The sequence below is a fragment of the Sulfurimonas paralvinellae genome, from assembly GCF_014905135.1.
Taxonomy (GTDB): Bacteria; Campylobacterota; Campylobacteria; order Campylobacterales; family Sulfurimonadaceae; genus Sulfurimonas; species Sulfurimonas paralvinellae.
Genome location: NZ_CP041406.1, coordinates 57,672 through 114,853 on the forward strand (window position 1 = coordinate 57,672; position 57,182 = coordinate 114,853).

The 57,182-nt window shown below is 40.5% G+C and carries 58 protein-coding genes and 1 tRNA gene (2 of these 59 cut by a window edge); 28 read left to right on the forward strand and 31 right to left on the reverse strand.

Annotated elements, in window-relative coordinates; genetic code table 11:
* Together FM071_RS00290 and FM071_RS00295 are read left to right on the forward strand one after the other, a co-directional pair.
* Positions 1-659, forward strand: partial view of a TrkH family potassium uptake protein gene (locus FM071_RS00290; protein ID WP_193110988.1) — the 3' portion only. Its footprint begins 784 nt before the window's first position; the window shows 659 of its 1,443 coding nt (coding positions 785-1,443); the start codon falls outside the window, past its left edge; it ends in the stop codon at positions 657-659.
* A 98-nt stretch (positions 660-757) separates the two neighbouring features.
* Positions 758-2,131: a chloride channel protein gene (locus FM071_RS00295; protein ID WP_193110990.1), complete on the forward strand. Its 1,374-nt coding sequence runs from the start codon at positions 758-760 to the stop codon at positions 2,129-2,131.
* 4 nt (positions 2,132-2,135) lie between these two features.
* Here the strand turns inward: FM071_RS00295 and FM071_RS00300 are convergent, their stop codons facing one another.
* Both FM071_RS00300 and FM071_RS00305 read right to left on the reverse strand, forming a co-directional pair.
* Positions 2,136-2,957, reverse strand: coding sequence for a mechanosensitive ion channel family protein (locus FM071_RS00300; RefSeq protein ID WP_193110992.1), 822 nt, complete (start codon positions 2,955-2,957; stop codon positions 2,136-2,138).
* Between the two features lie 12 nt (positions 2,958-2,969).
* Positions 2,970-4,892, reverse strand: a complete 1,923-nt coding sequence (locus tag FM071_RS00305; protein ID WP_193110994.1) for a DUF1538 family protein — start codon at positions 4,890-4,892, stop codon at positions 2,970-2,972.
* A gap of 68 nt (positions 4,893-4,960) precedes the next feature.
* Between FM071_RS00305 and FM071_RS00310 the strand changes: the two genes are divergently transcribed.
* From FM071_RS00310 to FM071_RS00340, 7 genes are all read left to right on the forward strand, one after another.
* On the forward strand, positions 4,961-5,458 hold the full coding sequence (locus FM071_RS00310) for a bifunctional adenosylcobinamide kinase/adenosylcobinamide-phosphate guanylyltransferase (protein WP_193110995.1): 498 nt from the start codon (positions 4,961-4,963) through the stop codon (positions 5,456-5,458).
* Complete coding sequence (gene cobS / locus FM071_RS00315; protein ID WP_193110997.1) at positions 5,455-6,183, forward strand: adenosylcobinamide-GDP ribazoletransferase; 729 nt, start codon at positions 5,455-5,457, stop codon at positions 6,181-6,183. The genes FM071_RS00310 and cobS overlap by 4 nt, the downstream gene beginning before the upstream one ends.
* Complete coding sequence (locus FM071_RS00320) at positions 6,180-6,743, forward strand: histidine phosphatase family protein (protein ID WP_193110999.1); 564 nt, start codon at positions 6,180-6,182, stop codon at positions 6,741-6,743. Before cobS ends, FM071_RS00320 begins: the two co-directional genes overlap by 4 nt.
* 32 nt (positions 6,744-6,775) lie before the next feature.
* Positions 6,776-6,863 (forward strand) — tRNA-Ser (locus FM071_RS00325).
* Entirely contained in the window at positions 6,836-7,318 is a 483-nt protein-coding gene (locus FM071_RS00330) for a methyltransferase family protein (RefSeq protein ID WP_193111000.1), read from the forward strand. Before FM071_RS00325 ends, FM071_RS00330 begins: the two co-directional genes overlap by 28 nt.
* 34 nt (positions 7,319-7,352) lie before the next feature.
* Positions 7,353-9,722: a fatty acid cis/trans isomerase gene (locus FM071_RS00335; RefSeq protein WP_193111002.1), complete on the forward strand. Its 2,370-nt coding sequence runs from the start codon at positions 7,353-7,355 to the stop codon at positions 9,720-9,722.
* Positions 9,722-10,168 (forward strand): hypothetical protein, encoded by a 447-nt coding sequence (locus FM071_RS00340; RefSeq protein WP_193111004.1) that lies wholly within the window; start codon positions 9,722-9,724, stop codon positions 10,166-10,168. Before FM071_RS00335 ends, FM071_RS00340 begins: the two co-directional genes overlap by 1 nt.
* 6 nt (positions 10,169-10,174) lie before the next feature.
* Here FM071_RS00340 and FM071_RS10690 read toward each other — a convergent pair whose 3' ends face one another.
* Genes FM071_RS10690 through FM071_RS00360 form a run of 4 tightly spaced genes read right to left on the reverse strand, consistent with a single transcriptional unit; the run spans position 10,175 to position 15,365 of the window.
* Positions 10,175-11,257, reverse strand: coding sequence for a methyl-accepting chemotaxis protein (locus FM071_RS10690; RefSeq protein WP_193111005.1), 1,083 nt, complete (start codon positions 11,255-11,257; stop codon positions 10,175-10,177).
* 54 nt (positions 11,258-11,311) lie between these two features.
* Complete coding sequence (locus FM071_RS00350; protein ID WP_193111007.1) at positions 11,312-13,231, reverse strand: bifunctional diguanylate cyclase/phosphodiesterase; 1,920 nt, start codon at positions 13,229-13,231, stop codon at positions 11,312-11,314.
* Positions 13,228-13,851 (reverse strand): transglutaminase-like cysteine peptidase, encoded by a 624-nt coding sequence (locus tag FM071_RS00355; protein ID WP_193111009.1) that lies wholly within the window; start codon positions 13,849-13,851, stop codon positions 13,228-13,230. Before FM071_RS00355 ends, FM071_RS00350 begins: the two co-directional genes overlap by 4 nt.
* Before the next feature lie 17 nt (positions 13,852-13,868).
* Positions 13,869-15,365: a B12-binding domain-containing radical SAM protein gene (locus tag FM071_RS00360; RefSeq protein ID WP_193111011.1), complete on the reverse strand. Its 1,497-nt coding sequence runs from the start codon at positions 15,363-15,365 to the stop codon at positions 13,869-13,871.
* 189 nt (positions 15,366-15,554) lie between these two features.
* Between FM071_RS00360 and FM071_RS00365 the strand changes: the two genes are divergently transcribed.
* Positions 15,555-16,661 (forward strand): MFS transporter, encoded by a 1,107-nt coding sequence (locus FM071_RS00365; protein WP_193111013.1) that lies wholly within the window; start codon positions 15,555-15,557, stop codon positions 16,659-16,661.
* Positions 16,662-16,682: 21 nt separating this feature from the next.
* On the opposite strand, the gene FM071_RS00370 is transcribed toward FM071_RS00365, so the two are convergent.
* The 4 genes from FM071_RS00370 to FM071_RS00385 are packed head-to-tail and all read right to left on the reverse strand — an operon-like array spanning position 16,683 to position 19,003.
* Entirely contained in the window at positions 16,683-17,483 is an 801-nt protein-coding gene (locus FM071_RS00370) for a DUF481 domain-containing protein (RefSeq protein WP_193111015.1), read from the reverse strand.
* 22 nt (positions 17,484-17,505) lie between these two features.
* On the reverse strand, positions 17,506-18,327 hold the full coding sequence (locus FM071_RS00375; protein WP_193111016.1) for a mechanosensitive ion channel family protein: 822 nt from the start codon (positions 18,325-18,327) through the stop codon (positions 17,506-17,508).
* Positions 18,328-18,378: 51 nt separating this feature from the next.
* Positions 18,379-18,693 carry a DUF309 domain-containing protein gene (locus FM071_RS00380; RefSeq protein ID WP_226960539.1) on the reverse strand — a complete coding sequence of 105 codons (315 nt, stop codon included), beginning with the start codon at positions 18,691-18,693 and terminating at the stop codon, positions 18,379-18,381.
* Positions 18,674-19,003 carry a hypothetical protein gene (locus tag FM071_RS00385; RefSeq protein ID WP_193111020.1) on the reverse strand — a complete coding sequence of 110 codons (330 nt, stop codon included), beginning with the start codon at positions 19,001-19,003 and terminating at the stop codon, positions 18,674-18,676. The genes FM071_RS00380 and FM071_RS00385 overlap by 20 nt, the downstream gene beginning before the upstream one ends.
* A 37-nt stretch (positions 19,004-19,040) precedes the next feature.
* On the opposite strand from FM071_RS00385, the gene FM071_RS00390 reads away from it, so the two are divergent.
* Positions 19,041-21,839 (forward strand): SUV3 domain-containing protein, encoded by a 2,799-nt coding sequence (locus FM071_RS00390; RefSeq protein ID WP_193111021.1) that lies wholly within the window; start codon positions 19,041-19,043, stop codon positions 21,837-21,839.
* 6 nt (positions 21,840-21,845) lie between these two features.
* On the opposite strand, the gene FM071_RS00395 is transcribed toward FM071_RS00390, so the two are convergent.
* From FM071_RS00395 to FM071_RS00430, 8 genes are all read right to left on the reverse strand, one after another.
* Complete coding sequence (locus FM071_RS00395) at positions 21,846-23,435, reverse strand: methyl-accepting chemotaxis protein (protein WP_193111023.1); 1,590 nt, start codon at positions 23,433-23,435, stop codon at positions 21,846-21,848.
* Positions 23,436-23,510: 75 nt separating this feature from the next.
* Positions 23,511-24,566 carry a nicotinate-nucleotide--dimethylbenzimidazole phosphoribosyltransferase gene (locus tag FM071_RS00400; RefSeq protein ID WP_193111025.1) on the reverse strand — a complete coding sequence of 352 codons (1,056 nt, stop codon included), beginning with the start codon at positions 24,564-24,566 and terminating at the stop codon, positions 23,511-23,513.
* Positions 24,563-25,492 (reverse strand): adenosylcobinamide-phosphate synthase CbiB, encoded by a 930-nt coding sequence (gene cbiB, locus FM071_RS00405; protein WP_193111026.1) that lies wholly within the window; start codon positions 25,490-25,492, stop codon positions 24,563-24,565. The genes FM071_RS00400 and cbiB overlap by 4 nt, the downstream gene beginning before the upstream one ends.
* Positions 25,479-26,873, reverse strand: a complete 1,395-nt coding sequence (locus tag FM071_RS00410; protein ID WP_193111028.1) for a cobyric acid synthase — start codon at positions 26,871-26,873, stop codon at positions 25,479-25,481. The genes cbiB and FM071_RS00410 overlap by 14 nt, the downstream gene beginning before the upstream one ends.
* Positions 26,860-27,861 carry an aminotransferase class I/II-fold pyridoxal phosphate-dependent enzyme gene (locus FM071_RS00415; RefSeq protein ID WP_226960540.1) on the reverse strand — a complete coding sequence of 334 codons (1,002 nt, stop codon included), beginning with the start codon at positions 27,859-27,861 and terminating at the stop codon, positions 26,860-26,862. The genes FM071_RS00410 and FM071_RS00415 overlap by 14 nt, the downstream gene beginning before the upstream one ends.
* On the reverse strand, positions 27,858-28,070 hold the full coding sequence (locus FM071_RS00420; protein ID WP_193111030.1) for a hypothetical protein: 213 nt from the start codon (positions 28,068-28,070) through the stop codon (positions 27,858-27,860). The genes FM071_RS00415 and FM071_RS00420 overlap by 4 nt, the downstream gene beginning before the upstream one ends.
* Positions 28,054-28,497 (reverse strand): hypothetical protein, encoded by a 444-nt coding sequence (locus tag FM071_RS00425; protein ID WP_193111031.1) that lies wholly within the window; start codon positions 28,495-28,497, stop codon positions 28,054-28,056. Before FM071_RS00425 ends, FM071_RS00420 begins: the two co-directional genes overlap by 17 nt.
* A gap of 3 nt (positions 28,498-28,500) precedes the next feature.
* Positions 28,501-29,346, reverse strand: coding sequence for a metallophosphoesterase (locus tag FM071_RS00430; RefSeq protein ID WP_193111033.1), 846 nt, complete (start codon positions 29,344-29,346; stop codon positions 28,501-28,503).
* A 114-nt stretch (positions 29,347-29,460) separates the two neighbouring features.
* Here FM071_RS00430 and FM071_RS00435 point away from each other — a divergent pair, with 114 nt between their 5' ends.
* The gene (locus FM071_RS00435; RefSeq protein ID WP_226960541.1) at positions 29,461-31,161 is read left to right on the forward strand and encodes an EAL domain-containing protein; all 1,701 of its coding nucleotides are present in this window, start codon (positions 29,461-29,463) and stop codon (positions 31,159-31,161) included.
* Here FM071_RS00435 and FM071_RS00440 read toward each other — a convergent pair.
* Genes FM071_RS00440 through FM071_RS00460 form a run of 5 tightly spaced genes read right to left on the reverse strand, consistent with a single transcriptional unit; the run spans position 31,147 to position 35,743 of the window.
* Positions 31,147-32,109 carry a FecCD family ABC transporter permease gene (locus FM071_RS00440; protein WP_193111037.1) on the reverse strand — a complete coding sequence of 321 codons (963 nt, stop codon included), beginning with the start codon at positions 32,107-32,109 and terminating at the stop codon, positions 31,147-31,149. The genes FM071_RS00435 and FM071_RS00440 overlap by 15 nt on opposite strands.
* The gene (locus tag FM071_RS00445) at positions 32,102-32,827 is read right to left on the reverse strand and encodes an ABC transporter ATP-binding protein (protein WP_193111039.1); all 726 of its coding nucleotides are present in this window, start codon (positions 32,825-32,827) and stop codon (positions 32,102-32,104) included. The genes FM071_RS00440 and FM071_RS00445 overlap by 8 nt, the downstream gene beginning before the upstream one ends.
* Positions 32,820-33,641 (reverse strand): helical backbone metal receptor, encoded by an 822-nt coding sequence (locus tag FM071_RS00450; RefSeq protein ID WP_193111040.1) that lies wholly within the window; start codon positions 33,639-33,641, stop codon positions 32,820-32,822. The genes FM071_RS00445 and FM071_RS00450 overlap by 8 nt, the downstream gene beginning before the upstream one ends.
* Before the next feature lie 11 nt (positions 33,642-33,652).
* On the reverse strand, positions 33,653-35,530 hold the full coding sequence (locus FM071_RS00455; protein WP_193111042.1) for a TonB-dependent receptor plug domain-containing protein: 1,878 nt from the start codon (positions 35,528-35,530) through the stop codon (positions 33,653-33,655).
* Positions 35,531-35,584: 54 nt separating this feature from the next.
* Positions 35,585-35,743 (reverse strand): hypothetical protein, encoded by a 159-nt coding sequence (locus tag FM071_RS00460; RefSeq protein WP_193111043.1) that lies wholly within the window; start codon positions 35,741-35,743, stop codon positions 35,585-35,587.
* A 27-nt stretch (positions 35,744-35,770) separates the two neighbouring features.
* Between FM071_RS00460 and FM071_RS00465 the strand changes: the two genes are divergently transcribed.
* From FM071_RS00465 to FM071_RS00495, 7 genes are all read left to right on the forward strand, one after another.
* The gene (locus FM071_RS00465; RefSeq protein WP_193111045.1) at positions 35,771-37,096 is read left to right on the forward strand and encodes an NFACT family protein; all 1,326 of its coding nucleotides are present in this window, start codon (positions 35,771-35,773) and stop codon (positions 37,094-37,096) included.
* 141 nt (positions 37,097-37,237) lie between these two features.
* The gene (locus FM071_RS00470) at positions 37,238-37,561 is read left to right on the forward strand and encodes a hypothetical protein (protein WP_193111047.1); all 324 of its coding nucleotides are present in this window, start codon (positions 37,238-37,240) and stop codon (positions 37,559-37,561) included.
* Positions 37,562-37,598: 37 nt separating this feature from the next.
* Positions 37,599-38,354 (forward strand): phosphatidate cytidylyltransferase, encoded by a 756-nt coding sequence (locus tag FM071_RS00475; protein WP_193111048.1) that lies wholly within the window; start codon positions 37,599-37,601, stop codon positions 38,352-38,354.
* Positions 38,355-38,360: 6 nt separating this feature from the next.
* On the forward strand, positions 38,361-39,440 hold the full coding sequence (gene dxr, locus FM071_RS00480; protein ID WP_193111981.1) for a 1-deoxy-D-xylulose-5-phosphate reductoisomerase: 1,080 nt from the start codon (positions 38,361-38,363) through the stop codon (positions 39,438-39,440).
* Between the two features lie 6 nt (positions 39,441-39,446).
* Positions 39,447-40,430 carry a tRNA (adenosine(37)-N6)-threonylcarbamoyltransferase complex transferase subunit TsaD gene (gene tsaD / locus FM071_RS00485; RefSeq protein ID WP_193111050.1) on the forward strand — a complete coding sequence of 328 codons (984 nt, stop codon included), beginning with the start codon at positions 39,447-39,449 and terminating at the stop codon, positions 40,428-40,430.
* 239 nt (positions 40,431-40,669) lie between these two features.
* Positions 40,670-41,176, forward strand: a complete 507-nt coding sequence (gene tpx / locus FM071_RS00490) for a thiol peroxidase (RefSeq protein WP_193111052.1) — start codon at positions 40,670-40,672, stop codon at positions 41,174-41,176.
* A gap of 251 nt (positions 41,177-41,427) precedes the next feature.
* Positions 41,428-42,195, forward strand: coding sequence for a TIGR04219 family outer membrane beta-barrel protein (locus tag FM071_RS00495; protein ID WP_193111053.1), 768 nt, complete (start codon positions 41,428-41,430; stop codon positions 42,193-42,195).
* Between the two features lie 15 nt (positions 42,196-42,210).
* Here FM071_RS00495 and FM071_RS00500 read toward each other — a convergent pair whose 3' ends face one another.
* Genes FM071_RS00500 through FM071_RS00510 form a run of 3 tightly spaced genes read right to left on the reverse strand, consistent with a single transcriptional unit; the run spans position 42,211 to position 44,153 of the window.
* Positions 42,211-43,023 (reverse strand): UDP-N-acetylmuramate dehydrogenase, encoded by an 813-nt coding sequence (locus FM071_RS00500; protein ID WP_193111055.1) that lies wholly within the window; start codon positions 43,021-43,023, stop codon positions 42,211-42,213.
* Positions 43,023-43,289, reverse strand: a complete 267-nt coding sequence (fliQ, locus tag FM071_RS00505; protein WP_193111057.1) for a flagellar biosynthesis protein FliQ — start codon at positions 43,287-43,289, stop codon at positions 43,023-43,025. Before fliQ ends, FM071_RS00500 begins: the two co-directional genes overlap by 1 nt.
* Positions 43,290-44,153, reverse strand: a complete 864-nt coding sequence (locus FM071_RS00510; protein ID WP_193111059.1) for a menaquinone biosynthesis family protein — start codon at positions 44,151-44,153, stop codon at positions 43,290-43,292.
* Positions 44,154-44,606: 453 nt separating this feature from the next.
* Between FM071_RS00510 and recA the strand changes: the two genes are divergently transcribed.
* The 7 genes from recA to FM071_RS00545 are packed head-to-tail and all read left to right on the forward strand — an operon-like array spanning position 44,607 to position 51,103.
* Entirely contained in the window at positions 44,607-45,644 is a 1,038-nt protein-coding gene (gene recA / locus FM071_RS00515; RefSeq protein ID WP_193111061.1) for a recombinase RecA, read from the forward strand.
* Between the two features lie 57 nt (positions 45,645-45,701).
* A complete protein-coding gene (eno, locus tag FM071_RS00520; protein WP_193111063.1) occupies positions 45,702-46,967 on the forward strand; it encodes a phosphopyruvate hydratase in 1,266 nt (421 codons plus the stop codon).
* A gap of 8 nt (positions 46,968-46,975) precedes the next feature.
* Positions 46,976-47,254 (forward strand): hypothetical protein, encoded by a 279-nt coding sequence (locus FM071_RS00525; RefSeq protein WP_193111064.1) that lies wholly within the window; start codon positions 46,976-46,978, stop codon positions 47,252-47,254.
* 44 nt (positions 47,255-47,298) lie between these two features.
* Complete coding sequence (locus FM071_RS00530) at positions 47,299-47,955, forward strand: AMIN domain-containing protein (RefSeq protein ID WP_193111066.1); 657 nt, start codon at positions 47,299-47,301, stop codon at positions 47,953-47,955.
* A 30-nt stretch (positions 47,956-47,985) separates the two neighbouring features.
* The gene (locus tag FM071_RS00535) at positions 47,986-48,675 is read left to right on the forward strand and encodes a glucosaminidase domain-containing protein (RefSeq protein ID WP_193111068.1); all 690 of its coding nucleotides are present in this window, start codon (positions 47,986-47,988) and stop codon (positions 48,673-48,675) included.
* A 27-nt stretch (positions 48,676-48,702) separates the two neighbouring features.
* The gene (mgtE, locus tag FM071_RS00540) at positions 48,703-50,031 is read left to right on the forward strand and encodes a magnesium transporter (RefSeq protein WP_193111070.1); all 1,329 of its coding nucleotides are present in this window, start codon (positions 48,703-48,705) and stop codon (positions 50,029-50,031) included.
* A gap of 13 nt (positions 50,032-50,044) precedes the next feature.
* Complete coding sequence (locus tag FM071_RS00545) at positions 50,045-51,103, forward strand: CNNM domain-containing protein (RefSeq protein ID WP_193111071.1); 1,059 nt, start codon at positions 50,045-50,047, stop codon at positions 51,101-51,103.
* Between the two features lie 9 nt (positions 51,104-51,112).
* Here FM071_RS00545 and FM071_RS00550 read toward each other — a convergent pair whose 3' ends face one another.
* The 4 genes from FM071_RS00550 to FM071_RS00565 all read right to left on the reverse strand — a co-directional run bounded on the left by FM071_RS00550 (position 51,113) and on the right by FM071_RS00565 (position 55,638).
* Positions 51,113-52,294: an NAD(P)/FAD-dependent oxidoreductase gene (locus FM071_RS00550; protein ID WP_193111073.1), complete on the reverse strand. Its 1,182-nt coding sequence runs from the start codon at positions 52,292-52,294 to the stop codon at positions 51,113-51,115.
* Positions 52,295-52,382: 88 nt separating this feature from the next.
* The gene (locus tag FM071_RS00555) at positions 52,383-53,243 is read right to left on the reverse strand and encodes a DMT family transporter (RefSeq protein ID WP_193111982.1); all 861 of its coding nucleotides are present in this window, start codon (positions 53,241-53,243) and stop codon (positions 52,383-52,385) included.
* A gap of 5 nt (positions 53,244-53,248) precedes the next feature.
* Positions 53,249-55,057 (reverse strand): asparagine synthase (glutamine-hydrolyzing), encoded by a 1,809-nt coding sequence (gene asnB / locus FM071_RS00560; protein WP_193111075.1) that lies wholly within the window; start codon positions 55,055-55,057, stop codon positions 53,249-53,251.
* Positions 55,057-55,638 (reverse strand): class I SAM-dependent methyltransferase, encoded by a 582-nt coding sequence (locus FM071_RS00565; protein ID WP_193111077.1) that lies wholly within the window; start codon positions 55,636-55,638, stop codon positions 55,057-55,059. The genes asnB and FM071_RS00565 overlap by 1 nt, the downstream gene beginning before the upstream one ends.
* A gap of 54 nt (positions 55,639-55,692) precedes the next feature.
* On the opposite strand from FM071_RS00565, the gene FM071_RS00570 reads away from it, so the two are divergent.
* Both FM071_RS00570 and msrA read left to right on the forward strand, forming a co-directional pair.
* Positions 55,693-56,559 (forward strand): ketopantoate reductase family protein, encoded by an 867-nt coding sequence (locus FM071_RS00570; protein ID WP_193111078.1) that lies wholly within the window; start codon positions 55,693-55,695, stop codon positions 56,557-56,559.
* A 4-nt stretch (positions 56,560-56,563) separates the two neighbouring features.
* The gene (gene msrA, locus FM071_RS00575) at positions 56,564-57,091 is read left to right on the forward strand and encodes a peptide-methionine (S)-S-oxide reductase MsrA (RefSeq protein ID WP_193111080.1); all 528 of its coding nucleotides are present in this window, start codon (positions 56,564-56,566) and stop codon (positions 57,089-57,091) included.
* Here msrA and FM071_RS00580 read toward each other — a convergent pair.
* Positions 57,088-57,182 carry the final stretch of a hypothetical protein gene (locus FM071_RS00580; protein ID WP_193111082.1) on the reverse strand. It continues 277 nt past the right edge of the window, so 95 of the gene's 372 nt are visible here — the last part of the coding sequence; its start codon lies off the right edge, out of view — the gene reads right to left on this strand; its stop codon occupies positions 57,088-57,090. The two genes, msrA and FM071_RS00580, sit on opposite strands and share 4 nt — an antisense overlap.

A 57,182-nucleotide genomic window follows, 5' to 3' on the forward strand; every position in this document is an offset into this window, starting at 1 on the left:
CAGGTTATAAAAGTGAAGAGGTGCGATGGTATCTGTTCATCTTTTTAGCTTTGAGTCTTGCTTTGAGTCTTGTACATATGGATATTAGCGGAGATGGCTTCTATGATGCGCTGAAACACTCAAGCTTTACCATCGCTTCTGTAATGACGACAACTGGTTTTGCGACTATAGATTACGGTTCATGGTCTCATCTTGCTATTGCTATCATCTTTGTAGGTCTTTTAATGGGCGGTAATGCAGGCTCGACGGCTGGGGGCATTAAGATCATTCGCCATGTTATTATCTTTAAAACGCTCGCTTCGGAACTCAGACGTATCTTGCATCCAAATACCATTATATCGGTCTTTGTCGATGGTCTGAAACAAAAAGAGAGAATCCTCTCCTCGACCTTTGGTTTTTTTACGCTCTTTATGATTACCGTAGCTGTTGTAACCATCTACATTTATGCACGTGGTTATGATGCCATGAGTGCCATTTCAGGAGCTTTTGCTCTTGTTGGTAATGTCGGTCCGGGGTTTTCTCTTGTAGGTCCTTCGGATAACTTTGGATTCTTTAGTGATTTTGACAAACTTTTCTTTTCGTTGGCTATGATTATTGGAAGATTGGAGTGCTATACGGTCTTTGTGTTGCTTAGTAGCTCTTTTTGGAAGAAATTTTAGGATTTTTTGATAAAAACACTCCATTTGATTCGATTTGTGCAATAATTATAAAAAGGTTTGAACAGATACCCGTAAATAACTAGAAAGTATAAAAAAAGATGATACGAAAACATGCAACAGAGCAGACAGCCATTTTCTTTAGTGTTGCCAAGTGGGTAGTTTTGTCTTCCATCATCGGTGTCGCAATTGGAGCGACCGTTACGCTTTTTTTAAATATTTTAGCCTATAGCGAATCTTCACGCTCGCTACTTCCTTTTGATTTTTACTATCTTCTTCCTCTTGCATTGATTTTGAGTGTCTGGTTGACAAAAACCTTTGCACCAAGTGCCGAAGGGCATGGAACGGAGAAGGTTATCTCAGCCGTGCATAAACAAGATGGGCAAATAGATGTTTCTGTCATTCCAGTAAAAACTTTGACAACGGTTTTGACGATCTTTGCCGGTGGTTCTGTGGGGAAAGAGGGACCGGGTGCACAGATAGGTGCAGGTGTGGCTTCTGTTATCTCAAAACTGCTGAAATTTAATAAACAAGACAGAAAAAAACTTGTCATCTGTGGTATCAGTGCAGGTTTCGCTACTGTTTTTGGAACACCGATCGCCGGAGCGATATTTGGTGTGGAAGTGCTTATCATCGGTGTTATTATGTATGATGTACTTTTACCTTCTTTTATCGCCGGTTTTGCGGCTTTTACAACAGCGCAGTTTTTGGGAATTGAGTATACCTACTATGACCTGCACTTTTTCCAAGATGTCTCTTTGGATCTGGTACTTATTCTAAAAGTTGTTCTTGCAGGACTCTTTTTTGGTTTTGTCTCTGATCTGACGATAACAGCAATCTCCCATACTCACAGCTATATTAAAAAAATTAAGGTCAGCTCTTATATTAAAGCATTTGTTGGTGGTCTTGTTATTGTCGGATTGACACTCGTTTTTGGAGAGCAGTACATTGGATTGGGGCTTGGTACTATCAGTGACGCACTCAATCCAAACCCGATGCTCTCAGAAAATATTCACTGGTATACATTCATTCTAAAAACAATTTTTACCTCACTCTCTTTGGGTGCCGGAGGTAGCGGCGGTGTCATTACTCCTATCTTTTATATCGGAGCGACAAGCGGGAATTTTCTTGGTTCTGTCATCTCTCCTGAACATATACCTCTTTTTGCAGCACTTGGGTTTGTGAGCGTCGTTGCGGCAACGACAAACACGCCTATTGCATCAACGATTATGGCTGTTGAGCTGTTTGGAATAGATATCGCCCATTATGCCGCTCTTGCAGCAGTTATCAGCTTTTTGATTTCTGGGCATAGAAGTATTTTTTCATCACAGATATTGGCAATGAGAAAGTCAGAGATGCTGAGTGTGAAGATAGGTGAAGAGGTAGAGCATATCAACATCTCGCTTGAAGAGCATGAGATGGATAAGATCGAGAAGCTCAGAAGAAAGCTTCATAAAAAGAACAAGAAAAAATAGAACTCTATTCTTGTAACATTCGTACCTCACGTTGCGGAAAAGGAATGCTTATATTCTCTTTTTGCAGTGCATTGAAAATTCCCAAGTTGACTTCATACTGTGTTTTAAAGAAACTTTTTGTCGGTGCCCAGTATCTGTAAGCGATATCTATAGAACTGTCATTGAATTTTTCTATACCTACTATCGCTTCATTCTCTTTGTTGATATCTTTGTGTTGATTGAGCGTTTGTGTTATTGTTGTTATAGCGTGTGTTACATCACTGTCGTAAGCGATGCCGACACTTCCCTCGACTATACGAAAGGCAAATGAGTTTACAAGAATATCACCGATCATATACTTGTTAGGGATGGTTATCTGCTCGCCGTCTTCATTAACCAAAACGGTGTAGGCAAGTTTTATATCTTCTACTTCTCCATAGACATCATGAATAGTGATCGTATCCCCTATCTTGAAGGGTTTCGTGATGATGAGAACGATGCCTGCTGCAAAGTTGGAAACACTTCCTTGGAGTGCGAGACCGGCTGTGAGTGAGATTGCACCGAGTGCGGCAATAAATGGAGCGATTGAGATGCCGAGTTTTCCAAGCGCCAACACAGCCATCATGGCGATAACTAAAAAACGTACCAGATTTGCAGTGAATTTACTAACTGTTTCATCAAGATTTTTCTTTAGTAACAGACGCAGGGTTATCTTATGGACATATTTTGCGGCTATAACACCAATGACCATAATAAGAACAGCACCTATGATTTGCAGTGAATAGTTCGCTAAGAACTCCATCATCACATCATAAAATTTATTTATTTTCTGTAATTGTTCATTCATCTTTTGTTTCCTTTAAAGATCATCCATTGTTAGTCGCAATCCCTTGATATGTGAGACGGGATAAGAAAAAGTGAGTCCATGCCCTTGCCCTGTAATATCGAGTTTTGTCATAACGGATTCTATAATTTTATCGACATTTTTTGTCTTTGTTATAAACATCAGGTTGGAATCGGTTGCATTTGTGTGCAGACGGTTATAGAAGTTGTCCATCTGCGTTAAACCCATACCATGGGCTTCCATAATAGTTACGCCGCGTGCTCCTGCCTCACGTGCGGCAAGAAGCGCCTCTTGGGTTTTTTCTTTTGGAACGATAACATGCACGGCAGAAAAGGCCATGTCATAAGAGTGTGATTTGTCTGTCCCTTCGACATTGATGGTTGAGAGTTTCATATTGTGGACATCTTCGAGTGCATGTCGCAGTTCATTCATGTGCAGCTCTTCTTTTTCATGTTCACCTTTGACACCCATCCTTTCGGTAATAAGACCATAAAGCATGACCGTTATCATGGGGAACAAAGAAGCAAAAGCAATCAGCCCGAAACCATCTATGAGCGGATCACGATTGGGTATATTTGTTGCAAGACCGAGACCGATGGCTGCAACAAGCGGAACAGTGACTGTAGAGGTTGTTACTCCGCCGCTGTCGTAAGCGATAGGAACGATGTACTTTGGTGCAAGAAAAGTAAGCACGATAACAAAGAGGTATCCTGCCATAATATAGTAGACGATCTCTCCACCCACAACGATTCTGTATGCCCCGAGTGCAATACCGATGGCAACACCAAGGGCAACGAAAATGCGTAAAACGAAGTCATTGATCCTGCCGTCACTGATCTCTTTTGCCTTGCGTGCAATGGCGGTAAGAGAGGGTTCCGCCATAGTTGTGGAAAAACCGATGAGAAAACCAAAAGCGTAGATGATTATGTTGTTGTCATACTGCGTCAGCTCAAAGGCCATAGTCTCACCAACTGAGAAAAGCCCCATCTCTAAACCGACAATAAAGGCATCGAGACCAATGATAACAAGAGTAAAACCGATGATGACCTGCTTGATATTTTCTATCTTCTTTTTCAGGATCACGTACTGGAAGAAGAGAATGACACCAAGTATGGGAATAACATCACTGACTACACCTAAAAGACCTTTTAAAAGTGTGAGTGGATCGAACTGCATCTCTACTTTTTCAATGCTTTCAATAACAGGAGGCAGGAGTGTTTGTGTTGGGTCGACGAATTCATAGACGACAATGCCGTAAAGCTGTACGAAGATCATAGGTGTCAGTGAGGCAAAGGCAATGAGTCCAAATCCGTCAAGAACCGGATTGCGTCCTTTAATGGTTGAGGAGAGGCCAATGCCAAGGGCGGCAACAAGAGGAACGGTTACTGTTGATGTTGTCACACCGCCAAGATCATAGGCTAGACCGACAATTTCCTGTGGTGCAAAGGCAGTTGCTGCAACGACCAATATATAGCCGCTGATAATGTAGTAATGGATGGGATGGCCTTTGATGATACGCCAGACACCAAGGATGATAGCAAAGCCGACAGAAAAGGCAACGACAGTTCGTAAGATTGTTGCATCAATACGTCCGTCACTGATAGAAGCGGCTTTATCGGCAATGACAATAAGTGCCGGTTCGGCGATTGTCGTACCAAAACCTATCATAAAGCCAAAGATAAGCATCCAAAAGGTTGAGCCTTTATGTGCAAATTCACTTGCAAGCCCTTCACCAACTGGAAAGATACCAACTTCAAGTCCAAGTAAAAATACTGCCAGACCGACACCGACTATGGCAAGGCCGATGGCAGTGGAGAGCCAATGTTCAGGTATGCTTTGGATAATGGCGAGCTGAAAGAACATAATAACAAGAACAATAGGCAAAAGGTCTCGAAAAGACTCTTTTAGCAGTTGTAAAAAGGTTCGGATGTTTAACAAACTTTATACCCCTGTTTTTTTAATCTAATAATAACAAAAATTACTATGATTCTTGCTATACTTATAGAATGAAAGTTTTATTTATAGGCGGAATTAAGAGTGGAAAATCTCTTAATGCGGAAAAGTACATTCAAAAGATATCAAAAGCAAAGCCGGTATACCTCGCTACTACCGAGTTTATTGATGATGAAACAAAGCAGAGAATCCAGCAGCATCAAAAACAGCGCAGTGATAACTTCATAACGGTTGAAGAAGCATTGGTACTATCAGATGAGATAGAAAAACATGAAAAAACCGCTGTTTTGGTGGAATGTTTAAGTGTCTGGGTAAACAATATGCTCTATCATGAAAAATCTTTTGAGGATATGCAAGAAGAGATAAACAAGGTGATGATGCAAGAGAGAGATGTTGTTTTTGTTATCAATGATGTTAGCTGCGGTGTTATACCTGAAAATGCACTTGCGAGAAAGTTTGTCGATGTAAATGGCAAGATAGCACAGTTGGTTGCTGCTGAGTGTGATGAGGTCTATCATGTCGTTGCAGGTATCGCAACAAAAATAAAATGAGCAAGGTTTTAAAAGGGTTTGCATTGTCGCTCTCAATGTTGACGACACTGCCGTTTTTTAGAGTGCATGACTTTTACAAAGGCATCAACGGCTATGCCGTGATGTTCTATCCTCTTGTAGGTTTCATTCTGGGATCTGTTTTGTATGGAGTTTATGCTCTATTAATGTCATATTTTCCTCATTTTCATCTTGCTGCGATTATCTTTGCTCTGTGGGTTGTTTTAACAGGGGCACTGCATCTCGATGGTTTTGCCGATACAATCGATGGGCTATTTGTGCCAAAAGAGAGAGCTTTGGAAGTGATGAAAGACCCTCATAACGGTGGTATGGGCGTGACGTTCAGCGTTGTGTTTCTTATTTTAAAAGCCTCTTCGCTTGTCGCTCTGCCAAATTATGCCTATGCGCTCTTGCCTCTTGTCCTGTTGTTACCACGCCTAATGATTGTCTTTTGCATCTATTTTTTCCCTTATGTATCCGGCGGAATGAGCACAATCGCCAAAGAAGAGCTGCAAAGCACTCAGGTATTCATGGCATCATTATATAGTTTGCTATTTATTTTTTTATATAACGGATGGTTTTTGTTGATCGGTGCAGTTGTGCTGCTGTTACTTGTCAAACGATTTTTTATAAAACGTTATGGCGGTTTTACCGGTGATATCTATGGTTTTACCATTGAAGTGACGGAGTTATTATTGCTGAACTTAATCATTTTGGGCCTTGCGTGAAGATAACACTTGTGCGTCATACAGAAGTCGATGAGAAGTATCATAAAAAATATAATGGGCATATCGACATAGGACTCTCACGCAGAGGCATTGAGCAGGCAGAGGCTTTGGCAGCACTTTTGAAAGATGAACTGTTCGATCTGGTGTACGCTTCGGACCTGTTACGCTCACGGCAGACACTCGCTCCTTTTATACAGGCAAAAAATGCAATATTTATAGAAGAACTGCGTGAGAAGTTCTGGGGCAGACATGAGGGTAAGAGTTTCGATGAGATAATTACCGAGGGGGAAATAAAGTATGAAAATTTTGAGCAATGGATAGAAGCGCTCGATGGCGAGCCTTATGAAGCCTATATGAAAAGAGTACAACACTTCTTTTTAGAGTATCTGCCAAAACAAAATGCTAACACTGTTCTAGTTATTACTCACGCAGGTGTTATCCGTGTATTGATGGCTATTGTGAAAGACCTTTCGCTTGAAGAAGCTTTCTGCATCGATGTTCCATATGCTTCGGCTACTGTTTTTGATACGGATTTACAAACTTTTAGCACTATTAAATAAAAGCTTGGCTAAAATGTCACTCTTCAAACAAAGGACAGCTGGCCGAGTGGTCGAAGGCGCTCGCCTGGAACGCGGGTGTGGAGCAATCCACCGTGGGTTCGAATCCCACGCTGTCCACCATAATCTTATGCTATAATCATCCCATGAAAAGTAAAATCTTAGTCTTCTTACAGTTTTTCATTATTTTTTTAATGCTATTACCTTTTGGGTCACATACACTCTATCTTTATCCCGGTCTTTTTATAACAGCAGTCGGTATGATTGTTGGTTTTTTGGCGATTGGTGCGCATAAAAGGGGGAACTTTAATATTCGCCCTGATATTAAGGAGAGCTGTGAACTCGTTACTCATAGCATCTATGCCTATGTTCGGCATCCTATGTATCTTTCAGTACTCTTGATGATGCTTGGTATCACTGTGATCTATTTTAGTTACTATGAACTTGTGCTCTATCTTTTATTAGTGATTACCCTGCTTGTGAAGCTCACGTATGAAGAACATTTATGGCAGTGTCACAGTGAAGTGTATGAAGCTTACAAAAAGCGGACAAAACGGCTGATTCCTTTTCTCTTTTAATTTGCTATAATAGACTAAATGAAAAGGCAGGTGTATGCGGTTTTATCTTCTTAGTGCTGTGTTTATTCTTTTATTGAGCGCCTGTAGTGCTCCTATTCCGAAACCGGTGGCTGTTGAAAGAGCAGATAAAACAGTGGATTATCTTACGGATGTCAAGCCTGTCTTGGACAAACGCTGTGTCGTTTGCCACTCTTGCTATAACTCCCCTTGCCAGGCAAAGTTCAGCTCTTTTGAGGGTATAGATCGCGGAGCGAGTAAAATGGCGGTTTATAATGCCACTCGGTTGCGTGCCGCTGATCCTACTCGTCTGTTCATTGATGCCCAAACAACACAAGAGTGGAGAAAAAAAGGCTTTTTTACGCTCACGCAGTCAAAAGAGAATAACATCACTCATAATGATTCGATTATGATGCATCTTCTTTATGACAAAAAGATGCATTCTGAAATCATTGGTGATTATTCACCTGAACATGACGAACTCAGCTGTCCGAAAAATAAAGAAGAACTTGCAGATTATCTTGATGACAAGCCAAATCACGGAATGCCATACGGTTTTCCACAGCTTACAAACAAAGAGTACATGACAGTTGCACAGTGGCTCGCTCAAGGTGCCAAAGGACCAAATGCCAAAGAACAGAAAAAGCTGACGACACCTTCTCCAGCTGCTTTGCGTGAGATAACAAAGTGGGAAAAGTTTTTCAATGCTCCTGACGCCAAACATCAGATGACAGCACGTTATCTCTATGAGCATCTCTATCTTGCACATATCTATTTTCCATCGGCAAAAGGGGAGTATTTTCAGCTGGTACGATCCTACACGCCAAGCGGAAAAAAAGCAGAAGTCATTCCTACACGAAGGCCTTTTGATGATCCGGAGGTCGATCACTTTTATTATCGTTTTGTAAAACTGCATACAACGATCGTTCATAAAACACATATGGTCTTTTTGTTTGACAATGCTGCGCTTTCGCGTTTTAACACTCTCTTTATACAACCAAAGTGGCGGGAAAACCCTCATCTCATCTCTTTTGATGCTAAGGTAAGTGCAAATCCTTTTGTCGCCTTTAAACAAATTCCGGCGCGCTCACGCTATCAATTTTTACTTGACAATGCACACTATATTATTATGACCTTTATCCGCGGTCCTGTCTGCCGTGGTCAGATGGCACTCAATGTTATTCATGATCATTTTTGGGTGATGTTTGAAGATCCAAAGTATGATATTGCCGTTATCCATCCGGAGTTTATAGATTCACAGATTGAAAATCTTTCTTTGCCTATAGAAAAAGTCGACAATGGACTCATGGAGACATTTAGTGATGCTTATAGAGAGCGTTATAAAAACTATTTGTTAGCAAAGAAAAGAGTAGCGAACAGACTTTACAAAAAAGGTCTGCCTCTGCAATCGATTTGGGCGGGTGAAAAAGCCTCAGACGCACCTCTCCTTACTGTCTACAGACATTTTGACAGTGCATCCGTAAGCAAAGGTATTTTAGGAGAGAAACCGCGGACGATGTGGGTCATTGACTATGCACAGTTCGAACGTATTTATTATGCGCTTGTCGCCGGTTACGATGTCTTTGGAAATGTGTCACATCAGACAAATATCAGGCGTTATATGGACTTTTTACGTATGGAAGGCGAGCTGAACTTTTTATCGTATATGCCAAAAGAAAAACGACTTTCAATGCTCAAATCGTGGTACATAAATGACAGCAGTGTCGATGATTATAAATACCGGGAGATAGAAAAAATCGGCAATGCAATTGATTTTAAAACACCATATCCAAAATATGAATTTATTAACAAACTTCTTGACAAACGCATTTTAAAAAGCACCGGTATAAAGTTTGATACATTGAATTTTAAAAATCCGACAAAACCGATTCCAAAAATGCCAAAAGAGTTGAAAACGACAGAGGATTATATCGAAGCAGCACGCTCTATGACACTGCCGGGAAGTGGTTTTACCAGATATATGACCTACCAAGTAGTGAACAATATATTTTTACGTATAGATATGCCTGATGGAACATATATAACAAAAAATCTTGTCATTAATCGATGGCATGATAATGTAAACTCTCTTTTTAACGAAGAGAGCCGCCTAAATCCGGCAAAAGATACGATGGATATTCTGGATGACAATGTAGGATCGTACCCAAATGCTTTTGTTATTGTAAAGTTTACAGAGCTGGCAGATTTTATAGATCTTATGAAAAATATGCAGGGCAGTGATGAAGATATAGAGAAGTTGAAAAAGTACTTCATCTCACGCTCAGATAAAGATTTTTGGAAAGTGTATGATTGGTTCCAAAAGCACTTCAATGAAACAGAGCCTATCCGTTCAGGCTTGTACGATCTTAATCGGTATGCACCTACTCCATGGAAAAAAGCTCAGTAATGGATATTGTTTTATTGATAAAGTCCATTATGGGGTTGGTTGTCATCTTGGGAATTTTAATCGTTTTTTTTCTTTATATGCCTTTTGGCAAGGAACAGAAGACGCAAAAGAAAAAGGTTTATACGCAGCCGAGTAAACCAAAGCCAAAGCATGAGTTAAAAGAACTTCTGTCGGTCATTCGTGACAAAAATGCAACGAATCAGCAGCTTTCAGAAGCACTCGATGCCATCATAAAATATCATGGACATATCCCGTCAAAACTCGGTATACGCTGTCATCCTGATTTTGACATCTACTCAGAGATACTACTGCGAATCTGCAGGCATCCAAATACAGATAAAGATATCATTGTTAATTTTGATAAAGAGCTGGAAAAACGCAACCCCGAATATGTCAGAGAGATAAATGACTCTTTGACAAAGGGGCTGAATTCGCGGGGAATTTAGCTAGGGCTAGTTGTCCTTTTTTGCAGTTGCTTCTTTGACTGCCTGAAGCAATTCAATGAATCCTTCTTCACTTGAGTGTTCAACTTTTGTGAGTGCTTCAAGAGCTGCACTCATATTGCCGTTTGCTGCGTCATGCATAGCTGATTTGATACCTTGGTGAACTGTAGCATGGTGTTTTGATATATTGCCCAGATGTGAGCTTCCTTTGAGAAGGTCATGAGAGATTGTGTTGAACCATTTACCGAATCGACAGCTGTTTTCATCGGCTATGCTCTCTTCTCTGTGTGCCATAACTGCTTTGTATCCTATGATCTTTAGGGAGATATGGTCGATTTTTCCATTGCTGACATTGAACTCATTCGTGAGTGACAATGTTTTGTTTTTGATCTCATTTGAATTGTCGACAACTTTGTTGATGTTCTCTCTAAAGGTTTCAATGATCTCCATAACCTTGGATGTTTCATCTATAAAGGTGTTGCTTATCTCCATCATGGAGTTGGAGTTTTGTTTGAGGCCGTTGATATTGATCTCTACTTCCTGCGTTGCTTTTTGTGTTCGTTCTGCAAGTTTTCTTACCTCATCGGCAACAACGGCAAAACCGCGTCCATGTTCGCCGGCACGAGCCGCTTCAATGGCAGCGTTGAGGGCCAAAAGGTTTGTTTGATCGGAGATGTCCTTGATGAGATTGATGATCTCTGCGATGGACATAACACTGTCATTGAGTGAATTTGAATCGTCACCAAGTGTATTGGCATGTTCTTGAATATTCTCGATAGTAGAAGCGATCTCAGAGGTTTGTGCTTCAACATTGATCATTCTGTCATTTGTTTTGGCATTGAGTTCGTTTATCTCTTCAAGCTGTAAAAGGTTGTCTTCGATTGTTGCCTGCAAAAACTTGGTACCGTCACTGTAGCTGTTTATAATGAGGTCTAAAAGTTTTTTTTGATCTTCATCTTCTTTTGGAGCTTCTTTAATAGAGCGCAGATGAGACAGCTCATCTCGGAGTCTTTGCGCTTCTTCTTCTAAAGTCTGAATTCTATCCTCGTATGTTTTTTCAAGTTTTTCTACTTTATCCCTGCATCCAAACATCACTATCCTTTTATTTGATTTTGTTTATTATAACTCATAAATGACTTTTTTATACTAAAAAGTGTCCGTAATCGGTCCCTGTACTTTGTCAATGTGCAGTTTTTGCAATGTTTCGAGTTCCTGTTTGTCTTTTACAAATGTGGCAATCAGATCTATACCGAGTGATTTTGTGATAACTTCAAGTGAGTTCATGGACTCCTCTGTCTGATCGAGTAAAAAGGAGACATCGGCTTTTATAAACTCCGGGTTAAGCTCTTTAAGATAGTGAAAGTCATTGCTCTCACCACTAAAGGCATTGATGCCAAAACCGTAACGGTACTCTTTGAAGAGATCCACAAAACCTTTTACTGTCGCCGTATTATGGATTGCAAAGCTGTCTGCTACCTCAAAAGAGAGTTTGAAGTCAAGCTTTTTCCCATAGTGATAAAAGAGCTTGGAGAGCTCTTCAAAGGCCTTTGAATCTTTAAGAAATTCATTTGAGAGTCGGATGGAGCAGATAGTGCCTGTAAGTTCAGAATGCCTTTTTGTCAGAAGATCCTTGAGTGTTACAAGATACATTTTGCCAACGAGACCAAGATTGATAGCCGGTGCGATAAAATCACCATAATAAAACTGTTTGTCTTTGCCGTCGTCTATAGTGAAGGTCATTACTTTGTGATTGACGGTTTTTGTTTTGACATCCATCGTAGGCCAAAATTTCAGACTGAAATAATTTTTTTCGATGGATTCTTCAAGGATATTTCTCCATTGCTCTTTTGGCAGGGCGTTTTTCTCATTTTTCTCTTCATATACATAGATATGCTGACGCTCATCCGCTTTTGCTTTTGTCAGAGCATCATCCACGCGTGTGAGCAGATCACTGATAGAGACCCCCGGTCTGTATCTGTAAATACCGATGTTTATATAGACGACTGACGTGTCAACGCCATGATCGTCTGCAAGGTCGAGAAAGCACTCAAAAATACTGCGTGCAATGGATTCTGAGAGATATGATTCGCAATCAGGCAGCATAAGTGTAAACTCTGTTCCGTTGACGCGGGCTATGACCTTTTCTTCGATGTCTTCACACTCTTCTATGAAGTTCTGTGCCAAAGCAGCGAAGAAGGCATCTGCATCTTTGCGTCCAAGCTGTTTATTGAGAATATCTGCGCCATTGAGTGCCACAAGCAGGATGCTGCCGCCCTGATTTTTTGTTTCAAGTGTAAGAAGTTCCGGCAGGCGAAGCATAAGATAACGTCTGTTATAGAGTTTTGTTACCGGGTCATTATAGAGCAGCTCTTTGTTGCGTTTGGCGGCCTCATTGGCCTTGTTGAAAATCTCTTCGACCTTTTTCACCATGGCATTCATTGCGTGAGATACTTCTTTGAACTCTGTCGTATAAGGTTCTTTTGTTTCAATGACAAACTCATTGTTAAGGATGGCTTCGGCTTGATGCTGGATTCGCTTGAGAGGTTTGAGAATATAATGCAGCAAAATGTTTAGAAGCACTAAAGAGACAGTGACAAAAATTATAAAAAGATAGAAGAGTTTGCGAGATATCTGATAAAGAGATTCATACACTATTGTAGTGTCTGCTTCGATGGTCACAGTTCCGATGATATTCCAGCCGGAAGTGACATCTGCTGTTACCGGTTTGAGATGGATGTCGGCAAAGTTTACAAACCACTCAGGAACATTTTCTATAGGGTCATTATCAACCTGTTCGTACTTAAAGCTTGCATCGTTGGAGATAAACTTGATACGTTTATAGTAACCGCTGTCAAATTCTGAATCGATAATGCTTGTTATAACGGCAGGTTCACCACCTGTCTCTGAGAGTTTGTTTGTTAGTGACGAGATGTTGTTCACAGTTGTCTGATAGAGACTTTCAAGCATATCTTCCTTGGCTGTTTCATAGTTTATGGCCATAACAGAGCCCAAGATGATTATAATTAAAAGAGAGAGAGCCAGGGCCATCTGTTTAAAGAGAGTCATAATTTTTTCCTTTTCATATTGGCTTCGAGTTTTTTCCATTTTTTCGATTTAGGTCCGGTGTCACCATTTATCATTTTAATTACCTTAATTAGATCAGGTCTTTTGGATGCCGGAAGCACGAGCCTGTTGTTATTGCCTAAAATGAGAATATCATCTTTTGATCTTGGCTTGGCTACCTTGAAGTAGGCAAGGACCATATGCGATATTTTTCTGCCTCGTCTGTCTTTGTAGATTACATAAGCAAATTTCATTCTCTTTGGATCTATGCCAAGCTCTTTGAGAATATAATATTTTGCTATAGTGTAGTCTTCACAGTCACCGGCATTTTTTCCGATGAACTCGTAGAGTGTCGCCCAGTAGTCACTTACGCCGTAGAGCTGTTTGTCACTCTTGTAATGAATGAAATTTACCCAGGTGTTGACAGTGTTGAGTTTTTTGATATCTGAGACAGATTGGAGTTTGGTTAGCAGGTCTTTGTCGATGGCGACAAATCTGTTTTTGGCAAAAGAACCGTATTTTTCGAGTGCAGCATTCTCTATTTTTGTATCTATGAGCTTATCCGCATCTAATAAGGCCGTAAGTAACAATAAAAAAAAGAGGAGTTTTTGCACAAAAGACATGTTTTATTATACTCAATTTATTGCTGTCTTTTATTAAAACCCGATGTTCCTAGTTTTGCCTCTGTTTTAAAATCTTTCGCATAAGCTTTCAAATATGGAGGAACGGCGCGTCCTTTGAGCTTGAGTATATCACCCAGCATTGGTATAGCAACGCTCTCTTGTGGAATATTTTTCTCCTGCGTGAGGTAGGTAAAGAGCAGTTCTCCAAGACGAGGCAGTGAGATTTTCCAAGTGGAATCGGTTTGCTCATATATCCAGAGTGAAAAAGCGTAAAAATTTTTAAAGACGCTCTCGTCCTGCCATAAAAGAACAAGAGAGTTTTTGAAGTTGCCGCTGTTGTAGTAGAGGTCCCAAAAACGTGCGAAACGTTTCATGATCTGTATATCTTTAAAACTCAGTTGGTTGTTCTTGAGAATGTCATAGGGAGGAATGTCACTGTAGACCATACCGTGCTCAATGTCATGGCGGTTAATGTGTGTTCCTGAGAGCTTTTTAAGTATGCCTATCTGAATCTCACAACTGCTGAGCTCCATGAGCTTATCAAGATTGTTTCCAAAGCTTTCCAAGCTCTCTCCCGGCAATCCTACAATAAGATCGAGATGAATGTGGGCTGTCGTCTCATTCTCTAAAAAGGAGATATTCTCCTGTATTTTGTCGAGTTTGAGATTGCGTGAGATATTGTTGGCAATCTCGAGATTGAGTGTCTGTATTCCGATCTCAAGCTGCAGTGCACCATGAGGAAAGCGTTTTATCTTCTCACGCAGAGTTTCAGGAAAATGGTCGGGAATAACTTCAAAGTGGGCAAAGTAGGGTGGTTCTTTTTCCAAGAAGAAGTCTAAGATTCTGTTTGCGGCTTTCATGTTGAGATTGAACGTTCTGTCAACGAACTTGAAATTCCTAGCACCTCTGCTCCAGAGCTTGTCAAACTCATTAAGCACTACATCAAGATCAAAGGCGCGTACTTTTTCATCCATGGAAGAGAGGCAGAATTCACATGCAAAAGGACAGCCGCGTGAGATTTCGACATAGATGTAGCGGTTGGCGATATCATGGTCACTGTAGTACTCATAAGGCAGGGCTATAGCTTTGAGGTCCGGGATGCTCATACGGATGATGCGCTCACTCTTTTGCCTCTTTTGTATCTTGCGGCAAAGCTCAAAAAAGGCGAGATCCCCTTCACCCTGGATGATATAATCAGCCAGTGAAAAATCAACCCGAAAAGGTTCATAAGTGACTTCAGGGCCACCAAGAACGATTATTGTCTCAGGGGATATCTTTTTGAGTATATGGATAAGTTCGTGTATCTCTGAAGCATTCCAGATATAGACACCAAGACCTATGATGCCGGGATTTTCATCGAGCAGTTTTTCAGCGACACTTTGAACGGCATCGTTGATGCTAAACTCTAGTATCTGCGTGTTTGTCTGTAGCTCCTGCATGTTTGCATAAAGATAACGCAGCCCTATGGCAGAGTGGGTGTAACGGGAATTAAGCGTACTTAGGATGATTTTCATAAAAGAAGTCTAACATAAAAAATCTGTTTTTGGAGGAAAAACAGCCAAGAGAAATAAAAGGGGAAAACTTGGCTGTTTTAAAAATTTATAGGAGTATATGTCTCGCTTATGAAAGGGGGAAAACATAATTGAGATGTTGAAATTATAATAATTATAAGTAAATCATAGGTAAATATACTATAATTCACTATGTTTTTTTTACTTGGTCTCTTTTATTATTTTTATTTTTCCATTGTCGGCATCTATATTATCTTTTTACCGAAGGTCTTGAGCGGTGTGGGTTACAGTGCGAGTGAGATAGGTATTATTTTCGCTGCCGCTCCACTCATTCGTTTTATTTTACCCTTTTTGTTCATTAAAGGACTGCAGCTAAACGCAGCTATTTTCAAGGTCTCTCTTGTTTTTACTGTAGTCAGTGCTTTGTCATTTTATCTCTCATTGGAGCATTTTTACCTCTTGCTCTTGTCCAATGTTGCTCTTGGTGTAGGTTTGGCACTTATACTGCCTTATGTCGAGTTGATTGCATTAGATACTATCGGTAAAGAGCATTATGGCAAGGTTAGACTCTTTGGCTCGCTTGGCTTTATCATTGTGGCTTTGTTGCTTGTGAGATTTTTATCTTCGGCATATGTCGCTCTTGATTTTCTCTTTGCCATGACGTTCGTTATGACGATGGCCGGCTATTTGGTACAAAGAGAGAGCACGAACGATATAAAAAATTCCGAGAAATATCACAACGATATCTCTTTACTCAAAGATTGGCAGTTATGGTTTGGGCTCTTGTTGATGCAGATGAGCTTTGGCTCTTTTTACAACTTTTTTACCATATATGAGACAGACAGAGGCATCTCTTTGGATATGACCGTTTATCTTTGGAGTTTTGGTGTTATCGTTGAGGTGGCGATGCTCTTTTTTCAGGGACGCTTGCTTCGCGGCACTCTTTTAACTGTACTGCAAGTGACCATCTTTGCAACAGTAATTCGATGGTTTTTACTCTTTGCCTATCCGACGACACTTGAAGTGCTCTTTTTTGCACAGTCGCTGCATGCGCTCTCTTTTGCGCTCTTTCACTCTGCGGCGATAAGTTATCTTTTTTCTCACTACAAACACAAAAGTCTTGCACAGCAGTTCTTCTCAGGCATCACCTACGGTCTTGGCGGTCTGGGCGGTGCTTTATTGGCGGGGTTCATTTATGAGTACTATCCCGATTATCTGTTTCTGAGTTCGTCGTTTATTGCTTTGGGGGCACTACTAATGGTAAGTCTATATAAAAGAGGGCAAGTCTCACTTGCGTGAGACTCACAAAAAAAGTGTTTGTTAGTAATCCATAATGAGATTGAGCGTAAGTGTCGTATCTGTATGCTCTTTATCAGATGCAGGCTGGTTTACATAGTCGGCTTTATAGCTGATACCTGCTGAGAATATATCAGAGATCTTAGAGCTCAGAGATGTTTTTGAATAACCAAAGTAGTTTTGTATATCATCGATCTGTCCTCTGATAGAAAGTTCCTGACCAAACTTGAGCGTTTTTGTAATTTGATAGTCATAAACACCTTTGAATCTGTAAGCAGCATAGTCATCTTTTTTACCATAATCTATTGCCGCTACAGGAAGATTGTCAGCATTTGGATAGTCAATGACAACTGTTTTTGCTGCATCGGCGTACCTGATATCAGCTCCTTGGTCTTGTGAATAGAGGATATTTCCGCTAAGAGTGAGTTTGTGCTGCTCGGTTACAATAGCTTTGTACTCTGCACCGGGACCGGTATAGAACTGATAATCATAACTTGAGAACTTGTCTACTTTATAACCGACAAGATAGTCAAATGCAAATCTGTCTGTAAATGCGTAGTTGTAGTTGAGTTCAAGGATGTACTTGTTTTTCGTCTCTGTACCGCTGTCTTCTGCATACTGACCGTCAAAATGTGCTTTGCCCTCATGTTTGCCCCATTTTTTTTCTGCTTTTGCATCGAGGTTGAAGGTTTTTGTTTTTGTATTACCATTTGTTTCTATGTAACCAAACTCTGTATGTGTTGTCAGTGGCGTTACTTTTACATCTTCGGCAAGTGCCAATGTAGCAGTTGTTATGACTGCTGCAGAGAGTAAAATTTTTTTCATTTTTTTCCTTTGTTTGTGTTTGTTAGTTTTCTTTGTCCGTGTGCACATCCATCTGTGGATACGGAATGGAGATCCCTTTTGCATCAAAAGTGAGTTTCACGGTCTCAAGCATATCGAAGTAAACATCCCAGTAATCATCTGTACTTGTCCAAGCACGTACAACGAAGTTTACACTTGAGTCTGCCAGTTCTGTCACAGCAACGAATGGTGCAGGATCTTGTAAAATCCGCTTGTCAGCATTGACTATTTCCGTCAGCGTCTCTTTTGCAAGTTTGAGATCATCATCGTAACCGATACCAAAGACATGATCGACTCTTCTTGTATCTCTGTTTGAGAAGTTCGTGATGTTTCCGCCGATGATGGAGGAGTTCGGTACGATGACCATACGTTTGTCAATAGGGGTGATAATAGTTGAGAAGAGATTGATATCGGTCACTTCTCCCGTTATACCTGCAGCCTCGATGACATCACCAACTTTAAAAGGACGGAACAAAATGATAAGTACCGCTGCCCCGATGTTTGAAAAAGAGCCTTGCAGTGCCAGACCAATAGCCAAAGTAGCAGCACCAAATACCGCTACAAATGAAGTTGTATTGACGCCAAGCTGATTTAATGCGGCGATAATAACCATAAGAAGCAGAGTAAAGTAGATGATACTTTCGCTAAACTCAACTAAAGTTTTATCAATTGCTGCTTTTGTCATCATTGTTTTTATCAATGCAGTAAGTTTTGTCGCTGCCCACTTACCAACGACAAAGATGATAAGCGCGGCGATGATCTTCAGACCATATTCACTGGCGTACATAAGCGCCAGCTCTTTATATTTTACAATATCTATGTCCATAGAATATCCTTTTGTTTAAACTGTTCAATTATAACGGAATCTCATAAACAACTAGTTGAGTTTTTGTGCTAAAAGTTCTACATCTCGTGAAAGCTGATAGTAGTCGTTGAGATACGGGGAGTCAATTTTGAAAAGAAATTGGCGGTATTTGAGATAGTTTTGCCATACTTTTTTACTCTGAGGGATTCTGCCTCGTTTTATAAGTTCAAAACTAACAGCTGCGTTGATAAGCCCCTTGATTAGCATGACCTCGGCACTCTTTTCGCTGCGGCGTGGAAACCAGAGTGCTTCTAATGCCTCATGTGCGTCGTAAAAACGCTCCTCACGGAGGCATTTGGCAAATTCATCAATCTTTATTTGTGTCATTTTCATCCAGCAGTTGCATATTTTTCCGCCAGTATCCTCTGCCACCTTTTAAGGAGATGCAGTGATGTTGCGGAAATTTTTCTTTATACTCTTTGAGTCTGTCCATTGTCGCTTTGCCTGTGTCACAGTAAAAGACAAAGATGCTTCCCTCCGGATACTGCTTGAGCTCATAAGGGTTGTAGGTAATGGTGTCTGCCTTTTCAATTGGTGAGAGAATAGTATCGACCAAAACGACGGCAACACCCTCTTTTTCAAGACGCTTTTTGTTTTCCAGGAACTCTTTTTGAGTCCATTCATCAGGGTAATTCATGTCCAAATTATATAATAACTTGTGTTATAATCAAAGTATGGCAAAAAAGAATAAAAAAAACAGTAAGATTAACCAAAGAATACGAAAATATTTTGATGACGACCCCTTTGATGTGGGTATAGAGAGAGTCGAGAGCAAGACACTGAGTGAACTCTTTGCAGCCCTTGGCATCTACGATATAGAACATAATAAAAAACTGATGATAAAGACCCTTCGAATGATATGGTCAGAGGCTGAGAGTACTATGCGGCAGGATATTTTGCACTTCTTTGAAGCTGACGGCAGAGTCTATAAATCAGAAAAACCAAAAGACGAACCTCATTTCAATCGGGAAGAAAAGATCGATGCGATCATCGCAGAACTGGATGTAAACGACGAAGAAGCACTCCGTCTGCGTGAGGCATTTGCAACGGTACGTGCCAAAAAGATCACAATAGAGAAGATGGAATCAAAGCTGCGACATATCCATTTCGAGTTAAAAAAAGAGAAGTTGGAGCGTGAGCTTGAAGGTATCTTTGATATTGATGACAGTTTTGAGTTCAATGCTTCGCTGAAATACTCTCTGTATGATCAAAGTTTTCATAAAATCCTTACACTGCATACGAAGCCTTATTCGTATGAACTTATCGAAGAGAGTGATTTTGACGCATTAGCGGCTAAGATAAGTGAAGATAAGATGCAGGCAGTTGCAGCAAAACAAAAGAGTATTGATGCATTTCTCGCTTCACTGAAATATCCTCACGCTTATTTGACAACAAAGGAGATAATAGATTCTTTACGGGCTTCACCGCCAAAGACGACATTGGCATATCCGCTTATCAGTGCGAAGGTCTTAAAGAAGATAGTGCGTGAGAAGATAGAAGCAAAAGAGATAGAAGTGCATTCTCAGGAGCTTTTGATCGTTGTCGACGAAGTGCTGCAGCTGCCTTATTCATCAAAAGAGTTGACTTATAATCTGGAGCTCTCGATTGAGCTTGACGGCGTGCTTGAAGAGATATGGGAATCGAAGCGTTTTAATTTCGATGCAGTTCGTGCAGATGTTAAAAAAGAGTATGAAGAGAGCTTTTTAGATGCTTTGGAAGCCTTGGTAGAGGAGTGCAGAGGGTATGCAGAGCTTTTACACTTCAGCGAAGAGGAACTGCATGAGCGCATCTATGCTTTTTTACTGGATTTTATGCCGCGATCACTGCATCTCACGCAGAAGATCCATCGAAAAGTGGCACGAAGATTCCTTCAGTCCATACAGGGTGAACTCATCAAGAAACAGCGACAGGAGCTTTTGGCACGTACGATCCGTGATTTTAAGAACCTTTTTCCTATCGCACGAGGTATGCGACGAAAACTTACGCTTCACATAGGACCGACCAACAGCGGTAAAACATATACAGCCATGAAGCAATTGGAAGAAGCCGATACGGGCTACTATTTGGCACCTTTGCGACTTTTGGCGCTGGAGGGTTATGAAACGCTGCGGTCAAAAGGCATCGATGCTTCACTCATTACAGGAGAGGAGCAGATACTCGATGAAGAAGCGACACATATCAGCTCGACGATAGAGATGATGAACTATGATGTCGATGTCGATGTCTGTGTCATTGATGAGGTGCAGATGATAGATGACCGTGACCGTGGTTGGGCGTGGGCAAATGCGATCATCGGCGCACCTGCCAAGGAAGTGATAATGACAGGTTCGCCCAATGTAAAAGAGGCTGTCATTGCACTTGCGGATTATCTTGGAGAAGAGTTGGAGATCATAGAGTTTGAGAGAAAGAATCCGCTGGAGCTTTTAGAGCATCCGACAGATTTTAAAAACATCGAAGCAGCGACGGCGGTTATCGCTTTTAGTAGAAAAGATGTCCTCAAACTCAAACAGCGACTCTCGGCAGACTTTAACGTGAGTGTTGTTTACGGCAATCTCTCCCCGGAGGTCAGACGGGAAGAGGCGCGTCGCTTTCGTGAGGGTGAGACAGAGATCCTTGTCGCTACCGATGCCATAGCGATGGGTATGAACCTGCCTATTAAAACCATACTTTTCTCAAAAGCGGAAAAGTTCGACGGCATCACGCAGCGCAATCTCTTTCCTTCGGAAATTTTACAAATTGCCGGAAGAGCAGGGCGTTACGGCCTGCATGAAAATGGGTACGTGGGCGCTTTGAACAAAGAAGCCCTGAGTATTTTAAAGAAAAACTTCTCAAAAGAGCCCAAAAAGATAGGGACACCGTTTAAAGTCATGGCTTCGCTCGATCACATTAAGCTGGTAAGCTCCATCCTAGAAGAGAACTCCTTAGAGGAGATCTTACGCTTTTTCATTAAAAATATGGAGTTCAACGGTCCTTTTTATGCGGCAAGTCTGGATGATATGCTCGAAGCCTCACGCATAGTGGATTCGTATGATCTGGATATCGCGACGAAGTATCATCTTGCCTGTGCACCGCTTACACTGAAGTCTTCCTACATTATCGAAGCCTATGAGAGTTATATCCATGCATTGGAAAAACAAGAGCCGGTTTACTATCATCCGCCGAAATTGCAAGGGGTTTATGCGCAGACATCTGATGAACTGCTGCGGGCTGAAGATATGGTAAAGGAGATATCGCTCTATCTATGGCTTTCATACAGATTTGAAGACTATTTTGTAGATGCCGAGAAAGCAAGGCAGTATCGTGGAGTGCTTAACAGATACATAGAGAATACTTTGCAACAGACCCAGCTTGTTCAATCTTGCAAGCTCTGCTCAGCTCCGCTGCCGTACAACTCAAAGTATGCGATCTGCCAGTCATGTTTTAAGAAGCATTATACACATAGAGGCAGAGGACAAAGGCGTTCTCCCCGTTAATGTTTGTTAGCTTTTAAATTCGTCTATTGTGGATTGGAGTGAAGAAGCCACCGCTACCAATCTCTCCAAGTCATTTTCAATGCTCAGAACACTTGTTTTGTTGGCTGTTGAAAGTGCTTCTATATCAGAGATGTATTTGATGATCTCTTGAATGCTTTGACTCATTTTCATGCTGTCCTGTGCAGATTTTTCCGCTACTGCCGTTGAACTTTCCATCGCTTGAGTGGTGGTATTGATTTTGTCATTCACATCTTCCGATATATCTGAAAGTGCTTCGATATTTTTGGCATTATCTGTCATCTTTTCACTGATGTCATTGATGGACTGAACGATTGTACTGACAGAGATATCAATCTCTCCAAGGCTTTTTTGCGTGCGTTCTGCAAGTTTTCTTACCTCATCGGCAACAACGGCAAAACCGCGTCCATGCTCACCGGCACGTGCTGCTTCGATGGCGGCATTGAGAGCAAGAAGATTGGTCTGCTCCGCAATCTCACGAATGATATTAAGTACATCTTTTACTTGGTCTGCATCGGTTTTTAAGGTGGCAAGTTCTTCAACAAGTTGTGCTTCTGAATCAACAACATTGACAACTTCCCGGCTTAAAGCACTGAGAGAGTCTTTTGCGCTGAGAAGTTCTTCTTCGGATACCTGTATCTTTTTCTGAGTCTCTGCAGCTGCTTCGATAGTCAAATTTAAAATCTCTTGAATATTTTCACTTTTTGTAACGGTCTTGTCAACGATACCCTGCTCTTGCTGTGTGCCTTTACGAATAATATGCGAAGCCGTTGCTATTTCACTGGCTATTGCTTTATTCTGATCTCCTAGATGTTTGACATCGTTCACGGTTCCCTGAATCATCGCTATAAAGTTGTTGACCTCCTTGGCGGCATCGCCAAACTCATTGCCATTTTTGTACTCAAGTCTTTTTGTAAGGTCTTTGTCTCCACTGATAAGATCAGCTATCTTGGCTTTGAGTGTTGCCAGCGGTGTAAAGATCTCACGGGCAAAGAAGATAAGAGCAACTATGGCAAAAAGTATACCGGCAATGATAAGCGAGATAATCAGTGTCATATTGGTCTCGCTGATTTCAGCGTCATTTTTATCTAGAGAAATTACAAGGTCAACTGCTCCAAGGACATTACCTGCAGTGGCATTGTAGTGACACTGCAGACATCTTTTTTCTGCTACCATCGGTTTTATCATGCGAATAGTATGGTGTCCGTTTTTGTTTTCTTCAAGAATTTTTGTCGTTTTATTGTTAAGGACATCACGAATCAGTGTATCGGATGTGAATTTTTCTTCAGGAGCGTACACTTCAATAACCGCTTTTGATTTGGCGATATCAAGATGCTCAATACCCTCAATCTTTCTGGCATTCTCAAAAGCGCTCTGAACAACTTCAGGATCTCCCATCATCATGCTTGTCGTCATTGTTTGAAAGATGGACTCGCTTAACATTTTGAGTGATTTCTTCGCTGTTGTATTGGAGAGTTCATGCAGTGTTGCAGAGAGATAGTAACTAATGGAGATAAGTCCGACAATACTGAGTGTGACAATGGAGAGAATAACTTTTGATTTTACCGATGCAAGCATAATGAGTCCTGAGGTCTATTTTCTAAGCTAGTAGTATTATAGCAAAAAATATTTTCACTATAATGTTTGACCTGCTTATATACTATACAAGAGTAGTTCGACCTGTTCTAAAAGCTGTGTATTGGTATGTTCATTTTTCACAGCATATGCAAGTGCAGCTCCTGCACCGACACCTTCTTTTGCTTCACCGTCATCATATTTGTGTAAGATAGGAATTTCCGACTCGGCGAATGAAAATACTGTATAGATGGCATGCGGCGTATAGCTGAGCTTTTGCAGTATATTTGCTATATCTGCATTTTTATCCTTGGCCACCCACTGGGTTGTTGCCAAGGTAATGTTGTTGTGGTTGATGCGCATTAAAACATCCTCACGCAGTTTGTCTGCAATAAGCAGACAGGCGGCCATCTGTGTTCCACCGGCGAGTACGACATGAAAACGGCGGCTTGCTTCAAGTAAGAAACCGGCACAAAATATAAGCATGTTATCGCTGACATATCCGAGTTTTTCAAAGTTGCTCATATCGTCGTTTATGAGCGAAAGTGCTTTGTCGATAGTCTTTTGTTTGATGCTCTTTGGGGCATTTAAAAAGCTTGAAGAAAAATCATCGGCTACATCAAATCCGAGTGCCAAAGCGGATGCTGTTGCAGTTGTCGTACCAGCAGGTGTACTCTCACCAAGGATGAGATAGTTGCCTTTTAGCTCATACTCTCGCCCGGTTTTTCGCCCTTTTTCAAAAACTGCTTCTGCATCGATGCCGGCACCCTGTGCAATGCTTTGTGAGGGTTCGATATTAAAGTTATGCACAATAGAATTCTGCGGCTGTTTTTCAAGACCAAGGTCGAAGATCCCAATAGTGGAAAATGGTGTGAGGTTATGGCTTGCACGGGTGATGAGTGCCGGAGTAGGAACGCCGGTAGGTGTTTCGGCAAGTTCACCGAGTGAAAAGACCTTTTCGGTGGAGATAAATTCTGCATCGAGTGTCGGCGTGAGGGGAATCATTCCCGGAATACCGGCTTGCGTGATGCCCTCTATTTCACAGGTTTTTGTAACGCTTGCGGCTAAAACAAAGTCCGCTTTTCCATCTGGCAAAGTGTCTGCTTTATTTGTAAAGATGTTGAATGTATTCATGACAGGTAACCTTTGTTTAATATAAATGCAATAATAGCAAGAAGAATTAAAAATCCTATAATTGTCTTGTCGATTTTTTTGGCAAACTGCAACATGGTCTGCAGGTCGTTCGCATTAATCTCTTCTCTCCCCTTGCCAAAAAAAGCTTTTTCTTTCATAACGCCAAAGTAAGCAGTGTTACCGCCGAGCTTGATGCCAAGTACCAAAGCCATCGCTGTAATTGGATGTCCTGCATTTGGACTCTCATGGAGTGAGCCGTTTTTGTAAAAAGAGAAGAGATGTTTTTGCTTTGCAACTGCCATAATCAGCAGGGCAGTTATGCGGGCAGGAATGAAATTGACAAAGTCATCAAGTAGCGCGGCAGCTTTGCCAAACTTTTCATACCTTTCGTTTCTGTAGCCGACCATGGAGTCCATCGTATTGATGGTCTTATACAAAATGATGCCCGGTAGTCCAAAGAGCAGCAGGTAAAATAGTGGAGCGATGACGCCGTCGTTGAGATTTTCGGCATAGGTCTCTATGGAAGCTTTGTATATGTCACTTTCATTTAGGTTTTGGGTGTCACGTGAGACTAACTGTGAGAGTAACTCTTTTTTGTTCGTGGCATAAAGTATCTCAGAAACTGCATCGAAGAGCATTCTGTGTGCTAAGAACATTGAGGCAAGAAAAGCGCTGAGTACGATGTAAAGAGCAGGTGCTAAAAGCTGCAGATAGAAATAAATGGCAAAAACAAAAAAGCTAACAACACTCAAAACAAACAAAACAAGCAGCAAACCTCTTTTTACAGAGTCTTTGTAAAACTTCTCTTCAAAAAAGGTGATGATATCCCCAATGTAGATGATGGGATGTTTTAAAAAGGGAAACTCTCCAAAAATTTTATCGATAAGATAGGCTAAAAGCGCTATGTATATATTACTGAGTATCATCCAGTTTCTCTTGTATATAATGTAAATCTATGTGTTTTTCAATATGTTTGGCAAAATCATTAATGGCCTTGGCTTTATAGGCTTGAAAATCATAACCTCTGTAGTCTGGATCAATCTTACGAAATATCTTCTGACGCAGGGCATCACTCTCAAAAAGACCATGCACGAAAGTGCCGTAGAAGTTCTTTGCTTTTTTGGCTCTTTTTTTCGTAGTACCGTTATGGATCTCATAGCCGTTGCACATAGTTCCAAAGAGATTGTAGCACCCTTTTGTTAGCACTTTGTTAGCTTGAAAGGTTACATCGCCTTTAATCCTTCCAAAGCCCTGCATCATTTTTATATCTGATTCAACACCGTTCTCATCGATCAAATTTTCAAACATCATCTCATAACCGCCGCAAACAGCAACTACTCTTTGTTCTTTGTTTTGCAGTACCTGCTCAAAACCTTGCTCACGCAGCCAATGAAGATCGTCAAACACACGCTTGCTTCCCGGAAGTATGAGCAGGTCGTAGTTCTTAGCTTTATTGATGGTGTTGATGAAGTCAAGTGCTATCTCTCTGTCTGCAACAAGCGGCTCAAAGTCGGTAAAGTTTGAGATATGCGGCAGTTTTATTACAGCGATTTTGATGATGGCATCATGCGTATTCTGTTGATAGTTCATTAGTGAAGCGGCATCTTCAAAGCCGAGATTAAAAGGCAGATAGGGAACAACACCTAAAACCTTGATGCCGAAATCTTTTTCGATTATCTTCACACCTTCATCAAAAAGGCTTCGATCGCCTCGAAATTTGTTTACAATGACGCCGATGAGATTTTTTCGCAGCTCTTTTGGAAGAAGATTGTAAACGCCGTAGATGGATGCAAAGACACCGCCGCGTTCAATGTCCGCTACGAGGACGATCTTTGTTTTAAATTCTTTGGCAACATAGATATTGGAGAGGTCTTTATCCATGAGGTTTAGCTCTACAGGACTTCCCGCTCCTTCGGCTACGATACATTCATACTCATGCAGAAGCTCTTCAAAGGCTTTTTTGACAACAGGTTGGAGCTTGCTGATATTTTTATAGTATGTATGGACATCGGTATCTTTTACATTTTTGCCGTTGATGATGAGATGGGCTTTGTTCTTTGCTCCGGACTTTAAAAGGATGGGATTGAAAAGAGGTGTAGTCTTTAATCCAATCACTTCGGCCGCAAAGGCTTGGGGAATAGCGATCTCACCTGTGTCAATGTCGGTTACGACGGAATTGTTTGAGACGTTCTGTGCTTTAAAAGGAGCTACTTTAATGCCCTGTTTATGCAGCAGATAGGTAATGGCAAAGCTGAGTGTCGATTTTCCGGCATCGCTGCTTGTTCCAAAGATGCTAAGCGAATGCACTAAGTGCCTCTTTTAGTTTTGTGTGAGCAGTTTCATCTTTAACGGCAAAACGCAGCCAGGAGTTGTCAAGAAAATCAAAACTTTCACAACTTCGTACTAAGATTTTATGCGCTAAGAGATGCTCAAAAATTTCACTTGCGTGAGATGACTGCGTGAGGATGAAGTTTGCTTCACTTGCAACGATGGTATCAAAAAGTCTAGACTCTTTGAGGAGTCTCTGCAGCTCCTCTTTTTGTTTGAGATGTGTTGCGCGAGCCTTGTTTTTGAAATCTTCATCATTGAGACGTTTTTGCAAAAAGGCTGCATCGAGTGAAGAGATATTCCAAAGAGGCGTATTAAGTGAACGAATGTTCTTTTTATGGGAGAAAACAGCACCGATCCGTACACCTGCACAGGCATAAAACTTTGTAAAAGATTGGATTATATAGAGTTTTTTGTAGTCATCTATTTGATTTTTCAAAGATTTATGATTTTCAAATTCTATGAAACTCTCATCAACAATAATGGTGCATTTTTTCTTTTTCCACATTAAAAAAAGCTCTTCAATGTCATAAAAACTGCCTTCCGGCGTTGCAGGATTGACAAAAATGACAATGGATTTTTTTTCTACTTTGGCATCGATATTTTCAATGCGGTTTATTTTATAAATGTTTTTTTTTGCAGCAAGTGCTGCTTTTTCATACTCACCGTAAAGCGGCGCATAAAGAGTGACCTTTTTACTTTTGAGTGAACTAAGCAGTGCATAGATGGCAGCTGTCGCGCCGTTGTAGAGTGCGATGTTTTGGCTTGCTGTTTTGTAGTTTGCCGCGATGGTCTGTTTTAGTTCAGGATAGTTGCTGTCGGCATATTTTGTTACGAGGCTGCTAGAACATTCGATGAGCGTCTCAGGAGCATAGCAGTTGATATTTGATGAGAAGTCGATTATCTCGTCAGGCTTGCAGTCAAGCTCTTTTGCGTATTTGTAAATATTTCCGCCGTGGTGCATCATTCATCTATCTCCACACCTGACCAGAACTCATCATAATCCAGATTCGTCATTGCATTTTCATCGGCAAGGTTCTTCTCAAGCAGTTTTTTTTGTTCATTGGCAAAGTACTCTTCAAGTGCCTCGTTTATGAGTTCAGAGATATCTTTTTTCTTCAGCTCGCTGAAGGCCTCGAGATTTTGCATATTGTAGTCATTAATGGTTATTTGCACTTTTTACCTCACATATGGACATGATCTTGCTCCAGTCCAGATTAAAATGTTTTGCCACGTAGGCTTTGGTATGGGGAATTTGACAGCCTGAGCAGTCTTGATGAATCGTTTCGCCATACACACCTTGTCTACCGTCTTTTGAGTCAATGCCGCAGTAGCTGTATTGTGTTTTGTCATCCACCTTTTTTATGCCCTTATCTGAAAAACAGAAGTTTGGACAGGAGCAGAGATAGCAGTTTAGCTCCTCCATATCGTGACATTTTTTGTTTTGGGCATAGAGCGGACAGAAATCACGCTCTTTGTTTTTCATATTGTCAAAGTCAAAATACTCAATTATCTCATCCTGCGTGAGATTCTCAGCAAGTAGCTTTTCAATGATCTCTTTATGCTTTTGCGCATGCTCACGCAGCCATTTGTTATAGCTCACGTGTTAGGCTGTATAGATGAGTTTTTGGTTTATTGCATTTCCTGAGAGCTCAACATAACGCATCGGGTACATATCTAGATCTTTTGGACGAATGAAACCGCGTGTGACAATGACATTGACATCATTTATCTTTGAGACTGAGTCGATGTGTTTGTGTCCTGAGAGCGTAAGAAGAAGATTTTTATAACCAAAGAGTCTTTTTTGCGTCTCTAGTGTATTGTTAAGCACATATTTGTGAATATCTTTTTCTTCAGTGCCGTTCCAGTAGTTTGTGTAGGGGTGGTGGTTTATGATAACTGTCGGCTTTTTGTTTTGCAGTGTCTTCTCTGCAAATGCAAGTGTCTCTTGGGTATATCGTCCATTGTTTTGATGCTCGATGCAGCTGTCAAGTCCCAAGATGTTGTAGCCTTTTGTCTCAAGCAGCCAATCTTTGCCCGAAGTTTTTAAACCGCGATCGTTGACAAACATCTTTTGAAATTCTGCAAGGTTTATCTCATCATCACCTTTTGGAGAGGACTCTTTGTTGCCGCGAACAGTGTAGTAAGGACAGTGCAGTTTTGCAACAATATCTTTAAAGACAAGAGTATCTTTGTCACCGGCTACATTGTTGTTAAAATTGTCGCCGCCAAAGAGTACAAAATCCAGATCAGGATAGTTTTTGTTGATAAATTCTACCGCGAGCTTCATCGCATCAACAGAGTCACTGTCTCCCAAATCCATATGTGAGTCGGTAATGTGCATAAATTTGAGACTTTTTTTATCTGTTTTTTCTTGTGCTGATGCTAGCATAGGCAATGTGGCTGCTGCAACAGCTCCTTTTAAAAATCCGCGTCTTGATATTTTTGGCATGGAGAATCCTTTTTAGATTAATGAATTTTGATTATATCGAAAGTTTGTAATTTTATACTCTTTTAACAGAGATATGTTAGACTACGCAAATTTTATAATTTAATGGATTTTTTTGTGAATAAAATAGACTTACATGCTTTGATAAAGCGCACAAAACCGCTGCATCTTTTGGTGGTAGAAGATGATGAAGCAATGCGCAAGGTTACAGTTACTTTTTTAAATACATTTTTTGACAACATTCACTGTGCTGGCGATGGTGTAGAAGCACTTCAGGTCTTGGGTGAAGAGCCTATAGATATGATTCTTACAGATATTAATATGCCAAATATGAACGGTTTGGAGTTTATAGCAAAACTGCGTGAGATGAATTGTGATCTGCCTATTATGATACTCTCTGCACATGCAGAACCGAGTTACTTTTTGCAGAGTATAAAGTATAGTGTTGATGGTTATTTGCTGAAACCTTTTGATATTGAACAGTTCTTTCCTCTGCTGCTTAAAATCGTCAAGTGTTTAGAAGATAAGAAAGAGTTGCTGGAGTATCACAATCAGTTAGAAACAATGGTGGCGCAAAAGACAAAAGAGCTTGAATACCGCTGTCTTCATGAATACTATACAGACCTTCCAAATGCAATTATGCTGCATCAAGATTTAGAAAAATGGAAATGTGGTTATATGCTGCTTTTGGATATGTCGCATTTTTCTGTTATTAATAAAGAGTATGGAAAAGCGTTTGCAAATCATGTCATCATCAGAACAGCACGTATTTTAGAGAAGCATATTCATAAAAATGCAAAACTTTATAAGACAGAGTCAGATCGTTTTGCGATTTTACTCAAAGAGAGTCCCTTAAAAGAGGTCTATCTTTACTGCGATCAAATCATCTCCTTTTTTGACAATCACAACATCGGAATTGATGATACAGAGTTGAATATAACATTTAATATCGGTGTCGATAAAATTCGAGCAGATGCCTCTGACACCTTGATAAACTGTGAATATGCACTGGATAAATCTAAAGAGCTTGGAAGCAGACACTATGAAGTATTTAGTGCGCGAACGACAGCTTTTAAAGATGAAAAAGAGGCTGTGAAATGGCTGCGTCTTACACGTGAGTTGATTATGGAAGAGAAAATTGAGCCCTATTACCAACCTATAAAAGATTTAAAAAGCGGCAAGGTCGTTAAGTATGAAGCACTTGCGAGAGGAATATATAAAGATGAGATCGTAGCACCCCATTTTTTTGTACAACAGGCTGAAAAACTGGGTCTGTCAACGGCATTAACACGTCTTATGATTAACAAAAGCTTTGCTTTTTTTCAAGATAAAACAGAGGAGTTCTCTATCAATTTAACAGAGAGAGATCTGCTAGAGGGGTATTTGATTCGATTTTTGACAGAGAAGATGAAGCAGTATAGCATAGAGCCTTCGCGAATTACTTTTGAGATACTTGAAAATATTACGGTAACAAAAAATTCAAAAAGAATCACACAAAAACTAAACCGTCTGCGTGAGATAGGATTTCAAGTGGCTATCGATGATTTTGGTATAGAGAACTCCAACTTTTCACGTCTTTTAGAGATCAATATTGATTTTATCAAGATAGATGGTATTTTCATTCGTGATTTAAAAGAGAATGAGAAGAACAGAATGATAACACGGGCCATTGTCAATCTTGCCAAAACGCTAGGTATTAAAACTGTGGCGGAATATGTAGAGGATGCGGAGATATACACACTCATAAAAGAGTGTGGTATTGATTATGCACAAGGCTATTTCATAGGGAAGCCTGCGCCTAAATTACTTGATACGTGAGATAATAAGATAGATAAAAAATGGTCCGCCGATAAGGGCGGTGATGATGCCGATTGGCAGTTCGCTCTGTGTCGGCAGACTGCGTGAGAGTGTATCGCAAAAGACCAAGAAAAATCCTCCAAAAAGAGCTGTTTTTATGATGCGTTTTGCAATTGTTACAGGGTAGAGCTTTGCAACGATGTGCGGTACGACAAGCCCTACAAATCCGATAGGCCCGGAGATGCTCACAAGCAGACCGATAGACAAAGAGGCGATGAGCAGTAAAATGAGCGTGATCTTTTTACTCTCCACACCTTTGAGCGTTGCGCTCTCCTCTGAAATACCAAGGAGTTGCAGCTCGAACCGGTAGCTATAGACTCCGATTAGCAAGACAACGGCGGCAACACTGATGAGCAGCGGTGAATTCCAGCCGATGATGGAGAGTGAGCCCATGGTAAAGCGGATGAGCATATCGTTTTGGATGGTATTGCCAAGATAAAAGACAAGCATCAAAGCAGAGGTGTAAAAGAGTGAGAGTGCGATGCCTAAAAGCAGTAGTGATGTTTGTTGAGAGCCTTTTAAAAATCTGGCGAGATAGAGCAGTAAAAAGATGGTAAGCATTGCGCCTAAAAAGCCAAAGAGAGTTACTGCTCCAATGCCAAAGAGAATGGAGGCAAGACCGAGTTTGATGGCAATGCCGGCACCCAATGTTGCCCCGCTTGAGATGCCTAAAGTATAAGGTGTCATCAGAGAATTGCGAAAGAGAGTTTGAAAAAGCAGACCGCTGAGTGCTAAAATAAGTCCGGCAAAAAAGGTAAAGATAACACGCGGCAGACGGATGTCATAAAAAATCTGCGCACTGAGTGTATCTAGATGAAAAATGTCTGAAAGGTTCAGATCAACTGCTCCCATAAAGGGAGAAAAGAGTAAAACACCAATAAGCAGACCCCAGATGACAAATCTAGGCATACTGCACCGCCAAAGATTGGATCTTTACATCATAGAGGCTGCTGAGATTATCATCTTCAAAAAAGTTCTCGGTAAAATAGTGTGCTTTTTTCTCTTGTAAAAAAAGAACAGGCGAGTCAATGTAGTGTGCCAAATGTAAGTCGTGTGTTATTAAAACTGTTTGGTGTGTTTGTTTGAGATTTTTGATATGCTCGGCGATTATTTTGGAGTTTTTTGGATCAAGATTTGCCGTTGGTTCGTCAAAGATGATAATCTCGCTCTCCTGCGTGAGCGCTTGTGCAATGAGCGCAAGTGCGGTCTCCCCTGAACTGAGGGATGAAAGTGTCTGCTCTTTTAGATGAGCAAGACCAAAGAGTTCTAAATTTGCGGAGGCGATGCTCCTGTCTTTATCGCTATAGTCCAAAAAACTCTCTTTGTGTGCGAATCTCCCCTGCAAAACGAACTCCGCAAGCGTTATAAACTCATCATAAAACTCTAGCTTTGTAGGAATGTATGCTATCTTCTTCGCTCTCTCTTTTGCTTCATATGCTTTCAGATTTTTTGTATCAATGATAATCTTGCCTGTGTAATCAAGCAGACCGCAAAATGCTTTTGCAAGTGTGCTTTTTCCCGAACCGTTTGCACCGAGAATATTCAGGTGAGAATCAATGATTAACGAGATATCTTGCAGTATCGGTTTTTCATCATAGCCCAGAGAGAGGCGGCTGAGTTCAATCATCCAGCATCTCACGTGAGAGGCGTTTGATTGTCAGAGCGACTCTTTGGGATGGAATGTGCAGGTAGTCTTCATCAACGATGGATATCTTTTTGTTTCTCGCTGCGGCAGTCGGCAATGCATACCAAGCGGCCAAAGCTTTTTGAACATTTACATTTGGTTCGGTTGCGTGAGAGTGAAGGATGATGATCTGTTCGGGATTGAGGGCAATGATGTTTTCATAACCCAGCACCGGTTGCGAGACGGCATCATCTTTGTAGGCATTTGTATTGCCCGTGAGTTTAATGATGTCATCAAAAAAGATATCGCTGCCGGCTATATAGATGCCGCTTCTCAGATCCTCATGCAGTCCGTAAACGATGAGAACGGAGTGTGGTTTTTTTGATTTTTTGATTTTATTGATACTATTTGTTATATCTGTTATAAGTTTGTTAGCCTGTTTTGTTTTTGAGATTGTTTGACCTAAAAGGAGTATGGAATTTTCTATGTCTTTAATAATTTTTAGTTTGAGTTTAAGTGTCTTTATATGAAAATAGCCCAGTTTTTCTAAAGTTTGTGCGTTAAATGTCTGTCCCACGACAAGTGTCGGATGGTGAGAGAGGATCTTTTCTATGTTCGGGTTGGTATAACCGCCGATAATCGGCAGCTTTTGCGCCGCTTTTGGATAGAGCGAATAAGAAGAGGTCGCCACAAGTTCATCTCCCGCACCAAGACCGTAAATGATCTCGGTAATGGAAGGCGAGAGCGAAATAATCCGCTCACCTGCGTGAAGGTTGAGTATAAAAAATGAGATAAGGAGAAATATTTTTATACTCACACTGTTTCCTTTTAGTATTTTAGATTAAGACCGACGTAGGCACTGCGTCCTGCTGTTGCATATCCGTCAACAGTTTGATAGTATTTATCTGTAATATTGTCAATTTTAGCATAAAATGTGAGATTTTTATTTGCTCTGACATTTGTTACGAAATTTGCAACTGTATATTTACCTGTTTGTGCACCTTGATTATCTGCTTTGTCGTAACGTGTTCCAATATATTGTGCATTGACACCAAAATCGATATCATCAGTTGCATAGTACGTTGCCGTCACATCAAGTTGTGATTTTGGGCGACGAGCAAGATTTTTATTATCTGCATCTTTTGCATCAAGGTAAGTGTAGAGAGCTTTCACTCCTAAAAAGTCAAAATAGAAATCTTCATACCCGAGTTCAACACCTTTAAATTTTGATATACCGGAAATTTGAATATAGCCAAGTGTCCAGTCATAATCAATTAAGTCGGTGATTTCATTATAAAAACCTGTTACCCAAACAGTATCATTACCAAAAGTGATGTCACTTGTCTTTGATTTTTCAGGTTTAAGGTTTGGATTTGCTCCCCATTGTCCATAAAGTTGCCCAAGTGTAGGTGCATTATAGCCTGAACCTATATTGGCACTAATATACAGATCATCTTTTAAAAACTGCTTGATACCTAGTTTACCAGTAAGAGAATTATCAAAATTATTGTATTTGTCATAACGGACAGACTCTGTGATGATTGTGTTGTTATCAGCTAAAAGATGAAGTTTATTGTAGTTTGTACCATAAACGGCAATTGCAGAATAGCTTTTATCAACATTTGGCGTAATATCAGTCTGCTTAAATTTTTGATAGGATGCTCCGACTCTTAAAAAACTATCTTTCATATAGTCTATCTTATCATCTAGCTTGATTTCGTTTACAGAACCTTTGTAATTTGTAGTAGCTGGTAAAGAAGTAAACCAATCCACATATGTTACATCTCTTTTGAAAGTAGATAAATTGTATTGCAGGGTAATATTATTGAGGGTGTCTTTGTGTTTTAATGCAAGTGTATAGAAACGATTCTGTAAGTATGTATTTGGCACTGTTGAATCATTTGCAGTTCCTGCTCCTTTGTCATAATGTACTAAAGAGTTGATTGCCTGAATATTTGCTTCTACTCTATCATTATCTGTGATGTTGTATCCAAATTTTGTATTGAGTGTTTTGTTTTCATAGCTGTCTTTTTCAAGTCCCAAATCATCATATCTTTTTCCATAATTTGTTTCAGATTGTGTTGGTTCTGCAGCTGAAAACCCGTCATTATCAAAATAGGTTCCTGATGCAAGAAAATCATATTTTTTAGTGGCATACGAGGCAGTAAGTGATGTTTGCAGCGTATCATATGCGCCATATTCCATGTTTACATTTGTATGCAATCCTTTTTTCGCTTTTGATGTGATGATATTGATAACACCTCCACTTGCATCACTTCCCCAAACGCCTGATTGGGCACCTTTAATGATTTCAATCTGTTCTACATTATTTAGCATAATTTGTGAAAATTCTGCTGTTGCACCAATGGCTGTAGGATTGTTGTAACGTACACCATCGATAAGAACGAGAATTCTTTTTGAACTCATACCTCTAAGATAAATAGATGAAGATGTTCCTGGTCCACCATTTTGAGTCATAGGCATATTTGCCAATTTGTGAAGCGCTTCATTGAGTGTTGTAACACGAGAATCTTCTATTTCTTCTTTTGTAATAACAGTTACACTGTCTGTTACATCCTTTTTATTAAGTGCTGTTCCTTGTGAAGTGCTTACTTCAATATTGTTCAATGTGTATTGATTCTGTGCTTGAAGTGTTCCTGCTAGTAGAGCAACTGAAATGAGTGATAGTTGTATTGTTCTTTGCATTATAATCCTTATAGTTATGTTTGTTTTTTGTTTTGCTAATTAGGTTTTATTGGATTATGCAGAGGGTGGGGAAGCTATTTTAATGACAAGAGGCTTGCCGTTTAGAGTGCATACCGAAGCGCTGCTTGCAACTATCTTTTGAAGAGATATATAGGCTTGTATCGCTGCTAATGTAAAGTAGTTTTTTCCAAAACCTTTAGGTGTATGCTTCATAAATCGAATTTTAGCTAAAATAATCTTATGAAACTATCCCATCTCAAACAAATTGTAAACTATTTAAAGAATTTTAAAAAAATCAGTGCTGTCCATCGAGTCAGTGACACCATTATTAAAGTCGTTTTTGACAAAAATGATACGCTCTACTTCAATATGCAGCGCTCCAACTCTTCCATCTTTAAGTGTCAGGAGTATCCGCGTTCAAAGGTCTATAACGCTCCTTTTGATGTTATCTTGGCGAAGCGTTTTAACCGCTCGAATATTTTAGGCATTGAACTTGTCAACGGCGATAAGATCATTCGTTTTAAAACCTCGCTGGCTTCGGCGTACAAAGAGGAGATAACCTATCTTCAGTTTGAATTTACCGGAAAATATACCAATGTCATCATTTTAGATGAAGATATGGTCGTTTTGGAAGCCCTGCGCCATATTGATCTCTTTTCTTCGTTTCGTGAGGTGCGTGTCGGGCAAAAACTCCTTGATGTTCCGGCGGCTCCGTTTACACCAAAAGAGTATCCGCTTGAAGATGTTGAAGCCTATCTGTATGAGGTTTATGAAAAAGAACAAAATGCAAAATTGAGCAGCCTTAAAAAACAAAAAGTGGCACTGCTGAGTAAAAAGCTTAAAAAACTGCAAAAACTTTACGAGAGATTGGAGTCACAGGAAGAGCTTGAAGCAGAAGCACAGAGGTATGAGCATTATGGCAATCTTGTCCTTTCTAATGTGCACAATATCAAACCTTACAGTGAAGTGCTTTATCTCAATGATTATGACGGCTCTGTTGTTGAAGTACCGCTGCAGAAGCCTCACGCAACACCCTTTACCATAAGTGAAATGTTCTTTACAAAAAGTAAAAAGGCAAAACAACGCGCAAAACATCTGCATATTGAAGAAGAATCTCTGAGAAGTAAGATAGAGCATATCAAACTCTTTATCAATACCGTCGAGGAAGCAAAAGACATTGCTAAAATTGAGCTGCTCTTTCCAAAACGCATACAGAATAAAAAGGTCAAACAAGATGATTCCATAGAGACATTCTGGATAGAGGGATATAAAGTAGAGTTGGGCAAGAATGAAAAGGGCAATATCGCCGTGCTTAAAAATGCCAAAGCGAGAGATATCTGGCTGCATATGCGAGATATGCCTTCGTGTCATGTTATCATTCATACCGACAAACAGCAGCTGCCGCAAAACATTATAGCCGCAGCGGCAAGGCTCTGTGTTGATTTTACAACGACTTCAAAAGATCGATATTTAGTCGATTATACTCCAAGACGTGAAGTGACCATACAAAATGGGGCAAATGTGCTGTATAATAAGTACAAGACAATAGAGGTAGATACGCGATAACTGTGAAAATCTTAAAAAGTAGAGCTTTTTGTAGCTTTAGTGCCCTAGCGGCTAGCGGAGTAAAAGGGATTTTATTCCTTTTGCGGACAAAATAATGCAAGAGGTTCCCTTGTTTTGGGAACCAAAAGAAGGGAGAGTATTATGGCTGTAGGACCAATCGGAAACGCAATACTTGTTAACCAGATGACGCCTGCAGTTACTCCTGTACAAGGTGGGCAGTATACTCGTTATGAACTGCAGAATATCGCCGCGCAGATGGCAGTTCAGGAAAAACAAAAAGAGGTCGAAGAGGTTCGTCCTGCCGAAGAGAACCATGCCGTAGATCCTGATCGTGAGCATACCCGTCAGGAAGCTGATGAAGAGATGAGTGAAGAGGCAAAGTCACCCAGAAAAACAGCTTCAGAAGATGAAGCTAAAGAGATTGAGAAAGAAGAGGGTATTCACCTATTAGATATTAAAGTCTGATTGGGTATAATCTCACAATTACAATTTAGGAATTTTTATGAGTATGTTTGGTGAGCATAAAGAGCGAATTTTAACAGGTCTTGCACTTTTAGCAGGTGTTTTGATCGTCGGTTTTATAGATAACTTTTTTCTGATGTGGCTTGTTTTTGGTGTCATTTACATTCTTGCTTTTAAAGAAGCGATCAAGCTTTTTGGTGTTGAGAGAGACGGGCTCATCCCTTTTGCTGTCGGCCTTTGGCTGATTGCCGGAATATATCCTTACGGTGATGACCTCTTCGTTCTTGCAGGTGTGGCTTATGCCGGTGCTGTGGCTTTTAACAAAGAGCTTAAATGGGTAGATTTCTTCCCGTTCATCTATCCGACCGCCGGCATCTTGTTTATGTTTACGATGTATGAAGAGTATGGTGTAATGGCGCTGCTTTGGCTTGTAGCGGTTGTGGCATTGACAGATATCGGTGCGTATGCTGTAGGAAAAAGCATAGGAAAAACTCCTTTTTGTGAGACATCTCCAAATAAAACCATGGAAGGGGTTGTTGGCGGTGTAGTCGTCGCGACTGCAGGAGGTATGTTCTTTGGACTGCCGATCGTTGATCTTGGAGTTGCATTTTTAATCTCATTTTTTGTTGCAGTGAGTTCCGTGTTTGGTGACCTTTTTGAATCTTCTCTCAAACGTCAGGCTGGTGTAAAAGACAGTGGTGATCTACTGCCTGGACACGGTGGTGTACTTGACCGCATAGACGGCTATCTTTTTGGTGGTATCGTCATGCTTGTTCTGCTTCGAGGACTTGTCTAATTGTCCATAGTTCTTTTAGGTTCAACCGGTTCTATTGGGGTCAATACTCTGCTTGTCGCAAAACGTTTCGGTATCAAAGTTGAGGTGCTTGTCTGCGGTAAGAATATTGCACTTTTAAATGAACAGATTCAAGAGTATAGTCCAAAAGTTGTTGTTATCGCTGATAAAGCAGATGTGCCAAAAGTCAATCATGTCTGCGTGAGATATGGACAGGAGGCTATTTTAGAAGCCATCGAGGCATCGCAAAGCGGACTTGTTGTCAATGCACTTGTTGGTTTTTTAGGGCTTCGTCCAACGCTCAAGGCAATAGAGTGCGGCAAGCGTGTCGCCCTGGCAAATAAAGAGTCTCTTGTAGCAGGCGGTGCTTTTATTGACACCTCGAAGATTCAGCCAATAGACAGTGAACATTTTGGGCTGTGGTATCTACTGCAAGATCGGCCGGTTTCAAGGATGACAATTACGGCAAGCGGTGGTGCATTTCGTGACTGGCCGCTTGAAAAACTCGCTCACGCAACGCTTGCAGATACTCAAAAACATCCAAACTGGTCGATGGGACAAAAGATAACCATTGATTCAGCTACAATGGTCAATAAAATGTTTGAGCTTTTAGAAGCGCGCTGGCTTTTTGGCGAGGGCAAAAATGGGGTAACGGCGTTTGATGCTATCATCGAGACAAAGTCGCTCATTCATGCTATGATTGACTTTAAAGACGGCTCAACGACAGCACACTTTGCTCACGCAAGCATGCAGTTGCCTATTGCGTATGCGCTTGATAAAAAGATGGATGAGAGTATTTTAGAGCATGTCAATCTACTTGATGTTGGCTCATTGGAATTTAGAAAAATAGAGAAAGAGCGATATCCAGTATGGGAAATCAAAGAAGAACTCTTGAAAAATCCATATCTTGGTGTTGTTATCAATGCTGCTAATGAAGCTGCCATAGAGAAGTTCATTGCAAAAGAGATAGGATTTATGGATATTAGTAAAAATATCATTCATGCTTTTGAAAATTTTAGTGATGCCGTTCCTGCCAATGTGGATGATGTATTTACTATTGATGAAGAAGTGCGAAATTTTGCAAGGTAAAGTATAGTGATATTAAGTATAGAAAGTTCATGTGATGATAGTGCAGTAGCAATTACTGAGATCGCAACAAACAAATTGTTATTCCATAAGAAGATATCCCAAGAGATAGAGCACTCTGTCTATGGAGGTGTCGTTCCTGAACTAGCAGCAAGGCTTCATGCAGAAGCACTTCCAAAGATTTTAGAGCAGTGTGAGCCTTATTTTGACAAGCTCAAAGCTGTAGCGGTAACATCTTCTCCGGGACTGGCTGTGACACTTGTAGAAGGGGTTACAATGGCAAAGGCAGTTGCTGTTGCACTTGATATTCCCATCATAGGCGTCAATCATCTTATTGGTCACATATATTCACTCTTTATGGAAAAAGAGACGACTTTTCCGCTGACGGTGCTTCTTGTTTCCGGAGGACATACTCAGGTTATGGAAGTAAAGAATCTGCGTGAGATAGAGACAGTTGCCAAAAGTATGGATGACTCCTTTGGTGAGAGCTTTGATAAGGTCGCTAAAATGATGGGGCTTGGTTATCCCGGCGGTCCGCTTATCCAAGAGCTTGCAAAAGATGGTGATCGGTTGGCCTATAACTTTACAGTGCCGCTGCACCAGTCACCTTTGATAGCCTTTTCCTACTCAGGTCTGAAGAATGCAGTGCGTTTGGCAGTAGAAGAAGCAGGCGAAGATAAAGAGAAGTATAAAGATATAGCTGCCTCATTTGAGCATATTGCTACAAAACATCTGACGATGAAGCTCAAAAAGTATTTTAAATCTCATCCGCCAAAGACATTTGCTATCGTAGGCGGAGCGAGTGCCAATCTTTACCTGCGTGAGCAGATAAAAGAGCTGCTCAAACCCTACGGAGCAAAACTAATACTCAGTGAACTGCAGTACTGTTCGGACAATGCTGCAATGATCGGCAGAGTAGGTGTTGATATGTACAAAGAAGGAATGTTCAGCTCACTCGAAGAGCTGAACATCTCACCAAAAAGCAAGCTTTAAACTTAAAAAAAACTTATGCAAAAACAGTTGTTTTCTAAATAAGACAAATATTATCCGATTTAAAATATACTTCGGTTACAAAAAAGGTTTGAAGCTCTTTAGCTCAAAAAATGCTAAGGCATTTTGGGCTTCCTGCCGAAGGAAACACAGCGTTAGCGTAGAGGAAGGAATTACTTTCTTACTCGTTAGCATTAAATGATGGTTCCTTCATTTTATAAAATAAAATAAAGGATTTGAATATGGCAACGACTAAATTCAAAGGTACAGACGTAGAGTTATTAGGTAATGAAGTAAATGTTGGAGACAAAGCTCCTGAGGTTAATGTAGTTAACTCAGACGGTCTTGGTGATGTTAAAGTTGGTGGAGCACAAGGTGTTAAACAACTTGTAATCGTTGTTCCTTCTTTAGATACAGGTGTGTGTGCAACGGAAACTCGTAACTTTAACGCGAAAGCTGCAGAGCTTGACGGTGTTAAAACTGTTGTTGTTTCTATGGACCTTCCATTTGCTGCAGGACGTTTTTGTTCAGCTGAAGGAATCGATAAATTAACTGTTGCTTCTGACTTCAGAAACAAAGATTTCGCTAATGCATACGGTGTACTTTTAGGTGGTTCTCCACTTGCTGGTGTTACTGCTCGTGCTATCTTCGTAATCGATGAAAACGGTGTTGTGACTTACAAAGAGATCGTTCCTGAGATCACTGAAGAACCACAATACGACGCTGCTATCGAAGCTGCGAAAAAGTAATTTTTCTCCTATAAAACAGGTTTTAAAATTAAGGTGTCCAACTTAATTTAAAGCGATTTTATCGCTCCCTTGCCGCCATTGGTGGCAAGAAAGTGAAGTGAGCTATGTCTCATTTTATTTCTCCTTCTTTGGGGTTTGGCTTTTGCCAAACCCCTTTTTTATTTTAACCTTCAAATAATTTAATTTCTCTATTTAAGAAAGTCCATATATTGCTCTGATATAATATTTTCACTTATTTAACAGGGGATAGAATGAAAAAAACAATTTTAAAGACAGCTCTTTTAGGCTCTTTGATGGTTTCAGCGGCAAACGCTGATATAGCACGCGTAGAACTGGGCGGTGGTATTTGGCAGCAAACACCAAACGGAACGATAACATATACAGATGGCAGTGCTACAGGTACATATACATCAGATAAAAAAGAAGATAACGGTGCATATGCCTGGCTCTTGATCAAACATCCGATCCCTATCATCCCAAATCTTCGTTTAGAGTATGCAGACATAAAAGACAAAGGTGTCGTCACCGGAGATTTTAAAGATTTTACAGTACCTGGTGCTACAACAACGGCTCGATTTGAAATGAAACAGTATGACATTATTCCGTATTACAATATTCTTGATAATACGATGTGGACAACGATTGATCTTGGAATTGATGTGAAAGTTGTTGATGCCACTTATGAAGCAGACAATGTAACGGTTGGTGGTGTACCTACTTCAAATTATACAGATTCAGATACAGTAGCAATTCCTTTGGTGTATGCAAGAGCACGTGTAGAAATACCGGCAACAAATATCGGTTTGGAAGCTGACGGGAAATACATTACTTATGATGGTTCGACAGTGTATGACTTCCGTGCAAAAGTTGACTATACTTTTGACTTTGTTCCCGTTGTGCAGCCTGCCATTGAAGTAGGGTACAGAGTACAAAAGTTTGATGTTAAGTCAGATGATGACAAAACAAAACTAAATATAGATTTTTCAGGTGTTTATGCCGGTTTAATGCTGAGATTTTAAAGTTTTTCCAGAGTTTTACTCTGGTTTAAACGCTTGAAAATCTCTATCCAAAACAACAATCTCCAACTCAAGTAAGATTCCAAACTTTTCATAAACTTTTTTTTGTGCTTCATAGATGAGTGTTGCCGCATCCTCAAATTTTCCGCCTCCCGTATTTACCAAAAAGTTTGCATGCTCTTGACTGAAACACATAGCCCCCTGCATCTTGCCTTTCAGACCTACCGCTTCAATGAGTCTGCCTGCATAATCTCCATCGGGATTTTTAAAACAGCTTCCTGCAGAGGGAGTCGATGGTTGGTTGGAACGCATTTTTTTAAACATTGCAACTTTTTGAGTATCATATCCATAGCTCAGTTCAAAAACAGCTTCGAGTATAGGTTCGTCTATATTTGTAAACCTGTATCCATATTGAATCTCATCTCGCTTCTTTTCTCCGTTTAAAGTGGTAATAGATAGAAGATGATTAAATATTTCATACTCTTTGAGTCCTGCGTTCATGAAGACAAGACCGCCAAGTTTTCCTGGAAGATGTGAGAGAAATTCAAAATTGGCGATATTGTTTTTTTTACAGTAAGAGGCGATTTTCCCTGAAGGTGTTGCCGCTCCGATTTTTAAGAGATTGTCTTCCTTCTTAATATAATCGAACTCTTTGGATAGCATCATAAGCGTCGGAGGGTTGTTGCCTATAAGAATATTGTTACACGAGCCAATAAGGTAGTAGTCGTTGAGATTGTCAAGCTCTGCGTGAGCATCTAAAAGGTGCACATCAAAGGTGCCGCCTATCTTAAAAGAAGAGTAGTTTGAGAAATTGATGGATTTTGTATTCATTACTCGATGAAGGTAGGAATCAAAGCAAAGACATGAGTGGAAAAGTCAGTCATTTCATTAAGCATCCACGGCATTGTAAGAACGATAACGATGACAACGCCGATGATCTTTGGAATAAAAGAGAGGGTCATCTCATTTATCTGTGTAGTTGCTTGAAAAATAGAGATGGCAAGACCCATCAGCATCCCCACAAGCAACGCAGGCAGTGCCAAATAGAGGGCAATTTGAAATGTTTCAACACCAAGCTCTATAAGTTTTGCTTCCATTTATGAATTCCTTAGCTCTTTGTACTCTGTTGGAATTAAATAATCTTCTATCTTCACAAGTGTATCATAAAAACCGTGCTCATAGCCAATTTCAAAGAGCTTGTTTATGGCTTTGTATTGAATATCACTGAGTGTAATCGAGTCATCGTTTGCATAGAGTTCGAGATATTTATCAAGCGTCGGTGCATCTATACGAACGAGATTGCGTTCTATGAGCATTTTGCTAAGGCGTTCTTTGTGGTCACGCGCAACTTGAACAGCTTTTGTCAATGTCGCTTCATACTCTATGGCTTTGTTGAGAGGAATGGAGCGACGAATAGCCATACCGCCAAGTGGCAGCGGCAGATCTTTGCCTGCAAGTTCCTGCCAGATATCCCACATCTCACGTTCCACTTCTAGTTTATCATTGTAGGTAAGAATGGATTCATGAATAAGTACACCGGCATGAACCGTTCCGTCTAAAACTGCCTGTTCGATATCCAAAAAGTTCATGTATGTTATGCGTGCTTCGGGGTAAGCGATGCGAAAGAGCATGGCGTTTGTCGTGTGTTTACCGCTGAGAGCCACTTTGAAATTTCGTTTGAGCTTTTCGCCTTTACGTTTAATGACCTTCGGCCCGTAACCCTCACCGAAACTGACGGCTGTACGAAGAGGTGCATACTGCTCTTTTATGTGAGGATAGAGAGCAAAAGAGATAGCGACAATGTCATAAACACCACCCAGTGCATCTTCGTTAAGGGTTTGAATGTCTTTTGCAATATTGTCAAACTGGACATCTTGCATTCCTACCCAGCCAAATTTAATGGCATAGTACATAAAAATATCGTCGGCGTCAGGTGAGTGTGCTATAAGGGTTTTTTTCATAAGACTTCTTTCATAATCTCTGATACCCTTCAGTAAACTATACAACATGATAGTCAAGACGGATGTTCTTCAACGTAGCCGTAGCTACGGTGAAGGTTATCCAACGCAGAATATCTTTTTGTATAGTTTACCCGAAGGGAGGGTTAAAAAGAATCAACCTTGCACAAAAGTTTTCATCACCGTAGCTACGGCTACGCTTCAAAAAACATTTTGCACAATCTTAACTCTTTTTAGCCCTCTGAAGAGTATCAGAGATTATGAAAGAAGTCTGCAAAATTGTAACCAAATAAGTATGAAATAGGACTAAAAGAGGCTTCCTTTTACTTTATTTCGTTAAAATTACACATATTTATGGTGAAGCTTTTTAAAAAATATGACAATATGACATAATTTTTACAAGTCTGAAAAAAATCATCTACAATACTTCCAAATTTCATAATAAGTGAGTCCAACATGGATGCAAATAAACAAAAGTCATTAGACTTGGCTATGAAGCAGATAGACAAAGCTTTTGGTAAAGGTGCGTTAATGCGCCTTGGTGATAAAGACATTGAACCTATACAGTCGATCTCTACAGGGTCGTTAGGGCTTGATCTTGCACTCGGTATCAATGGTGTGCCACAGGGAAGAGTTGTTGAAGTTTATGGGCCGGAGAGTTCAGGGAAAACGACACTGGCACTACAGATTACGGCAGAGTGTCAAAAACAGGGAGGCGTTTGTGCCTTTATTGATGCGGAACATGCACTTGATGTTATTTATGCGAAGAATCTTGGAGTAGATATTGACAATCTATTGGTTTCACAGCCTGATTACGGTGAGCAGGCGCTTGATATCGTTGAAACAGTTGCAAGAAGCGGTGCAGTTGATTTGATAGTGATTGACTCTGTTGCGGCATTGACACCAAAAGTAGAACTTGAAGGTGAAATGAACGATCAACAGGTCGGTGTTCAGGCTCGTTTGATGTCAAAAGCACTCCGTAAACTTACAGGAGTGCTTAGTAAGATGAACTGTACGGTTATTTTCATTAACCAGATTCGTATGAAAATAGGGATGATGGGGTACGGATCACCTGAAACTACAACAGGTGGAAATGCATTGAAGTTCTATGCATCTGTTCGTATCGATGTACGACGTATCGCTTCGCTTAAACAGGGTGAGAGTCAGATCGGTAACCGTGTAAAAGCGAAAGTCATTAAAAATAAGGTAGCGCCGCCGTTCCGCCAAGCAGAGTTTGACATCATGTTTGGCGAAGGAATCTCTAAAGAAGGTGAGCTTGTTGACTATGGTGTAAAGCTTGATATAATTGATAAAAGCGGAGCATGGTTTAGCTATGGTGAGACAAAACTGGGTCAGGGACGTGAAAATGTCAAAGCGAAGTTCAAAGAAGAACCGGAACTCGCACGTGAGATAGAAGATAAAATTCGTGAAGCAATGGGAATGAGTTCGCTGATGACAATGGATACTTCAGAAATAGCCGAAACTGACGTATAAACAAAGTTTTAATCAAATTTAGCTAAAATATCGCAATTTATTTAATAAGGCAGATATATGTTTATAGATAACGTAAGTGCAATAGAAGTAATGGATTCTCGCGGAAATCCAACAGTAAAAGCTACAGTTACTTTAAGTGACGGAACATCAGCGAGTGCTATTGTTCCTTCTGGAGCAAGTACAGGAAAGCGTGAAGCTTTGGAACTTCGTGACGGCGGTGAGCGCTATATGGGCAAAGGCGTGCTACAGGCTGTTGAAAATGTCAACAGTGTTATTTCCGATGCACTCATTGGTATGAGCCCATTCAATCAAGCCGTAGTCGATGCTGTCATGAAAGAGATTGACGGTACTGAGAACTATGGAAAACTGGGTGCCAATGCAGTACTTGGCGTTTCTATGGCAGTAGCTCGTGCAGCAGCTCAAAGTCTTGGTGTGCCGCTTTATCGTTACCTTGGCGGTGCGAATGCTATGGTTATGCCGACACCGATGTTAAATATCATTAACGGTGGAAGCCATGCTGACAATTCGGTAGATTTTCAAGAGTATATGATTATGCCGGTAGGCTTTGAAGATTTCACTGACTCTTTAAGAGCATCTGCAGAGGTCTATCATAATCTTAAAAAGATTTTGGCAGAGCAGGGTCACATGACAGCACTTGGAGATGAAGGTGGTTTTGCACCAAATCTTTCATCAAATGAAGAGCCTATCCAAGTTATTATGCAGGCAATCGAAAAGGCCGGATACAAAGCGGGTGAAGAGATTGCAATTGCTCTTGATGTTGCAGCATCTGAATTGGTCACTGAGGGCGGATACAGACTCGATAGTGAAAACCGTACAGTAACAAGTGAAGAACTAGTCGCTTATTATGAAGAACTGTGCGCTAAATATCCTATTGTTTCTATAGAAGACGGTCTTGGTGAAGATGACTGGGACGGTTTTAAACTGATGACTGAAAGACTTGGTGATAAGATTCAGATTGTCGGTGATGATCTTTTCGTTACTAATGCAAATATCTTAAATGAGGGCATTCAAAAAGGGATTGCCAATGCGATTCTTATCAAGCCAAACCAAATCGGCTCTGTAAGTGAAACCATGCTTACTGTGCGTCTTGCACAAAGAAATGGTTATAAATGTGTTATGAGTCACCGTTCAGGTGAGAGTGAAGACGCATTTATCGCTGATTTTGCCGTCGCTCTTAACTGTGGTGAGATCAAAACAGGTTCAACTGCAAGAAGTGAAAGAATTGCTAAATACAATCGTCTTTTAGAGATTGAAAATGAAATCGTTTATGGTGAGTACTTGGGATCGGCTCTTTTTAACTAAGAGAATTCATGCAAAACGAAGAACTTTATGAAGAAATTGATACTGAGGAGAGCATAACACAGAGATATCTGGGGCTCTCTCTTGGAAAGTTTTTTCTTCTGGTCTCTTTTATAGTTGTATTGGGTATTTATCTTGGTGTTTTGCTTTACGGTACAAACTCTTTGGAAGTACTGTTTGGATTGGATGATTATGAAAATTATCTCCAGGACGAAGTTGTAAGACTCAAAAATGAAAATGCCGAACTGCAGCGTGAGTATTTTGAGCTCAAAGAGATTTCTGCACAATAAACCTATAAATTCGCTATAATGTTTAGAAAAAATCAGGTGTTTGCATGATACGACTCTTCTTTCTTCTGCTTCTAATTCCTATGACACTCTTTTGCCGTGAAAATCCTTTTTTCCCAGTTGACTCGGCGCAGGATATTCCATTAACCACAAATCAGACACCAAAGATAGAGCCTCTTAGGCGTGCGACAATGACGCTTTCTTCAACTGCAAGAGTCTTAGAGAGTGTAACAGTTACCTATAAAAATCTTGATGGCTCAATTGCAACAAAAAAAATAGAGTTGGGAAATGCAATAGACTGGCATCTGCCTATTTTTATCTCTCAAAATTACGGTTCGTCACCGGAAATTCCAAAAATAAAGAAAAAGCAGACAGCGAAGAAAGCTGTTTTGACGGAGAAGTTTACTAAGATTGCTTCGTTGCCGTTCATTACTTTTTACGCTGATGCGAAGAAGTTGAAAGTAGTTACAAAAGATAAACTTCTTCGTAGTTTTTTACTTGTTAAACCGCATCGTATCGTGTGTGATTTTAAACGTGAGACAGACATACGAAGTTATGTGAAAAGTATCAAAAAACCTTCACTATTTAAAAAGATACGAGTCGGAACGCATAAAGGGTACTACCGTGTCGTAATTGAGCTTGATGGGTACTATCAGTATAAAGTGAAAAAGATACAAAATGGATATCTTTTTACATTGTTATAAAATAGAAATTTAATTACAAAGGCACATATTATGAAATATTTACTTCTCTTCTCTTTACTAATTCAAGGGGTTTTTACAAATGCGTTCGCTGCACAAGAAAAACATTACTCAGCGAGTGTTGTACCGAAGAATATGTCCGTTGCTGAGAAAAAAAAGAGATTTTTCGCTCTTTTAGTTCCGGCAGTGGAAGATGTGCACAAAGAGCTTGAAGCACAATACCAACAAGTACAAAAAGACATCAAAGAGCATAAGAATCCAGAGAAAATTGCAGCACTGAAAAAGAGATACAATGCAAAAACAGATAAGGAACTGCTTATAAAAATAAGGCCGCATCCTATGAGCATTGCATTAGCGCAAGCTGCTATGGAGAGTGCATGGGGAACATCACGATTTTTTCGTCAGGCAAATAACATCTTTGGCGTTTGGAGTACGAGTTCAAAACAAAAACGAATAGCCGCAGGTGAAAAACGAGGTAAGAAAACTATATGGGTAAGAAAGTTCGATAACCTTGATGAAGCAATCAGACAATACTATTTTATGCTCTCAACGGCACCGAGGTATAAAAATTTTAAAAAGATGAGCTATGAAGGCAAGCCGGTTTCAGAGATTATTAAAGGATTGAAGTATTACTCGGAACGAGGAGATGCCTACGTCAAAGAACTCGGCAGTATGATTCGTTACAACAAGCTTACGAAATATGATACTAAAGTAGCAAAATAAGCTCTATAACCTGCTATAATTGCGCTCATGAATGAAATTAAAAATTATATAAAATCTCATGAGATGAGTGAGATGCACCCCTCTGAAATTGCCACTATTTTGCGTGGCATGGATGATGAGAAATTTTCAAAAGCTATCAAGCTTGTTCCAAAAAAACTTGTAGGGGATGTAGCGCTCGCACTTCCAGATAGATATTTTGATGATGTCGTTGAAAATCTCAGTGTCGATGAACTCTCCCAAGCAGTTTCAGAACTTGAGTCAGATGACCAAGTAGAGTTTATGCAGGAACTTGAAGATGTCGATGAAAACGTCGCATCAAAAGTTTTTGAAACACTTGATGAAGATGATAAAAAAGAGATTACACAACTTCAAAAATATAATGAGAATGAAGCCGGTGCTTATATGCAGCTGGAGGTCTTTACGGCTCATGCAGATGAGATCGTTCAGGATGTCATAAAACGATTTGCCCGTCTTCGAAAAGAGAATGAACTCGAAAATGTCCAAAATCTTTTTATCGTTGATAATCATCATAAACTTCTCTACTCTGTAGGTCTTGATGATCTGCTCATTTTTGACTTTTCAAAGACAATCGAAGAGAATATAAAAGAGAGTGATGAATCTTTTGAGCCCATTAAGGCTTATGATAAAGAAGATATCAAAGTAGTAGTTGAACGCTTTAAACAATATGATGTTTCCGTTATGCCTGTTGTTAATGAACATGGTATTTTACGCGGACGTATAACTTCGGATGATATCTATGATATAATTAATGAACATGCAACAGAACAGATGTATAATCTTGCTGGTGTTGATGACGAAGCCGAAGATGATGAAGATGTTTTAAAAGCCGGTAGAAAGCGTGCTTATTGGCTTGGTATCAATCTTTTAACTGCCATTGCAGCTTCTTTGGTAATCGGGCTATTTGAAGATACTATCAACTCTATGGTAGCACTTGCAGTACTGATGCCGATTGTTGCATCTATGGGAGGTAATGCCGGAACGCAGACACTGACCGTTGTCGTTCGTCAGCTCGCTCTTGGCGAGATATCCAATGGTGATGCATGGCGTAGTATTAAAAAAGAGGTCGCTATCTCTTTGATGAACGGTTTTTTATTCGCAGTTGTGATGGGTATTATCGCGTATTTGTGGTTTAAGATGCCGATGCTCGGGGTGGTTATAGGTCTTTCGATGATTATAAATCTGCTTATGGCAGGTTTCTTTGGTGCTATGATTCCCTTAGCGCTCAAATGGCTTAAAATCGATCCGGCTATCGGTAGTACAGTCATCTTAACGACGGTAACAGATGTTGTAGGATTCTTCTCTTTCCTATGGCTCGCTAAAATTATACTTTTATAAGGATGTGTAAAACTTGGAACTTTTAATACTATTTTTTCTTTTATCGGTAGGTGTTTCTTTTATCTGCTCTGTTTTAGAGTCAGTGCTGCTTTCAATCAATATGTCTTATGTGGCGGTATTGGAAAAAGAGAAACCGTCTGTGGGTGCTCTTTTACGTCTGCAAAAAGAAAATATCAATAAGTCCATCGCATCCATCTTGATCTTAAACACTATTGCAAATACACTAGGTGCAGCTGCTGTCGGTGCTCAGGCATCGGAAGTATTTGGTAATGATGCCGTTGTCATTGTCTCTGTTGTATTGACTTTTGCTATTTTATTTCTTTCAGAGATTATTCCAAAAACGATCGGCGCAATCTACTGGAAGCAGTTGGCACCGCTTGCAGCCTATTTTATTCGCATCTTCATCTGGTTGACATATCCTATTATTTTAACGACACTGGCTGTAACAGATAAGATCTCAAAAGGCAAAGATGATGCAAATACACTCACAAAAGAAGAACTTTTAGAGAGTATGCTTATGAGTGAAGATGAAGGTGTCATTGATGAAAAAGAGTCAGACGTCATTGAAAACATGCTCAATCTTGATAATATAAAAGTCTCTGAAGTCCTCACACCGAGAAGTGTTGTTTTTGCACTCGATGAAAACATGAGCGTCAAAGAGGTTATAGCCAAAGAAGAGTCTATATTTAAATTCTCACGTATTCCTGTTTACAATGAAAGTATAGAAGATGTAACAGGGCTTGTCTTGACAAAGAAACTCTTTCATCAGGCGCTTACAGATGATACGGTCTCACTAAAATCTGTCAAAAAAGATATCTTTGCCATCAATGAAAATGTGCCGGTCAGTAAAGCACTTGATCTCTTCATTGCTAAAAAAGAGCATATGTTCTTGGTGAAAGACAACTATGATCAGACTGAGGGAATATTGACGTTAGAAGATTGTGTTGAAACAATCTTGGGTGTTGAGATCATGGATGAAAGCGACACGACGGCAGATATGCGTGAGCTTGCAAAGCGAAAGATGAAGCTCAAGCGTAAACTCGAAGAGAGGAAAGCCAATCAGAAGGCTTAAGCCCGCTGCCTACATTCCCGGAATTCTAGGAATCTTTCCGAGTTTTGAATTTCTACAATAAAATCCCCAGGCTTTTTTCATCCAGTGCCCTATAAAAGGCATTGGAAACATAAAAGCACGTTTCTCATCTCTATAGACAAATGCCGCTCCGTCGCCGCTGTCCATAACACATAATATATTGAGATGTTCATTGTATCCTTTAAAGTTATTGCCGCCATTGTCGCGTTGTTCAATGTTGTGTGCACAGTTTTTTGCCATAACCTCTGCGATGTGTCCCTGTTTTGCACGCCATTCATAACCTTCAAGAGCAGCAACATCACCGATAGCGTAGATGTTACTCATAGAGCCGTCTTCATTTAAAACACAGGAATAATCATCGGTTTTTACAAAGCCTGCTTCATTTTGCGGCAGATCGGAATTTTTGATGACTGCATGGCCGTTTCCTGCGGGAATGAACATTGTCAAATCAGATTCGAGTCTGCTGTCATCTTCAAAAACAACACCATCATCTTCAAATTTTGTTATTTTCTTGCCAAAATGTTTATGTATGCCTAGTTTTGAAAAGAAAACATCCATCATTTTCAGTGCCTGCGGTCCCATTCTTTTGCCGGGTTCCGCCATAGGTGCAAAAAATGTCAGTTCAAAATTATCGCGGATACCTTTCTTTTTAAGCATATTATGGACATTGAAAAGCAGTTCAAAACCCGGACCGCCACGAACAGCAGAGGTATCTTTTGGATTGCCGCCAAAGCCCATAGCAATCTTGCCGCTTCCTTTCTCTACAAGTCTGTCAAGTGCATCTCGAATTTCCAAAGACTGTTCCGGTGCTCCACAGATGGAAAGTGTATGCTCAACGCCTTGAGGCTTCATTTTTGAAGCACCAATGGCAATGATAAGGTAGTCATAGTCATCAATAACTTTACCGCTGGTAAAAGCAACACTATTATTTGCTTTAGAGATACTCTCAACACTGTCAACAATGACTTTAAATCCATGTGCTCTTTGAAACTCATCTAAATTGACACAGACATCTTGAAATTCACTTTCATGAGTCGGTATCCAAATAGAAGTAGGGTAGATATAAAAGTAGTCTCTGTCACTCACAAGTGTTACATCATACCCCATCTTTTGAAGATGTGTTGCAGCATCAACACCGGCAAATCCACCACCTAGAACAAGCACTTTTTTCATTGGAGCTCCCTATATTATTCAAATTTATAAATAATATTACACTAATTGATGTTAAAAATACATTAAGAGGCTAGTTTTATCGTCAGTTTTATTTTTTATTGATAAAGTAAACGGCTAGCATGCTGATAGCACCGCCGATGATGATATGGGGTTGCATAGGCTCATCTAAAATCAGCCATGCAGAAAACAAAGCGAAGAGTGGCACGAGGAACATATAAGAACTTGTTTTTTCACTGCCGAGCCTGCCGCTTGAGATAAAGAAGATTGTTGTGGCGATCGTTTGTCCAAAAACAGCAAGATAGATCATGGCTGTCCAGAATGCTGCACCTTGGTGAAATACCGCTCCCAGATCTGAATCTTTTGCATAGAGGAATGTGAAGAGAGTTGCGATGAGTGAGATAGCAAAACTGTAGTGAATAGGATGAATGTGCTTTTGCGAGTGTTGCGAGAGAACAGTTACGCCGGCCCAGATAAGTGCACAAAGCAAAAAGTAGAGGTTCGAAGAGTTTAAAAAGAGTGAAAAGTCATTGAGTTGCAGGAGAATATAGCCGCCGATTAGACCGAGTAAAAGACCGAAGTATTGTCTTGTTTCAAGTCTGTTTCGAAATAAAACGGCTACAAGCAAAAATGTCATAATCGGGCTGAAAGTTGTGATGATGACACTGCCGCCTCCGGCATAACCATACTTGACGCCGTAAAAAGATGAAATCATAAAAGAGACATTTAAAACAGAGCTGCCGAGAATATATTTCAAAGAGTGCAGATCAAGCTTAAAAGGTATTTTGAAATAGATGATGATGGGGATAAAGGCAAGACTCATCAAAAAAAATCGCCAGAAGATGATGACATCCATAGGGAGATTATAGGTAAGAATCTTGAGTGCCGTCCATCCGCCGCCCCAAAAGAACATGGCAAGAAGCATAAGATAGGAAAAGTGTCTCTCTTGCATATTTCTCACAGCAACTCTCTTTGTATCCAGTGTGAAAGTACATAAAGTCCCCAAATATGCTGTTTAAAACTTCCCTGAGAAGCTGATTTTAGATAAAGTTCAAGCTCATCTTTTTTGAACATTCCTGTTTGTTGGTTAACCTCTTGAATGAGCGATATCTTTCCGGAATTGATGAGATACTCCATATAAGGATTGGAAAATCCTTTTTTCTTTCGCGTTAGTATTTCGTTAGGCAGTTTGTTAGCTAACAGCTCTTTGAGAAGGGCTTTTGTTTTGCCCTCTTTATAACGCAGAACAGGATCGATGCTAAAGACGAGCTCTGCGAGTTTATGATCTAAAAAAGGGGTGCGTGATTCGATTGCGTGAGCCATGCTGACACGATCGAGTTTTGTCAAAAAGTGCTCCGCCTGAAAGAGGTTGATGTCGATGTAGCTGTACCAGATGGACTCATCAGTGTGCGCTGAGTTTTCAAAACGCTGACGGTAGGGGGAGAGATATTGCAGTGATTCGTTGTCACGGACATTTCTTCGCAGCAGCAGATTTTTTTGCAGATCGGTAAATTTGTCACCGCTTGTGCGAAAGAGCAGTGTTTCATCAAAGACACGTTTGTACCACTCCCACTCTCTGTTTTTGGAAAAGTTTGAACGAAAGTATTTTTTGAGCCAATTTTTATGCATCAGATTCTTAGCGTTTTCAATGTCCAGGTATTCGAAGTATTGACGGTATCCCAAAAAGAGCTCATCGCTGCCTTCTCCGCTCATAACCACTTTGTAGCCGTCATCCTTTATGGCGTCAAAAAGCAGATAGAGTGGTACGGCAGCGGGGTCGTTGAGTGGTTCATCAAGTGAAGCAAATACTTGCTCTGTCGCTTGGATAAAACTGTTTTGATCTATCTCTACGGTTCTGTTGTCAATACCAAGCAGTTGGGCACTTTTGGCTGCATTGTTACGTTCATCGTATTTTGCAAACTCCTTATAGCCCAAAGTGTATGTCTGTAGGTTCTTTTCCTGTTCTTTGGCATAGTAGTTGATAGCAGCGCTGTCGATGCCTCCCGAGAGCAGAGCGGCCATCGGTGCTTCACTACGTAGACGCAGATCGATGGACTCTTTTAAAAGCTTTTCCAGTTTTTTTAAAGCTTCCTCTTTGTCGGTTATGCGTGATGGCTGTGTATTGAGCAGGTCATAATAACGCTTTGTTGTTATTTTCCCGTTTTCATGTCTCAGGTACTCTCCGGCTGCAAGTTTTTGGATGCCTTTGTAAAACGTATGCGGCGGTGTGGGTGCCAAAAATGAAAGATAGCTCAGCAGTGCATCATTGTTCATCGCTTTTTTTGCTAAAAAGGGTGTAAGTCCCTTTATCTCCGAAGCGAAGATGAATGCCTCTTTTGTCTGCATATAAAAAAGCGGTTTTTTCCCAAGCCTGTCACGAAAGAGGTAGAGCTTCTTACCATCGAGCAGGGCAATGGCAAACATTCCACGGAGATGCTTGACAAAATCAACGCCCCATTTGAGATAAGCGGCAATGATGACCTCAGAATCGCTCTGTGTTTTAAAATCAAAATCAAAATCCAACTCCTCACGCAGCTCTTGAAAGTTATATATCTCACCATTGAAAGAGAGGAGAATTTTTTCATGCTGAAGCGGTTGGTGCGCTCTTGCGTGAGCATCGGTGATGCTGAGCCTCTGATGGGCAAAAAAGAGCTGCCTGTTTTGTTCTATGCCGCAGTGATCTGGCCCTCGGTGTGCAAGACGCGAAAGGGCATACTTTGCCTGCTGCTCATCATACTCGCCGATGATTCCAAATATGGCACACATTACTTGAAAAATCCTACTGTGATGTCGCCGTCGAGATAGCCCTCACGCAGACGCATATCTGCAACACTAAGTTCGGAAGCTATCTTTTGCAGAGACTCCTGTGTGAGATAATTATATGTTGCTGAGTTGTTCTCTCCATACAAAATATTGAAAATAAAGGCTTTTTTTGATGCCTTGAAGCAGTTTTGCATAAACTGTATCGTCTCAAAAGGGGTAAGAACGTTCATCGCGCCGCTGCAGATAACATAATCACTAACAGGAAGTTCACTGTTAGTTATATCTTGAGAGAAGATATCTTGAGAAGTCCGCTGCTTAGCAATGGTGCACATCGCATCTATAGAATCGATACCAATGTATTGTTTCGGTTTATTTGCAGCATTTTGCAGGTAGAGATAAAAATCTCCAAAGCCACAGCCTGCATCGGTGAGTGTAAACGTTTCAAGGTTATCAGGAAGCAGTTCACAGATAGTCTCAAAACGAATCTGTTGATGAGCATAACTGAGCCAGCAGACACCTGCGGGAGTGATACCGTGTTTTTTTATGGCGTTTTTGTAAAAAGCTTCACTGTCAATACGCGGCAATACTTACTCCTCTTTTAGTGCTGATATTATATAATAATTCAAAGGAAAAATATTATGAAAATTGCAGTAGTTGGTCTTGGTGGTGTTGGTGGATATTTAGCGGCTTGCTTTGCAAAAGCTGGATTTGATGTGACGGGTTTTGCGCGTGGAGAGCATCTACAGGCGATTCAAAGAGATGGGTTGAAGATCATTGAAGATGAGAATGAATGGAGCGTTCATCTCAAAGCACAAGAGCTGCGTGAGGCAGAAACTCTTTTTGATATTGTCATTTTCTGCGTGAAGAGCTATGATATTGCCGAGTCATATAGACAAATAGCGTCTTGCGTGAGCGAGAAGACGATTCTTATCTCGTTTTCAAACGGCGTGAACAATGGCGATATCCTGTGTGAGCTGTCAAAAGCCAAGGTACTTGAAGGTGCTGTTTATATCCTTTCATATATAGAAAAGCCGGGAGTTGTTCGTAAAAAAGGGAAGGTCTTTGCAGCTATTTTTGGCGGCGAGAAAGCATCGACCGAAACTTTAGCAGCACTCTTTGAAAAGAGTGGACTTCGATACAAAACCCCCGAAGATATAAAAACAGCTCTGTGGAAGAAGTATATCTTTATTTCTGCATTTGCAACGCTTACCTCTTACTATGACAAGCCAATAGCCGTTGTTTATAAAGAGCATAGAGACGAGGCGGAAGAGTTGCTGCGTGAGATAGCGGCTGTCGCAAAAGAGCAGGGTGTCAACATTGATGATGAGGTGCAAAAGGCGCTTGAGACTGCTTCAAAACTGCCAGAGGATGCTTCAACCTCTATGCATCTCGATTTTCAAAACGGCAAAAGAGTGGAGCTTGAAAGCTTAAGCGGATTGATTGCCAAAAGTGATAAAGCACCCTTAATGTTGCGTATGTATAATGCCTTAAAAAAGAGAGAGTAGAGCAATGAAAAAAGAGCAAATAGTTTTAGGCGGCGGCTGTTTTTGGTGCATCGAGGCGGTCTATAGAAATGTTAAAGGTATGATTTCCGTGGTTAGTGCCTACACGGGCGGTGCACGGGCTAATCCGACCTATGAGAATGTCTGTTCCGGTGCTACGGGACATGCAGAGGTCGTTGATATCACATACGATGCAGATGTTATCTCTCTTGCAGAGATATTGGACATCTTTTTTGTCATTCATGATCCGACAACGCTCAACCAACAGGGTGCAGATAAAGGAACACAGTACCGTTCGGTAATCTACTACGAAAATGAAGAGCAGAAAAAGGTTATAGAAGAATCAATCGCAAAACATCAAAATGGTTTTGCCGATACGATCGTTACCGAGGTGAGTCCGCTTGGAGAGGTTTACCCTGCGGAGCCGTATCATCAAAATTATTACAATCTCAATGCACAGCAGGGGTACTGTCAGGTCGTCATCGCACCGAAACTGCAGAAGTTTATGATGACCTTTCCTGAAAAACTCGGTTAATCCAACTCTTTGAGGATACAGGGAATATCATCTTCCTTGCGCATCTCCTCAAAACTTTCAAACTCCTCATCCATTGTCTGAGCGAAGTTCT

Excerpts from the sequence above, each read along its gene's own strand:
- FM071_RS00295 (WP_193110990.1), top strand. The coding sequence starts at position 758 with ATGATACGAAAACATGCAACAGAGCAGACAGCCATTTTCTTTAGTGTT.
- FM071_RS00300 (WP_193110992.1), bottom strand. The coding sequence starts at position 2,957 with ATGAATGAACAATTACAGAAAATAAATAAATTTTATGATGTGATGATG.
- FM071_RS00310 (WP_193110995.1), top strand. The coding sequence starts at position 4,961 with ATGAAAGTTTTATTTATAGGCGGAATTAAGAGTGGAAAATCTCTTAAT.
- cobS (WP_193110997.1), top strand. The coding sequence starts at position 5,455 with ATGAGCAAGGTTTTAAAAGGGTTTGCATTGTCGCTCTCAATGTTGACG.
- FM071_RS00335 (WP_193111002.1), top strand. The coding sequence starts at position 7,353 with ATGCGGTTTTATCTTCTTAGTGCTGTGTTTATTCTTTTATTGAGCGCC.
- FM071_RS00340 (WP_193111004.1), top strand. The coding sequence starts at position 9,722 with ATGGATATTGTTTTATTGATAAAGTCCATTATGGGGTTGGTTGTCATC.
- FM071_RS10690 (WP_193111005.1), bottom strand. The coding sequence starts at position 11,257 with ATGTTTGGATGCAGGGATAAAGTAGAAAAACTTGAAAAAACATACGAG.
- FM071_RS00350 (WP_193111007.1), bottom strand. The coding sequence starts at position 13,231 with ATGACTCTCTTTAAACAGATGGCCCTGGCTCTCTCTCTTTTAATTATA.
- FM071_RS00355 (WP_193111009.1), bottom strand. The coding sequence starts at position 13,851 with ATGTCTTTTGTGCAAAAACTCCTCTTTTTTTTATTGTTACTTACGGCC.
- FM071_RS00360 (WP_193111011.1), bottom strand. The coding sequence starts at position 15,365 with ATGAAAATCATCCTAAGTACGCTTAATTCCCGTTACACCCACTCTGCC.
- FM071_RS00365 (WP_193111013.1), top strand. The coding sequence starts at position 15,555 with ATGTTTTTTTTACTTGGTCTCTTTTATTATTTTTATTTTTCCATTGTC.
- FM071_RS00370 (WP_193111015.1), bottom strand. The coding sequence starts at position 17,483 with ATGAAAAAAATTTTACTCTCTGCAGCAGTCATAACAACTGCTACATTG.
- FM071_RS00375 (WP_193111016.1), bottom strand. The coding sequence starts at position 18,327 with ATGGACATAGATATTGTAAAATATAAAGAGCTGGCGCTTATGTACGCC.
- FM071_RS00380 (WP_226960539.1), bottom strand. The coding sequence starts at position 18,693 with ATGACACAAATAAAGATTGATGAATTTGCCAAATGCCTCCGTGAGGAG.
- FM071_RS00385 (WP_193111020.1), bottom strand. The coding sequence starts at position 19,003 with ATGAATTACCCTGATGAATGGACTCAAAAAGAGTTCCTGGAAAACAAA.
- FM071_RS00390 (WP_193111021.1), top strand. The coding sequence starts at position 19,041 with ATGGCAAAAAAGAATAAAAAAAACAGTAAGATTAACCAAAGAATACGA.
- FM071_RS00395 (WP_193111023.1), bottom strand. The coding sequence starts at position 23,435 with ATGCTTGCATCGGTAAAATCAAAAGTTATTCTCTCCATTGTCACACTC.
- FM071_RS00400 (WP_193111025.1), bottom strand. The coding sequence starts at position 24,566 with ATGAATACATTCAACATCTTTACAAATAAAGCAGACACTTTGCCAGAT.
- cbiB (WP_193111026.1), bottom strand. The coding sequence starts at position 25,492 with ATGATACTCAGTAATATATACATAGCGCTTTTAGCCTATCTTATCGAT.
- FM071_RS00415 (WP_226960540.1), bottom strand. The coding sequence starts at position 27,861 with ATGATGCACCACGGCGGAAATATTTACAAATACGCAAAAGAGCTTGAC.
- FM071_RS00430 (WP_193111033.1), bottom strand. The coding sequence starts at position 29,346 with ATGCCAAAAATATCAAGACGCGGATTTTTAAAAGGAGCTGTTGCAGCA.
- FM071_RS00440 (WP_193111037.1), bottom strand. The coding sequence starts at position 32,109 with ATGCCTAGATTTGTCATCTGGGGTCTGCTTATTGGTGTTTTACTCTTT.
- FM071_RS00445 (WP_193111039.1), bottom strand. The coding sequence starts at position 32,827 with ATGATTGAACTCAGCCGCCTCTCTCTGGGCTATGATGAAAAACCGATA.
- FM071_RS00455 (WP_193111042.1), bottom strand. The coding sequence starts at position 35,530 with ATGCAAAGAACAATACAACTATCACTCATTTCAGTTGCTCTACTAGCA.
- FM071_RS00460 (WP_193111043.1), bottom strand. The coding sequence starts at position 35,743 with ATGAAGCATACACCTAAAGGTTTTGGAAAAAACTACTTTACATTAGCA.
- FM071_RS00465 (WP_193111045.1), top strand. The coding sequence starts at position 35,771 with ATGAAACTATCCCATCTCAAACAAATTGTAAACTATTTAAAGAATTTT.
- FM071_RS00470 (WP_193111047.1), top strand. The coding sequence starts at position 37,238 with ATGGCTGTAGGACCAATCGGAAACGCAATACTTGTTAACCAGATGACG.
- FM071_RS00475 (WP_193111048.1), top strand. The coding sequence starts at position 37,599 with ATGAGTATGTTTGGTGAGCATAAAGAGCGAATTTTAACAGGTCTTGCA.
- tpx (WP_193111052.1), top strand. The coding sequence starts at position 40,670 with ATGGCAACGACTAAATTCAAAGGTACAGACGTAGAGTTATTAGGTAAT.
- FM071_RS00495 (WP_193111053.1), top strand. The coding sequence starts at position 41,428 with ATGAAAAAAACAATTTTAAAGACAGCTCTTTTAGGCTCTTTGATGGTT.
- FM071_RS00500 (WP_193111055.1), bottom strand. The coding sequence starts at position 43,023 with ATGAATACAAAATCCATCAATTTCTCAAACTACTCTTCTTTTAAGATA.
- fliQ (WP_193111057.1), bottom strand. The coding sequence starts at position 43,289 with ATGGAAGCAAAACTTATAGAGCTTGGTGTTGAAACATTTCAAATTGCC.
- FM071_RS00510 (WP_193111059.1), bottom strand. The coding sequence starts at position 44,153 with ATGAAAAAAACCCTTATAGCACACTCACCTGACGCCGACGATATTTTT.
- recA (WP_193111061.1), top strand. The coding sequence starts at position 44,607 with ATGGATGCAAATAAACAAAAGTCATTAGACTTGGCTATGAAGCAGATA.
- eno (WP_193111063.1), top strand. The coding sequence starts at position 45,702 with ATGTTTATAGATAACGTAAGTGCAATAGAAGTAATGGATTCTCGCGGA.
- FM071_RS00525 (WP_193111064.1), top strand. The coding sequence starts at position 46,976 with ATGCAAAACGAAGAACTTTATGAAGAAATTGATACTGAGGAGAGCATA.
- FM071_RS00530 (WP_193111066.1), top strand. The coding sequence starts at position 47,299 with ATGATACGACTCTTCTTTCTTCTGCTTCTAATTCCTATGACACTCTTT.
- FM071_RS00535 (WP_193111068.1), top strand. The coding sequence starts at position 47,986 with ATGAAATATTTACTTCTCTTCTCTTTACTAATTCAAGGGGTTTTTACA.
- mgtE (WP_193111070.1), top strand. The coding sequence starts at position 48,703 with ATGAATGAAATTAAAAATTATATAAAATCTCATGAGATGAGTGAGATG.
- FM071_RS00550 (WP_193111073.1), bottom strand. The coding sequence starts at position 52,294 with ATGAAAAAAGTGCTTGTTCTAGGTGGTGGATTTGCCGGTGTTGATGCT.
- FM071_RS00555 (WP_193111982.1), bottom strand. The coding sequence starts at position 53,243 with ATGCAAGAGAGACACTTTTCCTATCTTATGCTTCTTGCCATGTTCTTT.
- asnB (WP_193111075.1), bottom strand. The coding sequence starts at position 55,057 with ATGTGTGCCATATTTGGAATCATCGGCGAGTATGATGAGCAGCAGGCA.
- FM071_RS00570 (WP_193111078.1), top strand. The coding sequence starts at position 55,693 with ATGAAAATTGCAGTAGTTGGTCTTGGTGGTGTTGGTGGATATTTAGCG.
- msrA (WP_193111080.1), top strand. The coding sequence starts at position 56,564 with ATGAAAAAAGAGCAAATAGTTTTAGGCGGCGGCTGTTTTTGGTGCATC.